Here is a 57,218-nt window from a genome sequence, read left to right as displayed (position 1 = left end):
GTGCCGGAGCACCGCGGGCGCGGGCACGGCCGTTCGCTCATGCTGATCGCCGAGCGGGAGACCCTCGAAGCGGGCCGCACCGTCCTGGGGCTCAACGTCTACGTGGACAACCCGCGGGCCCGCGGCCTCTACGAGACCCTGGGCTACCGGCCGACCGAGTACTCCCTGCACAAGCTCCTGCTCTGAGAGCGGGCAGCCGGCCCGGCGCGCCGGGCGGGCGGGGCCAGGGGGCGGGTCAGGCCTGCTCGGCCAGCAGCCGGTCGGCGATCTCCGCGATGCGCTCGCGCAGGCCGTCCTGGCTCTTGCCGCCGTCCAGCAGCTCCCCGCCGATCGTGTACGTGGGCGTGCCGGTCACCCCGATCGCCTTGCCCTCCGCCTGGTCCGCGTCGACGGTCAGCAGGTGCCGTCCGTCGATGAGCGCGGTGTCCATCTCCTCCGCGTCCAGGCCCAGTTCACCGGCGACCGTGAGCAGCAGCTGCTCACCCTTGGCGCCCAGCGCCTCCGTACGGGCCAGGACGGCCTCCACGAACGGCCAGCCCTGGCCCTGCTCCATGGCCTCCTCGGCGGCCTGGGCCGCGGCGTAGGCGTGCTTGTGCTTGGCCAGCGGGAAGTGGCGCAGCCGGATGTCCAGCCGGTCCCCGAACCGCTCGCGCAGGGCCCGCAGGTCGTCGAGCGCGGCGGTGCAGTCCGGGCACTGCAGCTCGCACCACACGTCGAGGACGACGGGGCGGGCGGAACCGGAGGTCGTGGCGTCGTTCATGCGCCCAGTCTCCCAGCCCGCGGCAGCCCGGCCGAACCGGTACCCGCGGAGGAGCCGGACCCTTAGATGTCCCTGAGCCTGCTCCGGATCGTGGCACCGGGCGCCCGGGAAGAGGCAGGATGGAGGCAGAGCAGGGCAAGAGGGGCGTCGCGCCGCCGCCTCGCGGAAGCGGGCCGGGCGCGGCGGAGGACGAGAACCGATCGGCAGGAGGACCGGGGATGCTGAGCTCGACCATCTGTACCGTGGTGTCGGTGGCGGGCCTGGGCATCGCCGCGCTGACCGCCTACCGCAAGCGCTTCCTGGCCGCGACCCGGATCGCGGCCGTCTCGCTGGTCCCCGTGGGCCTGGCGATGACCGGCGTGATCGACTGGCTGACCGGGGTGGTCTTCAAGCCCGTGGTCTGGGCGGGCTTCGGGGTGCTGGCCCTCTCCGTGGTCCTGTTCATGATCGCCAGGGTGGCCGAGCGGCACTCCCTCAAGGCCGGCGGCAGCCGCAAGGAGCGGCGCGCCGCGGCCCGGCAGCAGGGCCCGGCGGCGGTGGCGCCGAAGGCGTCCGCACCGTCGCTCGGCGCGGGCGCGCGGGCCGCGCAGCCCGCGGCCCAGGCGCAGGCCAAGGGCCGGAGCAAGGGCGGCGCACCGCAGGAGGACTTCTCCGACATCGAGGCCATCCTCAAGAAGCACGGCATCTGAGCATTGCGCGGCATCGTCCGGAGAAGCGCGGCGGCCGAGTTTCGAAGGGCGGGCCGGCGAAGCCGCCGAGCAGGGCTCCGGGCCGCTGAGCAGGCCGCCGGGCCCGCCGAGAGAGCCTCCGGGGCCGCCGTACGGCAAGCGCCGCGCAGCCCGTGCGGGTGATCCCTCGGACACCGTAGCGATCACGGAAGTGCACGGGATCTGGTGAACTCGCGCCCCTGAGGGGTGATCCGGGCGTTTCCGCCTGATCATCTGCGTCATCATCGGCGCGAGATGAACGACGAGTGCGCCCTTGCCCGGGACCCCGCCGTCACAGCGGCGGACCCCCCGGCCCCCGAACCGCGTGGCTGCCTTTACGCGTTGTCCCAGCCGCCGCTGATGCTCTTCCTCACCTTCATCGCCGTCCTGCTGCTCATCGGCGCCCTGCACGACCTCCTCGTCCTGTGAGGCCGGGCGAGGGGGCGACGGGCGGGGCGGGCCCCGGCCGCACCGTCAGCGGGTGGCTTCGCGGCGGCGCGCCCGGTACGCGGCGACGTGCAGCCGGTTGCCGCACGTACGGCTGTCGCAGTAGCGGCGTGAACGGTTGCGGGACAGGTCCACGAAGGCGAACCGGCAGTCCGGCGCCTCGCAGTGCCGCAGCCGCTCCCGCTCCCCGGCGACCACCAGGAACGCCAGCGCCATGCCGCCGTCCGCTGCCAGGTGCTCGGCGAGCGAGGCGCCCGGCGCGAAGTAGTGCACGTGCCAGTCGTAGCCGTCGTGGTCGGTCAGCCGCGGTGTGGTGCCGGCCGCCGCGACCAGGTCGTTGAGCCGCTCGGCGGCCGTACGGTCGTCCGGCGCCGCGAAGACGTCGGCGAAGCGGGCCCTTGCGGCCCGTACCGAAACCAGGTCACGGTCGCCGAGCGTGCCCACGTCGCTGATCGCGTTCCGCGTGACGAACGCCTGGAGCGCCGCGAGGTCGGTCAGGCTGTCGGTGGCGCCGGGGGCGTCGCCCTCCGGGGCGGTGTTCAACAGGTCGACGACCGCGTCGAGCGCGCACCGGGTGTCGTGGGTGATCATCACGGTTTCGCTCCCTGGCCGGGTGGGGTCGGACGGCGCCGCCCCGGTGTCCTTGCCGAATGGTCGCCGACTCTAGCGCGTCCAACAAGCCTCGGCGCCGTCTCCGCGGTGGGTCCGCGGCGACGGCGCCGGCTCGTGCCGTATGAACTTGTCGGTCCTGTGCCGTCGCCCCGAGTCGGACGGTGCAGGTGTGAGCGGTTCGGTGCGGTGGATGGCTGCGATGGGCTGCTGCGCCGCCTTTCAGTTCTCCGCGAGGATGTGGGAGAGCTCCGTGTCGAGATCGAAGTGCCGGTGCTCCGTACCGGGTGGAACCGCCGCGTCGGTCCTCTTCAGGAACGACTCCAGGGCCCGCGCCGGGGCTTCCAGGAGGGCCTCGCCTTCCGGGGAACTCAGGGCGATGCAGACAACGCCCTGTCCGTGGCTCCGGGACGGCCATACGCGGACGTCTCCGGTGCCCGTGGGCCGGTGCAGGCCCTCGGCGAGGAGGTCGCGGGCGAAGACCCACTCGACGGTTTCCTCGGCTCCGGTGTGGAAGGTCGCGTGCACGGCATAGGGATCCGCCGTGTCGTACCGCAGGCCCGCGGGTACAGGCAGTGACGACTCGCTCGACACAACGAGGCGCAGGTGCAGCTCGCAGCTGACCGTGGTGTTCATAAGCGCCAGGGCCTTTCGCTCAGTGTGCGCTCGGGGATTCGCACGTCGGCGAAATCGACATGCCACCTACGGTGCCGTTGTAAACCCCTCTGAGGGTTTTGGGTGACTTCCGGTACCTCTTACGGCGGAGTTGCCAATCCTCCTCGGCGGCCATTCCGGTGACCGTCATCCGTCGGGTAGGTTGGGCCGCATGAATACGGAGAGTAACGGGGGAGTCGGGATCACCGCCGCGGCGGCGGCCCCGGCCGCGCGAGAGGACGCCGCGGGGGAGACCGCGGACGTGGAACAGCGACTCGGCTCACGGGCGCCGCACTTCATCAAGCGTTCCCGGCCCCTGCATCTGAGCTGGCAAGTCGGCATCTTCGTCGTCGGCCTCGCGGTGGTCGTCGGCGGCATCATCATGCTGCCGCTGCCCGGGCCGGGCTGGCTGGTGATCTTCGCGGGCATGGCGATCTGGGCGACCGAGTTCGTCTGGGCCCAGCTGGTGCTGCGCTGGACCAAGCGCAAGGTCACCGAGGCCACGCAGAAGGCCCTGGACCCGAAGGTGCGGCGCCGGAACATCATCCTGACCGGCGTCGGCGCCGTGATCATCGTGGCCGGCCTGGCCGTGTACCTGTGGAAGTTCGGCTTCGTCATGCCGTGGAACGCGGGTGAGTGACGGACGCGCGGCCGGGTGAGTGCCGCCCGTCCCCGCGGGTGGTCACGACACCCCTCCGACGTGCGGTAATGTTGGCGCTGCGCCCGGGCGATTAGCTCAGCGGGAGAGCGCTTCGTTCACACCGAAGAGGTCACTGGTTCGAACCCAGTATCGCCCACACCGGACGACGGCCCGGAGGTCCCAGACCTCCGGGCCGTCGTCGTTCTCCGGTCCGCGCCGCCGCCGGGACGGCAGACTGGGGCCATGGCCGACTGGCAGCACGTCCTGCACCGGTACCGCTTCCGCAGCGAATGGCGGCTGTCCGCGCCGCCCCCGGTGGTCTTCGCCGTCCTGGAGGACGCAGAAACGTATCCGCAGTGGTGGCCGCAAGTACGTCGGGTGACCCGCGTCGGCGAGCGCAGCGGCACCGCCAGCTTCCGGTCCCTGCTCCCGTACGTCCTCACCGTGACGGCGACCGAGACGCGACGCGACCCGGGCACCGGAGTCCTGGAGATCGCGATGCGCGGCGACCTGGAGGGCTTCGCGCGCTGGACGGTGGGCGCGTCCGACCGCGGGACGTGCGCCGTCTTCGAGCAGGAGGTCGAGGTGCGCAAGCCGTCGTTACGCCGGCTCGCGCTGCCGGGACGGCCGTTCTTCCTCGCCAATCACACGCTGATGATGCGCGCCGGACACCGGGGCCTGGTCTCCAGGCTGCGGGGGACGGGAATGCGTGGGCGGGGAATTTGATGAAAAGGCTCGACGGCCTGTATTGTTCAGGTCGTTCGCGGGGGAAACCCCGGGAGCGGAAAACACCCGGGCGATTAGCTCAGTGGGAGAGCGCTTCGTTCACACCGAAGAGGTCACTGGTTCGAACCCAGTATCGCCCACCGGGACCGAGGGCCGGGCTGCCAGCAGGCAGCCCGGCCCTCGGCGTTGGCGCGCCGGTGCCCGGCAGGGTCCTGCCGTACGCGGGGGTGTCCTACGTCGTCGTTCAGGCGGCGGCCGGCAGGTCCGGGCGCATCGGCCAGTGCGGATCCACCGCCTCCTCCGTGCCGTTACGGGAGAACCACGCTTCCAGGCCGCGCGCCTGCGCGGCGTGCCACACGGCCTGCCGGGTGTGCAGCTGCGCCGGGCTCAGCGACTCCAGCCGCTCCGCGTACCGATGCCCCAGCGCCCGTACGACCTGGAGGGCGGCGAGGGCGTCCGCGGCGGCCTCGTGCGCGCCGGTCAGCTCGACCCCGTACTCCGCGCACAGGTCCGTGAGCGTGCGGCGGCCCTTGCGGTAGCGGTCCAGGTGCTTGTCCAGCACCCGCGGGTCCAGCACGGACAGCGGGTGGGCGCCCAGGTAGTGGGTGAGCGAGGCGGCGCGGTGCCGCCGCAGTTCACGGTCGAGGAGGGTCAGGTCGAACGGCGCGTTCATCACGATGAGCGGCCGCCCGGCGAGCGACTGGTCGGTCAGCGCGCGGGCCATCTCCTCCATGACGGGCGCAGGCCAGCGGCCGTACAGGGCGAGGTGCCCGTCCGTCAGACCGTGCACGGCGGTGGCCGCTTCGGGGACCGGCACACCCGGGTTGATCAGCCACCGGGTGACGCGGGGGACGCTGCGCGGGGTTTCCTGGACGACCAGGGCGGCGGACACGATGCGATCTCGCTCCACGTCGATCCCGGTGGTCTCGGTGTCGAAGGAAGCGAGCGGACCGTCGTACCAGCACGGCATCTTCACAACTCCTCGCGCTCGTGCGGCGGGTGACCCGACGCGGCCACCCGACCAGGTGATACCCGAGGGTTCCGGTTGTCGAACCGTCCTGGTTTGTTGACCACTTGGGACGGACAAGAACACCACGACGGGCCGTCGCCACGATGACGGCCCCTTCGAACGACCCGGCCCGGAAGGCACTTGAGCGATGACGCTCGCGCAGCCCGATCCCGGGGGACTGGTGCCCGCGTGCACGGCTTCGCTGCGCGGCGCGCTCGCCACCACGGCCTGTATGGAGACGCTCCAGGTGGGCTATCTTCACGCGGTGGCCGCCGCGTCGGGCTGCTCGCTGGCCCAGCCCTTCCCGGACAACGGCATCGACTGGCACGTCAGCCACGGCGCGCCCGGCCATGCCGTCGACGACGAAGTGACCATCAAGGTGCAGTTGAAGTGCACGTACCAGGTCGGCCCCCGGCCGCCCGGCACGAGCTTCGCCTTCACCCTGGACAACGCCCATCTGGTGAAGCTCGCGCGGACGCCCGTGGCGGTGCACAAGATCCTGGTCGTGATGCTGGTGCCGCGGACCCAGGAGGACTGGCTGCGGGCGGACCACGACCGGCTCGAACTGCGGCACAGCTGCTACTGGATCAACCTGGCCGGCCATGAGGTGACCGGGCGGCGCAGGACCAACGTGCGGATCCCGACCACGCGGATCTTCGACGACCGCGCACTCTGCGAGATCATGACGCGGGTCGGGGCGGGAGGGAGACCCTGATGCACCGGCCGACCGACGAGTACGCGTTCCGGCTTCCGGACCCGGCACAGCTGGATCCGGCGGTGCTCGGCGCCCTGCTGGCCCGGCACGGCTGGCGGCGGCGGGGAGGCGCCGCCGGCCACTACGCCCGCTGGACGCCGCCCGGCGGAGCCGCCGGGGGCACCAGTCTGCTCGTACCGCAGACCCGGACGTTCCCGGACAGCACCGACCTGATCGCGGAGGCGCTGGCCGCCCTCGCGCACAGCGCCGCGCCGTCGGCGCGCGAGGTTTTGGCGGCGCTCGCGGTGCCCAGCGACGAGGTGCGCTGGGAGCGCGAGGTCCCGGAGGACGGCATCGGCGGCACCCCGTGGGTCGCGCAGGAGCAGCTGCGGACGGCGGCCCGCTCGATGCTGATGGCCGGTGCGCTCGGCACGTACGGGAGGGCGGGCTTCTACGGCGCCCGGCACAAGCGCAAGGCCGAAGCCTTCATGACGGACGTGCTGGTCGGGCCCGCGCCGGCCGGGCGGCGGCTGACCGCGTACGTGCCGGTGGCGGCGGGCCGCGCGGCCGTCGCCGGGCTCCAGCGCGCGCTGCACGCGACCCGCGACGCCACCGACTACCAGCGGGCGACCGGCGGCATGGAGGCGTTCGACGCCGCCGTGGAGCTGGGGGTGTGCCATGAGCTGGCGGAAGCGCTGATCTCGCTGGTGCGGGACGCGGAAGGGGTACGGATCTCGGTGGAGTGGTCGCCGGGGGCGGGCCCGCCCCCGGGCTTCGCCGCCCGGCCCGAACCGGTCGAGTTCTCCCCCGGCGATCTGCCCGCGCTCCAGCAGGCCGCCCAGCGCTACGTCCGCGACGAGCCGTCCCTGCCGGTGCGGGTCACCGGCGCGGTGGTGCGGCTGCGGCGCGAGCGCCCCGGCGGCCCCGGCGTGGTGCGGCTGCGGGTGCTGTCCGGGGCCGATGTGCTCCAGGTACGGGTCGCGCTGGACGAGGAGGACTACCGGATCGCCGGGCACGCCCATCTGGTCGGCCTGCCGATCCGGGTCAGCGGGCGGCTGGAGAGCCGGGGCGGTTTCCGCCGCATCACGGGGGCGTCGGACGTCACGCCCGTCCAGGTGGACGAGGCGGAGCGCGATCGGCTGCTGAAGTCGCTCCAGGAGAATCTGGACTTTTTCGAGGAGGCGTGCGGGGGGCCGTTGCCGGGGGAGTGACCGGCGGGCGGGCGCACGGCCGGACGGGTTCCGGCCGTGCGCCCGCCGCTGCCCGCGGGGCCGGGGGAGCGGGCGCGTCGCCGGGATCGCCGTAACCGTTTCGCGAGGAAGACCGGTCGCTCGGTACGATTCGCCTGCGCAGCAAACGCTGACGTGCCCGAGAAGTCAGGAGAGACCGGTGTCAGACGTCCGTGTGACCATCCAACGCGATTCCGAGCGGGAAGAACGCGTGGTGACCACGGGCACTACGGCCGCCGACCTCTTCCAGGGCGAGCGCTCCGTCGTCGCCGCCCGCGTCGCCGGGCAGCTCAGGGACCTGGCGTACGAGCCGGCCGACGGCGACGAGGTCGAGCCCGTCGACATCGCCAGCGAGGACGGCCTGAACATCCTGCGGCACTCCACCGCGCACGTGATGGCGCAGGCCGTGCAGGAGCTGTTCCCGGACGCGAAGCTGGGCATCGGCCCGCCCGTCAAGGACGGCTTCTACTACGACTTCGACGTCGAGACCCCGTTCACCCCCGAGGACCTCAAGCGCATCGAGAAGAAGATGCAGGAGATCCAGAAGCGCGGGCAGAAGTTCGCCCGGCGCGTGGTGAGCGACGACGACGCCCGCGCGGAGCTGGCCGGCGAGCCGTACAAGCTGGAGCTGATCGGCCTCAAGGGCTCCGCCGCGGAGGCCGCCGAGGGCGCGTCCGCCGAGGTCGGCGCCGGCGAGCTGACCATCTACGACAACCTCGACGCCAAGAGCGGCGACCTGTGCTGGAAGGACCTGTGCCGCGGCCCGCACCTGCCCAGCACCCGGGTCATCCCGGCCTTCAAGCTGATGCGCTCGGCCGCCGCGTACTGGCGCGGCAGCGAGAAGAACAAGCAGCTCCAGCGCATCTACGGCACCGCGTGGCCGACCAAGGACGAGCTGAAGGCGTACCTGGAGTTCCTCGCCGAGGCCGAGAAGCGCGACCACCGCAAGCTGGGCGCTGAGCTGGACCTGTTCTCCATCCCGGAGGACATCGGTTCGGGTCTGGCGGTCTTCCACCCCAAGGGCGGCATCATCCGCCGGGTCATGGAGGACTACTCGCGGCGGCGTCACGAGGAGGCGGACTACGAGTTCGTCTACACCCCGCACGCCACCAAGGGGAAGCTCTTCGAGAAGTCGGGGCACCTGGACTGGTACGCCGACGGCATGTACCCGCCCATGCAGCTCGACGAGGGCGTGGACTACTACCTCAAGCCCATGAACTGCCCGATGCACAACCTGGTCTTCGACGCGCGCGGCCGCTCGTACCGCGAACTGCCGCTGCGTCTGTTCGAGTTCGGGACCGTGTACCGGTACGAGAAGTCCGGTGTGGTGCACGGCCTGACCCGCGCCCGCGGCTTCACCCAGGACGACGCGCACATCTACTGCACCAAGGAGCAGATGGCGGACGAGCTGGACGCCACGCTCACCTTCGTCCTGGACCTGCTGCGCGACTACGGCCTGACCGACTTCTACCTGGAGCTGTCCACCAAGGACCCGGAGAAGTTCGTCGGCTCGGACGAGGTCTGGGAAGAGGCCACCGAGACGCTGCGCAAGGTCGCCGAGAAGCAGGGCCTGCCGCTGGTCCCGGACCCGGGCGGCGCCGCGTTCTACGGTCCGAAGATTTCGGTGCAGACCAAGGACGCCATCGGCCGCACCTGGCAGATGTCGACCGTCCAGCTGGACTTCAACCTGCCGGAGCGCTTCGACCTGGAGTACACCGCGCCGGACGGCTCCAAGCAGCGCCCGGTGATGATCCACCGAGCCCTCTTCGGCTCCATCGAGCGGTTCTTCGCGGTGCTGCTGGAGCACTACGCGGGCGCGTTCCCGGTCTGGCTGGCCCCCGTGCAGGCGACCGGCATCCCGATCGGCGACGACCACGTCCCGTACCTCCAGGAGTTCGCGGCCGAGGCCAAGAAGAAGGGCCTCCGGGTCGAGGTGGACGCCTCCTCGGACCGGATGCAGAAGAAGATTAGGAACGCGCAGCGCAGCAAGGTGCCGTACATGATCATCGCGGGTGACGAGGACGTGGCCAACGGCGCGGTGTCCTTCCGCTACCGCGACGGGTCGCAGAAGAACGGCATCCCGAAGGCGCAGGCGATCGCCGAGATCCTGGACGCGGTGGAGCGCCGGGTCCAGGTGTGAGGTCCCGGCTCTGAGTGAGGGGCGGTCCCGGAGCCCGGGGCCGCCCCTCGCCGCATGCCCGCGCGACCGGGGAATATGCTGGCCCGCATGACGAGTGAGCCGGAGCAGCAGATCGGAGTCGGGACACAGGACGCCTTCCAGCGACTGTGGACGCCCCACCGGATGGCGTACATCCAGGGGGAGAACAAACCGTCCGGACCGGGCGCCGAGGACGGCTGCCCCTTCTGCACGATTCCGGCCAAGTCGGACGAGGACGGGCTGGTGATCGCCCGCGGCGAGCACGTGTACGCGGTGCTCAACCTCTACCCGTACAACGGCGGCCACCTGATGTCGGTCCCGTACCGCCACGTGGCCGACTACACCGAGCTGGACCGGGCCGAGACCCTGGAGCTGGCCGAGTTCACCAAGCGGGCGATGACCACGCTGCGCGCCGCCTCCGGCGCCCACGGCTTCAACATCGGCCTCAACCAGGGTGCCGTGGCCGGCGCCGGTATCGCCGCCCACCTGCACCAGCACGTCGTACCGCGCTGGGGCGGCGACACCAACTTCATGCCCGTCGTGGGCCAGACGAAGGTGCTGCCGCAGCTGCTGGCCGACACCCGCAAGATGCTGGCCGACGCCTGGCCGCAGTAGCCCGAACGTCGCAGCGACGGCCGGGACACGCGCTGCGATAAATCCGACAAAGCGACAAATGCGGACGGGTTGCCCTCTAATGGTGAGGTGACTTCCCTGCCTCGTCGCTCCGTGCTGCGCACCGCCACGGCCGCGGCCGCCGGTGCGCTCGCGCCGGGGTGCGCGACAGCTCGTACGGACACCGCGTCCGTACGGGCCTCCGGCTCCCCGCCACCGGGCGGGACCGGCCCACCGGGCCCCGGGGCGCACCCCTCGGGGACGGCCGCCTCGGGCGCCGCCCGGAGGGCCCGCCCGCCGACCCGCGCGCCCGGCCTGCCCGTACAGATCCAGCACGGCCCGCAGCGCGGCGACGCGGTCGCCCTCACCTTCCACGGCCAGGGCGACGCGAAGACGGCCACCGCGCTCCTCGGCGAGGCCGAGCGGGCCGGCGCCCGGGTGACCGTACTGGCCGTCGGCAGCTGGCTCGACGAGCAGCCGCTGATGGCCCGCCGCATCCTCGACGGCGGCCACGAACTGGGCAATCACACCCAGCGCCACCTCGACATCTGCGCCCTCCCGGCGGACGAGGCGTACGCCGAGATCAGCGGGTGCGCCGAACGGCTGCGGAGACTGACCGGCACGATCGGCAGCTGGTTCCGCCCCTCCCGTACGCAGTACGCCACCGCCCTGGTGACCCGGCTGGCCCGTAAGGCCGGCTATCCGCACGTCCTCTCCTACGACGTCGACTCCCTCGACGCGGACGACCCCGGCGCCCCCGCCGTCCAGCGCACCGTGCTGGACCGGGCCCGCGCGGGGTCCATCGTGAGCCTCCACCTCGGGCACGCCGGCACGGTTGCCGCGCTGCCCCCGATCCTCGACGGCCTGCACCGGCGCGGACTGCGCGCGGTGACGACAACGGAGCTTGTGACCTGATGGCTGACCGGACCCCCACCCAAGATCGGAAACGTCCCCGTACCGGCCGGCGGGCCGCGCTGCTGGCCGTCGCCTGCGCACTGACGGCGGCGGGGTGCGGCGGCGGCAGCGGGCCGGAGGCCGACGGCAGCAGCCCCGGGGCGTCGACCCCGGCCTCGCCCGCGCAGGCCGCCAAGTCGCTGCTGCCGGGCATGCCGCCGCCGCTGGACGAGCACGACGTGTACGCGGCCGACCGCCCGAACAAGCTCGCACCGCAGGTCAAGAACTTCCCCTCGCGCGTGTACGTGCCCAACACCGGCTCCGACACGGTCAGCGTCATCGACCCCAAGACGTACAAGGTCATCGAGACCATCCCGGTCGGCGTGCAGCCGCAGCACGTCGTCCCGTCGTGGGACATGAAGACGCTGTGGGTGAACAACAACCGCGGCCACGACCTGACGCCGATCGACCCGGCGACCGGCAGGTCCGGCCGGCCGGTGGACGTGCACGACCCGTACAACCTCTACTTCACGCCGAACGGCAAGTACGCCGTCGTGATGGCCTCCATGGACAAGGAGCTGGTCTTCCGGGACCCGAAGACGATGGAGGTGCGCAAGACCGTCCCGGTCAGCTGCGCGGGCGTCAACCACGCGGACTTCTCGGTGGACGGGAAGTACTTCATCGTCTCCTGCGAGTTCTCCGGTGAACTGCTGAAGGTCGACACCGAGCGGATGAAGGTCGTCGGACAGCAGAAACTGCCGTTCCGGGGCGCCATGCCGCAGGACGTGAAGATGTCACCGGACGGGAAGACCTGGTACGTCGCGGACATGATGGCCGACGGCATGTGGGTGCTGGACGGCGACACGTTCGAACAGCCGAAGCTGATGCCCACCGGCAAGGGCACCCACGGCCTCTACGTCAGCCGCGACTCCCGGAAGATGTACATCTCCAACCGGGGTGAGGGCTCCGTGTCCCTGCTCGACTTCAAGAGCGGCAAGCTCGTGGACAAGTGGCACATCCCCGGCGGCGGCAGCCCCGACATGGGCGGGGTGTCCGCCGACGGCAACGTGCTGTGGCTGTCCGGCCGCTACAACTCCGAGGTCTACGCGATGGACACCAGGACCGGGAAGACCCTCGCCAAGATCCCGGTGGGTGAGGGGCCGCACGGCCTGGCGGTCTACCCGCAGCCGGGGCGGTACTCGCTGGGGCATACGGGGATCTTCCGGTAGCGGGTTCCACGGCCGGCGGGCCCGGCGAGACCGCGGGCCTGCCTACGGCCCGGCGCCACTCCGACAAAAGATCACGCCGCGACGGTGCGCGGCCGCGACGGTGCGGGCCCGACGGCATTCACGAGCGCCCCGATCCGGGATTTCCGGCCGCCAGGCCGGTGGTCCAGGGCCTTCGGCCGACCGCCGCGACGAGCGGCTACGCGTTGTACTCGTCGGCCTTCCGCGGCTCCGCGGCCTGCACCTGGCCGCTCAGCACCAGCGAACGGCTGTCGAAGCGCGAGATGTCCACACCGTTGTCCTTCAGCACGCTCAGGGCGGCGGAGTGCACCACGCGCAGCACCGGGGTCGCCGCCCGCAGCGCGTCGTCGGCCATGAAGCGGTGCCGCCACGGCTTGTCGGCCCAGGCGTGCCGCAGGCCGAACGGCTCCGGCAGGGTCAGCTTCCCGCCCAGGAACTCCAGGAAGCCGGGGAACCACGTCAGCGGGGCGCGGGCGGCGAGCCGCACCACCTCGCTCGCGTCGACCAGCGGCAGGCTCACGGACTTGGTCTCCCAGAACTTCACCGTCTTGGAGACGCTCTTGCTCTTCGGCGCGGGCTTGGAGGTGAACAGCGGGTTCACCGGACCGAGGGCGTGGCCGGTGACCTCCACCCGCAGCGTCTCGTGCAGCACGGTGACCGTGATCAGCAGGGTTATCACCAGCTGGCCGTCCCACAGCACGAACTGCACGCCGAGGTAGTGCCGGCTGCCGCTGCCGAACTGCTGCTCGTTGCAGATCCGCTCTATCTCGTGGTGGCGGACCTGGAACGCCTCCACCTCGGTGCCCTCGGGACGGGAGACGGAACCGGCCTTCTCGCCGACCGGCACCACGACCCAGTGACGTACGGAGGGGGCGTCCTTGAAGCCGCCGGTGTGCAGTGGACTGCGCTCCAGCAGACGCAGCCGGTCGTGGATGACACGGATCACGTCGTAGCTGCGGAAGGGGTTGATCTCGCCGCCCTCGACGGCGGGGCGCAGCTCCTCGGCCATCTGCCAGCTGCCCCAGCGGGTGCCCATGCCGAGTATGCCGTTGGGGCCCGCGTAGAAGGCGACGTTGCTGTGCTGTTCGGCGGTGAGCTTCGCCAGGCTCTGGCGCATCTGCTCGGCGGCGGTCTCGTTCGGGTCCTTGGGCACCGCCTCGGGGATCTTGGCGCCCACACCACCGCCTTCGAGCAGACCCTTCCACGCCTCCCGCAGGTCTTTCGCGGTGGCCTCACTGATCCGCTTCGCCCACCACCAGCCGATCACCGGCACCACCACCATGGCGCGCAGATACACCGACCAGAAACCGGTGAACGGCAGCTTCACCAGGAAGAGCACCGCGATGGCGCCGACGGCGAGCATCAGCGCCACACCGAGCGCCGAGGTGCCGGTGCCCTGCGCCCTCGACAGCAGCTTCTTGAGCTGGAACGCGCCCAGCCACAGCAGCACGCCGGGCAGGAAGAGCAGCCCGAAACCCAGCATCAGAACGGTCAGCTTCACATCGCGGATCTTGCGGATGCGGATGGCCGCCAGACAGTGCTCGACGACCGTCTGCGGTTCGATGCCGAAGGACTGGATGAGCGCGCCGCGGGCACCGCCGAGCATCCGCAGCTGGAGCGCGCGGGAGAACGCCTCGCCCAGATTCGGCTCGAACAGGGAGAGTTTGGGTGGCTTGATCGTCGACTTCGCGGTGGCGGAGTCGGCCTTGGAGATGTCGGCGAGCGGATTGTCCCGGTACGCCGCCGAGGCCAACGCCTGGGTGGCCGCGGTCTGTCCGGCACCGCCGGACAACGGGACCTGCGCCCCGGGACTGAAGTCGAAGCCGTCTGCTGCCACTACCGCCCCCATCGCCCGCACGCATTCGCTGCTGCGGCCTTCTTCCCAACTACCGTCGGTCGCACACCTTCTGAGCTGCGGTCACAGCGTACCGCCGCCGTCCACCCCGGAGGTGCCGAGGCGGACGGCCGACGACGTGACGTGCGGCGGAGCCGGTGTGCGGGCTCTCACGAGCCGTTCTCCTCCTGTTCGCGGAGCTTCGCGGCGAGCTGCGGCGGCATCGGCTCGTGCCGCGTGTAGGACCGGTGGAAACGGCCGGTGCCGTGCGAGAGGGAGCGCAGGTCCACGGCGTACCGGCTGATCTCGATCTCCGGCACCTCGGCCCGTACGAGCGTGCGTCCGTGCCCGGCCTGATCGGTGCCCACCACCCGGCCGCGCCGCCCGGACAGATCGCTCATCACCGCCCCGACGAAATCGTCCGGAACCAGTACGGTCACCTCGGCCACCGGCTCCAGCAGATGGATACGGGCGTCCCCGGCGGCCTCGCGCAGCGCCAGCGAACCCGCCGTCTGGAACGCGGCGTCGGAGGAGTCCACCGAGTGCGCCTTGCCGTCCAGCAGCGTGACCCGGATGTCGACCAGCGGATACCCGGCCGCGACACCGCGCGCCGCCTGCGCCCGTACGCCCTTCTCCACGGACGGGATGAACTGCCGGGGCACCGCGCCGCCCACGACCTTGTCCACGAACTCGATACCGCTGCCGCCGGGCAGCGGCTCCACCTCGATCTCGCAGATCGCGTACTGGCCGTGCCCGCCGGACTGCTTCACATGCCGCCCGCGTCCGGCCGCCTTGCCGCCGAAGGTCTCCCGCAGCGAGACCTTGTACGGCACGGTGTCGACCTGCACGCCGTACCGGGACCGCAGCCGCTCCAGGGCCACGTCGACGTGCGCCTCGCCCAGGCACCACAGCACCACCTGGTGGGTGCCCTGATTGTGCTCCAGGCGCATCGTCGGATCCTCGGCGACCAGCCGGGACAGGCCCTGGGAGAGCTTGTCCTCGTCCGCCTTGCTGTGCGCCTGGATGGCCACCGGCAGCAGCGGGTCCGGCATCGTCCACGGCTCCATCAGGAGCGGCGCGTCCTTGTCGGAAAGTGTGTCTCCGGTCTCGGCGCGGGTCAGCTTCGCCACACAGGCCAGATCGCCGGCGATCGCCTGCGACAGGGAGCGCTGGACCTTGCCGAACGGGGCGGACAGGGCGCCGATCCGCTCGTCCACGTCGTGGTCCTCGTGGCCGCGGTCCTCCAGGCCGTGCCCGGACACGTGCACCGTCTCGTCCGGACGCAGCGTGCCCGAGAAGACCCGGACCAGCGAGAGCCGGCCGACGTACGGGTCGGAGGAGGTCTTGACCACCTCGGCGACCAGCGGGCCCGCCGGATCGCAGGTCAGCGGCGGACGCGGCTTGCCGTCGGGGGTGGTGACGGCGGGCGCCTCGCGTTCGGCGGGGGTGGGGAAGCCGCGGGCGATCAGATCCAGCAGCTCGACGGTGCCGAGACCCTGCCGGGCGCCCTCCGCGGCCGGAGCGGCGGCCAGCACCGGGTGGAAGGTGCCGCGGGCCACCGCCGTCTCCAGGTCGCCGACGAGCGTCTTCACGTCGATGTCCTCGCCCGCGAGGTAGCGGTCCATGAGGGACTCGTCCTCGCTCTCGGCGATGATGCCCTCGATCAGCCGGTTGCGGGCCTCCTCGATCAGCGGCAGCTCGTCGGCCTCCGGCGCGCGCTCGACGCGTTCGCCGGAGGAGTAGTCGAAGACCCGCTGGGTGAGCAGGCCGATCAGGCCGTGCACCGGCGCGTGGCCGTCGGCGCCCGCCGTGCCGTACAGCGGCAGGTACAGGGGGAGGACGGCGTCGGGGTCGTCGCCGCCCAGGGCAGCGCCGCACAGCCGCGTCATCTGGTCGAAGTCGGCGCGCGCCGCCTCCAGGTGCGTGATGACCAGCGCGCGCGGCATTCGGACCGCGGCGCACTCGTCCCAGACCATACGGGTCGCGCCGTCCACGCCGTCCGCCGCCGAAACGACGAAGAGGGCCGCGTCCGCTGCCCGCAGACCGGCCCTCAGCTCTCCGACGAAGTCGGCGTACCCGGGTGTGTCCAATACGTTGATCTTGATTCCGCCGTAGTCGACGGGAACCAGGGAGAGCTGCACCGACCGCTGCTGCCGGTGTTCGATCTCGTCGTAGTCCGACAGGCAGCCGCCGTCCTCGACCCGGCCCGCCCGGTTGACCGCGCCGGTCGCCAGCGCCAGCGCCTCCACCAGCGTCGTCTTCCCCGCACCACTGTGGCCGACCAGCACCACATTCCTCAGGGACGTGGGCCGGCCGGCCGATGTCGCCCTGCCGGCGGCTCCCGGATGTGTCCTCGTCTTCTCGCCCATGTGTCTCGCCTCCCGGTCGACACTTTGCGGTGGTTCGAGCTTTCCACCCTGGTCATGGCACGTCCATACATCGCACAAGGGACGATCAGGGATCTTGCGGTCCGCCCCGCCGGCGCGGGCCCGCGACGCTGTGACAGCTGCTGCGCGCACGTCTTGGCCGGTCACAGGTCGTGCCCCGGGCCGTGGTGCGTTCGCGGTACGCGGGTGCCGCCTGGCTACGATGGGCCAGCCGGTGGCCCCATTGACCGCGCGGCCCGTATCGACCTCCGGGAAGGCCATGCTGAACACGTACGCGCGTGCTTTCTTCACGCGTGTCCTCACGCCATTCGCCGCCCTGCTCATCCGTCTCGGGGTCAGCCCGGACGCGGTCACCCTCGTCGGCACGGGGGGTGTGGTGGCGGGTGCCCTGGTCTTCTTCCCGCTCGGCGAGTTCTTCTGGGGCACGATCGTCATCACGCTGTTCGTGTTCTCGGACCTGGTGGACGGCAACATGGCCCGGCAACTGGGCCGCTCCAGCCGCTGGGGGGCCTTCCTCGACTCCACGCTCGACCGGGTCGCCGACTCGGCGATCTTCGGCGGGCTGGCGCTCTGGTACGCCGGGGCCGGCGACAGCCTCTGGCTCTGCGCGGTGGCGATCTTCTGCCTGGCCAGCGGCCAGGTGGTCTCGTACACCAAGGCCAGGGGCGAGAGCATCGGGCTGCCGGTGAACGTCAACGGACTGGTGGAACGGGCCGAGCGGCTCGTCATCACGCTGGTCGCCGCCGGCCTCGCCGGACTGCACGCCTTCGGCGTCCCCGGTGTCCAGTACCTGCTGCCGGTCGCCCTGTGGGTGGTCGCCGTCGGCAGCGCGGTCACCCTCGCCCAGCGCGTGGTGACCGTACGCCGGGAGTCCGCCGAGGCCGACGCCGTCGCACAAGGGGGGAACAGCGCGTGAAGCGCCCGACCATCGACCGCGAGAAGCTGACCGACGGGGCGTACGCCCTGGGGTGGAGCGCGGTGAAGAGACTGCCCGAACCGGCCGCGAAGGCCCTGGGACGCCGGATCGCCGACGCGGTCTGGAAACGCCGCGGCAAGGGGGTCCTGCGCCTGGAGACCAACCTCGCGCGCGTCGTCCCGGACGCCACGCCGCAGCGCCTCGCGCAGCTGTCCCGGGCCGGGATGCGGTCCTACCTGCGCTACTGGATGGAATCCTTCCGGCTGCCCGCCTGGAGCAAGGAGCGCATAAGGGGCGGCTTCGCGCCGGCCGACGTGCACCACCTGGAAGAGGGCCTCAAGAGCGGCCGCGGCGTGGTCCTCGCCCTGCCGCACATGGGCAACTACGACCTCGCGGGCGCCTGGGTCACCACCAAACTGGGCGTGCCCTTCACCACCGTCGCCGAACGCCTCAAGCCCGAATCGCTCTACGACCGGTTCGTCGCCTACCGCGAGGGCCTGGGCATGGAGGTGCTGCCGCACACCGGCGGCGCCGCGTTCGGCATCCTCGCCCGGCGGCTGCGGGCCGGCGGCCTGGTCTGCCTCGTCGCCGACCGGGACCTGTCCGCCTCCGGCATCGAGGTGAAATTCTTCGGCGAGGCGGCCAAGATGCCGGCCGGGCCCGCGATGCTCGCGGTGCAGACCGGGGCGATGCTCCTGCCGGTCACCCTGTGGTACGACGAAAGCTCCGTCATGCGCGGGCGGGTGCACCCGGAAATCGAGGTGCCGCAGACCGGCACCCGCGCCGAGAAGGCCGCCACGATGACGCAGGAGATGGCCGACGCCTTCGCCTCCGGCATCGCCGACCACCCGGAGGACTGGCACATGCTGCAACGTCTGTGGCTCGGTGACCTGGAACCACGGGGGGCGGAGCGCCCGGGGGGCGCGGAGGTGGTGGGTGCCGATGGGGCGGGTACCGACGGCGCGCCTACCGATGGCGCGCGTGTCGATGGGGCGCGCGCCGACGCCCGGCGGACGGAGCGGTCTTGAGGATCGGCATCGTCTGCCCGTACTCGTGGGACGTCCCGGGCGGCGTCCAGTTCCACGTCCGCGACCTCGCCGAGCACCTGATCCGGCTGGGCCATGAGGTGTCCGTACTCGCACCGGCGGACGACGAGACACCACTGCCGGCGTACGTCGTCTCCGCCGGACGTGCCGTCCCCGTGCCGTACAACGGTTCGGTTGCCCGGCTCAACTTCGGCTTCCTGTCGGCGGCCCGCGTCCGCCGCTGGCTGCACGACGGCGCCTTCGACGTCATCCACATCCACGAACCCGGCACCCCGTCCGTCGGGCTGCTCGCCTGCTGGGCGGCGCAGGGCCCGATCGTGGCGACCTTCCACACCTCCAACCCGCGCTCCCGCGTCATGATCGCGGCGTACCCGATCCTGCAGCCCGCGCTGGAGAAGATCAGCGCACGGATCGCGGTCAGCGAGTACGCCCGGCGCACCCTGGTCGAACACCTCGGCGGGGACGCGGTCGTCATCCCCAACGGCGTCGACGTCGACTTCTTCGCCGACGCCGCGCCGAAGGAGGAGTGGCAGGGCCGGACGATCGGCTTCATAGGCCGCATCGACGAACCCCGCAAGGGTCTGCCCGTCCTGATGCGGGCCCTGCCGGACATCCTCGCCGCCGTACCCGACGCCCGGCTCCTGGTCGCGGGCCGCGGCGACGAGGAGGAAGCCGTCGCGGAACTGCCCGCCGACCTGCGCTCGCGGGTGGAGTTCCTCGGCATGGTCAGCGACGAGGACAAGGCGAGGCTGCTGCGCAGCGTGGATCTGTACGTCGCGCCCAACACCGGTGGTGAGTCGTTCGGCATCATCCTCGTCGAGGCGATGTCCGCCGGGGCGCCGGTCCTGGCCAGCGACCTCGACGCGTTCGCCCAGGTGCTGGACCAGGGCGAGGCGGGCGAGCTCTTCGCCAACGAGGACGCGGAGGCGCTCGCCGCTGCGGCTGTACGCCTCCTGGGTGACCCCGAGCGGCTTGCGGAGCTGCGGGAACGTGGCAGCCGGCATGTGCGGCGGTTCGACTGGTCGACGGTCGGGGCGGACATTCTCGCCGTGTACGAGACGGTTACCGCGGGGGCGGCGATGGTGGCTACGGATGAGCGGACGGGGTTGCGGGCGCGGTGGGGGTTGGCGCGGGACTGAATCGCGCTGCGCGCTCGGTTTTCGGATATGGCGCGCCCCGGCGGCGGGGGTCTTTCGCGCTTCGCGCGGGGGTTGTGCTGACGCACGGCTCGCATTGCTTGGGTGGTGGGGGCGGGGGCGCGCAGGGGGCCAACTCCTCGGCACCGTGTACGTCGCCCAGGGTTGGTTGGTGAACGAGGGCTCCCGGCTGCCTGCGGGGATGGCCCCCTACGCGCCCCCTCCGGCCGGTTCGGCGAGGCTGGGTCGGTGGGGGGAGTTTTTCGATCACCCGGGTGCCCGCCCTCCTGGGGGTGAGGCGCACGGGGTGGATGGCGGTAAGGCGGCTGTGCTGGCCTGGCCGTATGCCATGGGCTCGGGATTGGCCTAGCTTGGTTTGGTTTGGTTTGTGAAGTGCCCAGCCCGATCGCACGGAATAGTCGCCGGACGGCCAGGGCTCGGGGTCACGTAGGGGGCTCCCCGCAGGCAGCCGGGAGCCCCCGGTTCACCAAGACACCCTGGGTGACGTGCACGGTGCCGTGGGGGCACCCCCGGCCGAAGGCTGGGGGAGAGTGACCCCTGCGGGGCCCCGAGCCCCCACCACCGGGCCTATCGCGCAAGACGCGCGCCCCCACCACCGGCCCCATCGCGCACAACGCGCGCACCCACCAGGCCCACCCACGCACGCCGGAGCCACCCGTGTAGGGAGGCGTGGCGGCCGGTACTGTGACCCGGCGTGACCACTTTGATCTGGATCGCGGCCGTGCTCGTCGTCATCGGCGTCTACCTGAGCTGGACCGCGGGGCGGCTGGACCGTTTGCATGCCCGTATCGATGCCGCCCGCGCGGCGCTGGACGCGCAGCTGCTGCGGCGGGCTTCGGTGGCTCAGGAGCTGGGGACGTCCGGGATTCTCGATCCGGCCGCGTCGATCGTGCTCTACGAGGTGGCGCACGAGGCGCGGCAGGCGGCCGAGGAGCAGCGGGAGGTTGCCGAGAGCGGGCTGAGCCAGGCGTTGCGTGCGGTCTTCGACGACGAGGGGCAGCTCGACGCCGTGCGGGAGGCGCCCGGTGGTGAGCAGACGGTGACCGAGCTGACGGCGGCGGTGCGCCGGGTGCCGATGGCGCGGCGGTTCCACAACGACGCCGTGCGCGCGGCCCGTGCCGTGCGCCGGCACCGGGTGGTGCGCTGGTTCCGGCTGGCGGGGCATGCGCCGTTTCCGATGGCCTTCGAGATGGACGACGAGCCCCCGGTGGTGCTCGGCGACCGTGCGGTCGGCCGCTGACGAGCCACTGCCTTCCGATTGGCCCTTTTCAGCCGCGCGGGGCAAACGGTTGTGTGGGCGGCGGAGTCCATCCGCCCGCACTTAGTGAGGTCTACCGTGTCCAGCACGCCGAACGCCACGTCTGCCACCGCTCCCGCCGGGAACCCCGAGACCGGTACCGCCCGCGTCAAGCGCGGCATGGCCGAGCAGCTCAAGGGCGGCGTGATCATGGATGTCGTCACGCCGGAGGAAGCGAAGATCGCCGAGGACGCCGGTGCCGTCGCGGTGATGGCCCTGGAGCGGGTGCCCGCGGACATCCGCAAGGACGGCGGGGTGGCCCGGATGTCCGACCCGGACATGATCGACGGGATCATCGAGGCGGTCTCCATCCCGGTCATGGCCAAGTCGCGGATCGGCCACTTCGTCGAGGCGCAGGTGCTGCAGTCCCTCGGCGTCGACTACATCGACGAGTCCGAGGTGCTGACCCCGGCCGACGAGGTCAACCACTCCGACAAGTGGGCGTTCACCACGCCGTTCGTGTGCGGTGCCACCAACCTGGGCGAGGCGCTGCGCCGTATCGCCGAGGGCGCGGCCATGATCCGCTCGAAGGGCGAGGCCGGCACCGGCAACGTCGTCGAGGCGGTGCGTCACCTGCGGCAGATCAAGGGCGAGATCGCCAAGCTGCGCGGCTGTGACAACAACGAGCTGTTCGCCGCCGCGAAGGAGCTGCGCGCGCCTTACGAGCTGGTCAAGGAGGTCGCCGAGCTGGGCAAGCTGCCGGTCGTGCTGTTCTCCGCCGGTGGTGTGGCGACCCCGGCCGACGCCGCGCTGATGCGCCAGCTCGGTGCCGAGGGTGTCTTCGTGGGGTCCGGCATCTTCAAGTCCGGCGACCCGGCCAAGCGCGCTGCCGCCATCGTCAAGGCCACCACCTTCTACGACGACCCGAAGGTCGTCGCGGACGTCTCGCGCAACCTGGGCGAGGCCATGGTCGGCATCAACTGCGACACCCTGCCCGAGGCGGAGCGCTACGCCAACCGCGGCTGGTGAGCGGGCGGACGGGCGCCGAGGGCGCGAAGACGGCGAGCGGGAGAACGACGGACGGATGAGTACCCCCACCATCGGCGTGCTGGCCCTCCAGGGCGACGTGCGCGAGCATCTGACGGCGCTGGCCACGGCGGACGCCCTGGCCAGGCCGGTGCGCCGGCCCGAAGAGCTGGATGATCTGGACGGTCTGGTCATACCGGGCGGCGAGTCGACGACCATGTCGAAGCTGGCGGTGGTCTTCGGGATGCTGGAGCCGCTACGGGCGTTCGTCGGGTCGGGCAAGCCGGTTTACGGGACCTGCGCGGGCATGATCATGCTGGCCGACAAGCTGCTGGACGGCCGCGCCGACCAGGAGACGCTGGGCGGCATCGACATGATCGTGCGCCGTAACGCCTTCGGGCGGCAGAACGAGTCGTTCGAGGCGGCGGTCGAGATGGCCGGAATCGGGGGCGGCGCGGTGCAGGGCGTCTTCATCCGGGCGCCCTGGGTGGAGTCGACGGGGGCCGCCGTCGAGGTGCTGGCGTCGTACGGCGGGCACACGGTGGCGGTCCGGCAGGGTAACGTCCTTGCCACGTCCTTCCATCCGGAGCTCACCGGTGATCATCGGGTGCACGCGTACTTCGTCGACATGGTGCGCGGCGCGTAGTGGTGCCGGGGGCCGGCCGCCGTGTGTGCGGCGGCCCGACCCCGTCCCGGTAGGATCTGTGGCGTTCGTTTCTCAACCTGGTTACGCGAAGGAGACAGGCGGATGTCCGGCCACTCTAAATGGGCTACGACGAAGCACAAGAAGGCCGTGATCGACGCCAAGCGCGGCAAGCTCTTCGCGAAGCTGATCAAGAACATCGAGGTCGCGGCGCGCACCGGCGGCGCCGACGTCGAGGGCAACCCGACCCTCTTCGACGCCATCCAGAAGGCGAAGAAGAGCTCGGTACCGAACAAGAACATCGACTCCGCGGTCAAGCGCGGCGCCGGTCTTGAGGCGGGCGGCGCCGACTACGAGACGATCATGTACGAGGGTTACGGCCCCAACGGTGTCGCGGTGCTCATCGAGTGCCTCACCGACAACCGCAACCGCGCCGCCTCGGACGTCCGGGTCGCCATGACCCGCAACGGCGGCTCGATGGCCGACCCCGGCTCGGTCTCGTACCTGTTCCACCGCAAGGGCGTGGTGATCGTCCCCAAGGGCGAGCTGTCCGAGGACGACGTGCTCGGCGCGGTCCTGGACGCGGGTGCCGAGGAGGTCAACGACCTCGGTGAGTCCTTCGAGGTGCTCAGCGAGGCCACCGACCTGGTCGCGGTCCGCACCGCTCTCCAGAAGGAGGGCATCGACTACGACTCGGCCGACACCAACTTCGTGCCGACCATGCAGGTCGAGCTGGACGAAGAGGGCGCCCGCAAGATCTTCAAGCTGGTCGACGCGCTGGAGGACAGCGACGACGTGCAGAACGTCTTCGCCAACTTCGACGTGTCCGACGAGGTCATGGCGAAGGTCGACGCCTGACCGGCGGTCAGCTGCGGCGGTGACGGGCCGGCGGGGACACACCCCGCCGGCCCGTCCTGCGTTGTCAGTGGCAGCGGATACTGTGCTGATCAGCGGGTCGAGGCCCGTGGAGACGGTTGGACCAAGGGGAGAAGTGGGGGAGCGGCGATGAAGGTGCTGGGCGTGGACCCGGGGCTGACACGCTGCGGTGTCGGTGTGGTCGACGGTGTCGCGGGCCGCCCGCTGACGATGGCCGGCGTCGGCGTCGTACGGACGCCCGCCGACGCGGACATCGCGCACCGCCTGGTGCTCATCGAGCGCGGTATCGAGGAGTGGCTCGACGAGCAGCGGCCCGACTGCGTCGCCGTCGAGCGCGTCTTCAGCCAGCACAACGTCCGTACGGTCATGGGCACCGCCCAGGCCAGCGCGGTCGCCATGCTGTGCGCCGCGCGCCGCGGACTGCCCGTCGCGCTGCACACGCCCAGTGAGGTCAAGGCCGCCGTGACCGGGTCGGGCCGTGCCGACAAGGCGCAGGTCGGCGCGATGGTCACCCGGCTGCTGCGGCTGGACGCCCCGCCCAAGCCGGCGGACGCGGCCGACGCGCTGGCGCTGGCCATCTGCCACATCTGGCGCGCGCCCGCCGTCAACCGCCTCCAGCAGGCGCACGCCGCCAACCGGCTCCAGCAGGCGCAGGCGGCCGCCCGCACCCGCCCCGCGCCCGCTCCCGTCCGACGTACTCCCGCACGCGCACCCGGGCCGCGGCCCGGGACACCCCAGAAGGGCACCACCCGATGATCGCCTTCGTCTCCGGCCCGGTCGCGGCCCTGGCCCCGGACACCGCCGTCGTGGAGGTGGGCGGCATCGGCATGGCCGTGCAGTGCACGCCGGGCACCCTGTCCGGGCTGCGCATCGGCCAGCAGGCCAAACTGGCCACCTCCCTCGTCGTACGGGAGGACTCGCTCACCCTGTACGGCTTCGCCGACGACGACGAGCGGCAGACGTTCGAACTGCTGCAGACCGCCGGCGGGGTAGGGCCGCGGCTCGCCCAGGCCATGCTCGCGGTGCACTCCCCGGACACGCTGCGGCTCGCCGTCGCCAACGGTGACGAGAAGACGCTCACGGCCGTGCCCGGCATCGGCAAGAAGGGCGCCCAGAAGCTCCTGCTGGAGCTGAAGGACCGGCTCGGCGCACCCCTCGGTACGGGCGGCGCGGGCGTCGGCAGTGCCGTGACGGCCGGGTGGGGCAACCAGCTGCACGCCGCGCTGATCGGCCTCGGGTACGCGACCCGGGAGGCCGACGAGGCGGTGTCCGCGGTCGCGCCGCAGGCCGAGGCGGCGGTCGCCGAGGGCGGCACACCGCAGGTGTCGCAGCTGCTCAGGGCCGCCCTCCAGACGCTGAACCGGGCACGGTGAGCCCGGTGCGGCGGGAAGCGGTCCCCGGCCGCCCGGCCCGGGCCCGTACGGCAGGCCACCCCCGTAAGAAGCGCGACGCGCAGCCGGCCGACCCGGCCGGTACGACCACGTGAGGCAGGACGCAGTGAACTGGGACGAGCCCACCGAGACCGCGGCCGGACCGCCCCCGGGCGGCACGGCCGAGTGGCCCGACCGGCTGGTGGGGTCCGACGCGGACGGCGAGGACACCGCGGTCGAGGCCGCGCTGCGCCCCAAGGACCTTGAGGAGTTCGTCGGCCAGGAGCGGGTGCGCGAGCAGCTCGACCTGGTCCTGCGCGCGGCCCGCGCCCGGGGCGCCACCGCCGACCACGTCCTGCTCTCCGGCGCCCCCGGCCTCGGCAAGACCACCCTCTCCATGATCATCGCCGCCGAGATGGGCGCCCCGATCCGCATCACCTCGGGCCCCGCCATCCAGCACGCCGGCGACCTGGCCGCGATCCTGTCCTCGCTCCAGGAGGGCGAGGTGCTCTTCCTCGACGAGATCCACCGGATGTCCCGGCCCGCCGAGGAGATGCTCTACATGGCCATGGAGGACTTCCGCGTCGACGTCATCGTCGGCAAGGGCCCCGGCGCCACCGCCATCCCCCTGGAGCTGCCGCCCTTCACCCTGGTCGGCGCCACCACCCGGGCCGGCCTGCTGCCCCCGCCGCTGCGCGACCGCTTCGGCTTCACCGGCCACATGGAGTTCTACGCCCCCGGCGAACTGGAGCGCGTCATCCACCGCTCCGCCGGGCTGCTCGACGTGCACATAGAGGCCGAGGGCGCCGCGGAGATCGCCGGGCGCTCCCGCGGCACCCCGCGCATCGCCAACCGCCTGCTGCGCCGCGTCCGCGACTACGCGCAGGTCAAGGCGGACGGTGTGATCACCAGGGAGACCGCGGCGCAGGCCCTGGACGTCTACGAGGTCGACGCCCGCGGCCTCGACCGCCTGGACCGCGCGGTCCTCACCGCGCTGCTCAAACTGTTCGGCGGCGGGCCGGTGGGCCTGTCCACCCTGGCGGTCGCCGTGGGGGAGGAACGTGAGACCGTCGAGGAGGTCGCCGAGCCGTTCCTCGTACGCGAGGGCCTGCTCGCCCGTACGCCCCGTGGCCGGATCGCCACCCCCGCCGCATGGACCCACATGGGCCTGACACCGCCTCAGCAGCAGGCGAGGGGAGCCGGACAGCAGGGGCTCTTCGGGACGTGACGGCGCGGGGACTCGCCGGGTCAGGAACTGCGGTGCCATGCTGGGCGTTGTTCCACCGGTGCGGACTCGCTTAGACTCCGCCGATGCCGACCGTATGGTCCGGCATTCCCACCCCCGTATATCAGACCGCGGACTTGCGGTCGTGCGAAGGATTTTCGTCCCGTGAGTATCGTGACTCTCCTCCCCTTCATCGTCCTCATCGGGGCCATGTTCCTGATGACCCGGTCCGCCAAGAAGAAGCAGCAGGCGGCCGCGCAGATGCGCGACGATATGCAGCCCGGCACCGGCGTCCGGACGATTGGGGGCATGTATGCCACCGTCAAGGAGATCCACGACGACACCGTCCTCCTGGAGGTGGCCCCCGGCGTGCACGCCCTCTACGCCAAGAACGCGGTCGGCGCGGTCCTCCCGGACGAGGAGTACAACCGCATCCTCGACGGTGCCGAGGCGGGCAAGGACGGCGCGGTCGTGCCGGACGACGCCTCCTCGCTGACCGAGGGCACCCCGGCCGTGGCCGCCGCGGACGAGCAGGCCGACGCCGCCGGCAAGCCCGCGAACCTGGACAAGTCGCCGAAGGCCGACCTCGCCAAGAGCGAGCCCGCCGCCGACACGAAGGACGCCGGGAAGGCCGAGGACGCGGCCGGTGCCGAGGCCGCCGAGGGCGCCAAGAGCGGTGCGCAGGCCGACAAGGCCGACCAGGTCGAGAAGAAGGACGGCGGCGCCGACGCGAAGTAGCCCCGCCCCGACGGAACCGCGGAGCACCCTTCGAGCGGTGCACCGCGGTTCCGGGACGGTTTAGGCTCCGGCGGGGGCACGTCCCCACTACACTTCGTGGCCGCTCGGCAGGCACCGAGCCGGGCGGTTGGACAGGGAGATACGAGAAGGTGGCAGCACCGAAAAAGGGCCGCAGGTCTCCTGGGGGCCAGGGAAGGCCGGGGCGCACCCTGGTCCTGATCTTGATCGCCATGGTGGCGCTGGTCGGCGGGATGTTCCTCTCCGGCACCTCGACGCCCCGGCTGGGCATCGACCTCGCCGGCGGTACGAGCTTCACGCTGGAAGCCCGTAACCAGCCCGGCAAGCCCAACGCGATCAACGAGACCAACATGAACACCGCCGCGGGCATCATGGAGCGGCGTGTCAACGGGCTCGGTGTGTCCGAGGCCGAGGTCCAGACCCAGGGCACCAACCACATCGTCGTCAACATCCCCAAGGGGACGGACGCGAAACAGGCCCGCCAGCAGGTCGGTACCACCGCTCAGCTCGGGTTCCGGCCGGTGCTGACCACCACCGCCGGTACGAAGACGCCGTCGACCAGCCCGAGCCCCACCCCCTCCGCGAGCGGCAAGGGTGACGACGGCAAGAAGGACGGGAAGGACGACGGCAAGGAGGGCGACAAGCCCTCCACGAAGCCGACGCCCACCTCCACGGCCCAGGGCCGCGCCGTGACCAGCGCGCTGAAGAAGGACCCGTCCGACCCGCCGAAGGCGTCCGGCAGCAGCACGCCCGCGCCGAAGGACACCCCGCAGCCGTCCACCGGCGCCGACGAGATCCCGGCCGCGCTGCAGAAGCAGCTCGCCGACCTGGACTGCTCCACCGACAAGCTGCGCGCGCAGGCCGGTGAGAAGGCGGCCGGCGTCAAGCCGACCGACCCGGTCGTGGCCTGCAAGGACGACGGCTCGCAGAAGTACGTGCTGGGCCCGGTCGCGGTCGAGGGCACCGACGTCAAGGACGCCTCCGCGGTCTTCGACAGCCAGCAGGGCCAGGGCTGGATCGTCCAGATGGACTTCACCGGCACCGGCGGCAAGAAGTTCGCCGACATCACCGGCAAGCTGGCCGCCAAGACCCAGCCGCAGAACCAGTTCGCCATCGTGCTGGACGGCGCGGTCGTCTCCGACCCACGGGTCAGCCAGCAGCTCAACGGCGGCAGCGCCACCATCTCCGGCGGCTTCACCCAGCAGACCGCCGAGGACCTGGCGAACATGCTGTCCTACGGCGCCCTGCCGCTCTCCTTCAAGATCGCCGACGAGACCACGGTCACCGCGGCACTCGGCGGCGAGCAGCTCCAGGCGGGCCTGATCGCGGGCGCCATCGGCCTCGCGCTGGTCATCGTCTACCTGGTCGCCTACTACCGCGGTCTGGCGCTGGTCGCGCTGGCGAGCCTCGCGGTCTCCGCGATCCTCACGTACGCGATCATGACGCTGCTGGGCCCGGCCATCGGCTTCGCGCTGAACCTGCCGGCCGTGTGCGGCGCCATCGTTGCCATCGGCATCACGGCCGACTCCTTCATCGTCTACTTCGAACGCATCCGGGACGAGATCCGCGAGGGCCGCACGCTGCGCCCGGCCGTCGAGCGCGGCTGGCCGCGGGCCCGGCGCACGATCCTGGTCTCCGACTTCGTGTCGTTCCTGGCCGCGTTCGTGCTGTTCATCGTCACCGTCGGCAAGGTGAAGGGCTTCGCGTTCACGCTGGGCCTGACCACCCTCCTCGACGTCGTGGTGGTCTTCTTCTTCACCAAGCCGCTGATGACGCTGCTGGCCCGGCGCAAGTTCTTCGCCAACGGCCACCCGTGGTCCGGTCTGGACCCCAAGCGCCTGGGTGCCAAGCCGCCGCTGCGCCGTCGTCGTACCACCGCCCCCATCGAGACGAAGGAGGCGTGAGATGTCGAAGCTCGGCAACATCGGCGCCCGGCTCTACCGCGGTGAGGTCGGTTACGACTTCATCGGCAAGCGGAAGATCTGGTACGGCATCTCGATCCTGATCACCATCACGGCCATCGTCGGCCTGGCGGTGCGCGGCCTGAACATGGGCATCGAGTTCTCCGGCGGCGCGGTCTTCACCACTCCGAAGACGTCCGTCTCCGCGACGGAGGCGGAGCACAAGGCCGAGGCCGCGGCGGAGGGCCACCAGGCCACCGTCCAGAAGCTCGGCAACGGCGGCCTGCGCATCCAGATCAGCGAGCTGGACACCCAGCAGTCGCTGCCGGTGCAGGAGGCCCTGGCCAAGGACCTGGACGTCCCGGTCAAGGACATCAACACCCAGCTCGTGGGCCCCAGCTGGGGTGAGGAGATCGCCAACAAGGCCTGGCTGGGCCTGGGGATCTTCATGATCCTGGTGGTGATCTACCTCGCCATCGCCTTCGAGTGGAGAATGGCGCTGGCGGCCCTGATCGCGCTGATCCACGACCTCACGATCACGGTCGGCGTGTACGCGCTGGTCGGCTTCGAGGTCACCCCGGGCACCGTCATCGGTCTGCTGACGATCCTCGGTTACTCCCTCTACGACACCGTCGTGGTCTTCGACAGCCTCAAGGAAGCGTCGAAGGACATCGGGAAGCAGACCCGCTTCACCTACAGCGAACTGGCCAACCGCAGTATCAACTCGACCCTGGTGCGCTCCATCAACACCACGGTCGTGGCGCTGCTGCCGGTCGCCGGACTGCTCTTCGTCGGTGGCGGTGTGCTCGGCGCCGGGATGCTCAACGACATCTCGCTCGCCCTGTTCGTCGGCCTCGCGGCCGGCGCGTACTCCTCGATCTTCATCGCGACCCCGCTGGTCGCCGACTTCAAGGAGCGCGACCCGGCGATGAAGGCGCTGGCCAAGCGGGTGCGCGCGAAGCGCGCCGCGGCCGCCGCCAAGGCCGACGCGCCCGAGCAGCAGGAGACCGCGCAGGACGCCGGGGACGAGGACCTGCCCCAGGACGCGGAGTCCGACGAGGACGCGGCCGGCAGCATGGTCGGCCAGCGCAACCAGCCCGCGTCCCGCAACCGCGGCCGCGGCCGCCCGTCGGGCAAGCGCCGATGAGCGCCCCCGACGGCCTGCGGGAGCTGCTGCTCAGCCGGATCGCGGACGTGCCGGACTACCCGAAGCCGGGCGTGGTGTTCAAGGACATCACGCCGCTGCTGGCGGACCCGGCCGCGTTCGGCGCGCTGACCGACGCGTTCGTGGCGCTGTGCGAGCGGTACGGGGCCGACAAGGTCGTGGGCCTGGAGGCGCGCGGGTTCATCCTGGCCGCTCCGGTGGCCGTACGGGCCGGCATCGGCTTCGTGCCCGTACGCAAGGCGGGCAAGCTGCCCGGCGCGACGCTCCGCCAGGCGTACGACCTGGAGTACGGCGCGGCCGAGATCGAGATGCACGCGGACGCCGTCGCGCCCGGCGACCGGGTGCTGGTGATCGACGACGTGCTGGCCACCGGCGGTACGGCCGAGGCGTCGCTCCAGCTCGTCCGCCGCGCCGGGGCCGAGGTCGCGGGCGTCGCGGTGCTGATGGAGCTGGGCTTCCTGGCCGGGCGGCAGCGGCTGGAGCCGGGCCTGAAGGGCGCTCCGCTGGAGTCGCTGATCACGGTCTGACGGGCCTGCGGAACGGCTGGACGGCGGTGGCCGCGCCACCTCCGTACGCACGGAGTTCCGCAAAAAGCGAGTAAAAGGGCATCCGGAACAAACCCGGATGCCCTTTTGCTGTCATGTACGGACCCGGCGGCCGCGGAAGAGCCGGAGCGCCGAGGTCGATACCATGGCAGCCCGACCCGTTCGTGGTCTTGTGGTCCGTACCCCCTTGAGGAGTGCTCTTGCCAGACGAGGCCCAGCCGCTTTCTCCCGGACTCCGCCCGGGGGCGTCGCAGTCCGCCCATCCGGACCAGCCCGGCCCCGCGGACGCGGCTGCCTCGGGTGAGCGGAACTCGGGTGCGCGGAAGAACAGCGAGGGCTCCGGCGTGCCCAGGTCGCAGCCGCCCGCCGTCCGGCCCGCCGCGTCCCCCGTTCCGGCCGCCAAGCCCACGCCGCCCGTCTACACCGGCCGCACCGGCTCCTCCAACCGGGTACGGGCCCGCCTGGCGCGTCTGGGCGTGCAGCGGCAGAGCCCGTACAACCCGGTCCTCGAACCGCTGCTGCGGATCGTGCGCAGCAACGACCCGAAGATCGAGACCGCCACCCTGCGGCAGGTGGAACGCGCCTACCAGGTCGCCGAGCGCTGGCACCGCGGCCAGAAGCGCAAGAGTGGCGACCCGTACATCACCCACCCCCTCGCGGTGACCACGATCCTCGCCGAGCTGGGCATGGACCCCGCCACCCTGATGGCGGGCCTGCTGCACGACACCGTCGAGGACACCGAGTACGGCCTGGACACCCTGCGCCGCGACTTCGGCGACCAGGTCGCGCTGCTCGTCGACGGCGTCACCAAGCTGGACAAGGTCAAGTTCGGCGAGGCCGCGCAGGCCGAGACCGTGCGCAAGATGGTCGTGGCGATGGCCAAGGACCCGCGCGTCCTGGTGATCAAGCTGGCCGACCGGCTGCACAACATGCGCACCATGCGCTACCTCAAGCGCGAGAAGCAGGAGAAGAAGGCCCGCGAGACGCTGGAGATCTACGCTCCGCTGGCGCACCGCCTGGGCATGAACACCATCAAATGGGAGCTGGAGGACCTCGCCTTCGCGATCCTCTACCCCAAGATGTACGACGAGATCGTGCGGCTCGTCGCCGAGCGCGCCCCCAAGCGCGACGAGTACCTGGCCATAGTGACCGACGAGGTCCAGGCCGACCTGCGGGCGGCGCGCATCAAGGCCACCGTCACCGGGCGCCCCAAGCACTACTACAGCGTCTACCAGAAGATGATCGTGCGAGGCCGCGACTTCGCCGAGATCTACGACCTGGTGGGCATCCGCGTCCTCGTCGACACCGTCCGCGACTGCTACGCGGCGCTCGGCACCGTCCACGCCCGGTGGAACCCGGTCCCGGGGCGGTTCAAGGACTACATCGCGATGCCCAAGTTCAACATGTACCAGTCGCTGCACACGACGGTGATCGGTCCCAGCGGCAAGCCCGTCGAGCTCCAGATCCGTACGTTCGACATGCACCGGCGCGCGGAGTACGGCATCGCCGCGCACTGGAAGTACAAGCAGGAGGCCGTCGCCGGCGCGTCCAAGGTGCGGACCGACGTACCGAAGAACAAGGCCGACGGTCAAGACACAGTCAACGACATGGCGTGGCTGCGCCAGTTGCTGGACTGGCAGAAGGAGACCGAGGACCCCGGCGAGTTCCTGGAGTCGCTGCGCTTCGACCTCTCCCGCAACGAGGTCTTCGTCTTCACGCCGAAGGGTGACGTCATAGCGCTGCCCGCCGGCGCCACTCCCGTGGACTTCGCCTACGCGGTGCACACCGAGGTCGGCCACCGGACCATAGGCGCCCGCGTCAACGGACGGCTCGTCCCGCTCGAATCGACCCTCGACAACGGCGACCTCGTGGAGGTCTTCACCTCCAAGGCACCCGGCGCCGGACCCTCCCGGGACTGGCTCGGCTTCGTGAAGTCGCCGCGCGCCCGCAACAAGATCCGCGCCTGGTTCTCCAAGGAACGCCGCGACGAGGCCATCGAGCAGGGCAAGGACGCCATCGCCCGCGCGATGCGCAAACAGAACCTGCCGATCCAGCGCATCCTCACCGGCGACTCGCTGGTCACCCTCGCGCACGAGATGCGCTACCCGGACATCTCGTCCCTGTACGCCGCCATCGGCGAGGGCCACGTCACGGCGCAGAGCGTCGTGCAGAAGCTGGTCCAGGCGCTCGGCGGGCAGGACGAGGCGACCGAGGACATCGCCGAGTCCACCCCGATCCGGCCGCGCTCCAAGCGGCGCTCCAGCGCCGACCCGGGCGTGGTGGTCAAGGGCGTCGACGACGTGTGGGTCAAGCTGGCCCGCTGCTGTACGCCGGTGCCGGGCGACCCGATCATCGGCTTCGTCACCCGCGGCAACGGCGTCTCGGTGCACCGCGCCGACTGCGTCAACGTCGACTCGCTGTCCAAGCAGCCGGAGCGCATCCTGGACGTCGAGTGGGCGCCCACCCAGTCCTCGGTGTTCCTGGTCGCCATCCAGGTCGAGGCGCTGGACCGGTCCCGGCTGCTGTCGGACGTCACCCGCATCCTGTCCGACCAGCACGTCAACATCCTGTCCGCGGCCGTCCAGACGTCCCGCGACCGGGTGGCTACCTCCCGCTTCACCTTCGAGATGGGCGACCCGAAGCATCTTGGGCACGTCCTGAAGGCCGTACGGAGCGTGGAGGGCGTGTACGACGTGTACCGGGTGACCTCGGCACGCCGGCCGTGACGGCCACGGTGACCGCGGCCCGCAGGCCGTGACGACCACGTGGAAGGGCCCCGGTACGGACATCCGTACCGGGGCCCTCCCCCTGCGGCCTACTTACCGCCGAACTCCTCCAGCCCCTTCAGCGCCTGGTCCAGCAGCGCCTGGCGGCCCTCCAGCTCGCGGCCGAGCTTGTCGGCCTTGGCGTCGTTGCCGGCCGCCCGGGCCGCGTCGATCTGCTTCTGCAGCTTGTCGACCGCGTCCTGGAGCTGCCCGGTCAGACCCGCCGCGCGCGCCCGCGCCTCCGGGTTCGTCCGGCGCCACTCGGCTTCCTCGGACTCCTGGATGGCGCGCTCGACCGCGTGCATCCGGCCCTCGATCTTCGGGCGGGCGTCCCGCGGCACGTGGCCGATGGCCTCCCACCGCTCGTTGATCGAACGGAACGCGGCCCGCGCCGCCTTCAGGTCCGAGACCGGGAGCAGCTTCTCGGCCTCGACGACCAGCTCCTCCTTGCGCGTCAGGTTCTCCCGCTGCTCGGCGTCGCGCTCGGCGAACACCTCGCTGCGCGCCTGGAAGAAGACGTCCTGGGCACCGCGGAAGCGGTTCCACAGATCGTCCTCGTGCTCACGCTGGGCGCGGCCCGCGGCCTTCCAGTCCGCCATCAGCTCGCGGTAACGGGCCGCGGTGGGCCCCCAGTCCGTCGAGCCGGACAGCGCCTCGGCCTCCGAGACCAGCCGCTCCTTGGTCTTACGGGCCTCCTCGCGCTGGGCGTCCAGCGACGCGAAGTGCGCCTTGCGCCGCTTGGAGAACGCCGAGCGGGCGTGCGAGAAGCGGTGCCACAGCTCGTCGTCCGCCTTGCGGTCCAGCCGCGGCAGCCCCTTCCAGGTGTCCACCAGGGCCCGCAGCCGCTCGCCGGCCGACCGCCACTGCTCGCTGGCCGCCAGCTCCTCGGCCTCGGCGACCAGCTTCTCCTTGGCCTGCCGGGCCTCGTCGCTCTGCCGCGCCTTCTGCGCCTTGCGCTCCTCGCGGCGCGCCTCGACATCGGTGACGAGCTGGTCCAGCCGCTTGCGCAGCGCTTCCAGGTCGCCCACCGCGTGGTGCTCGTCCACCTGCTGCCGCAGATGGTCGATCGCGGCCGTCGCGTCCTTGGCCGACAGGTCGGTGGTCCTGACCCGCCGTTCGAGGAGGCCGATCTCGACGACCAGGCCCTCATACTTGCGCTCGAAGTAGGCGAGGGCCTCTTCGGGAGTTCCCGCCTGCCACGATCCGACGACCTGTTCGCCGTCGGCGGTACGCACGTACACGGTCCCCGTCTCGTCGACGCGGCCCCATGGGTCGCTGCTCACAGCGCCTCCTCCACATGATGCCGACGAGAGCGCGTCGCCCCCCGGCATCGTCCACAGTTTCTGTCCGGCGGGGCAGCGCCCCGGCCGGTCCGACGGGTGTCTTGCGGGTGCGGGTGGCAGCCGTCGGAGCAGGCACCCTACACAACGCCAATCTAGGCGACCGGCGGGCCGGCTGTCCGCATCCAGCACGACCGAAATTTCGCGGTTCGCCCACCGCGGCGGCGCCTCCGGCGTGCCCGGGGGCGTACCCGGGTCAGGTTTTGGTGACGGTCGCCCGGTCGATCACCACCGTCGCGTTGGGGGCGGTGTTGCCCGTCGCCTGGTCGGGGGTGGAGCCCGCCGCCGCGATCTTCTTCAGGACGTCCATGCCCTCGGTGACGGTCCCGAAGGGCGTGTAGTTCGGGGGCAGCTTGCTGTCCTGGTAGACCAGGAAGAACTGGCTGCCGCCGCTGTTACGGGTCTTGTCGCTCTTTCCGTCGTAGCGGTTGGCCATCGCGACCGTGCCCGCCGGGTAGATGTCGCCCTTGAGCCTCGGGTCCTTCAGATTCTCGTCCGGAATGGTGTAGCCGGGGGTGCCCGCGCCCGTGCCGGTCGGATCGCCGCACTGCAGGACGTAGATGCCCTGGTCGACCAGCCGGTGGCACTTGCTGTGGTCGAAGAACTTCTCGCCCGCCAGGAAGTTGAACGAGTTGACGGTGTGCGGCGCCTTCGCGGCGTCCAGCTTGATGCCGATGTCGCCACAGGTCGTCTGCAGCTTCATCGCGTACGCCGCCGAGGTGTCGACGGACATCGCCGGCTCCTTCTTCCACTGCTCCTTGGACGGCGCGCCCGGCGCCGGCTTGCCGCACGGGTCGGCGGGCTTGCTCGGGCTCGGCGCCGCGGCGTCCGTCGTGTCGCCGCCGCCCGCCAGCCCGACCGAGGCGTACGCGGCCGCCCCCGCGGCCAGGGCGACCGCCACGGCCGCCGCGACGATCACGTTGCGGCGCTTGTGCTTGCGCCGGGCCGCGGCACGCCGCTGCTGCTGGCGCTCGTACTTCTCGCGGGCGAGCTGCCGCCGCCGCTGATCGCTGCTGACCACCGGTCGTCTCCTAGGTGTGCGCTGAGGTCTGCCGTGGGCCGTACCGTATACGGGTTCGCCGGGGCGGGAGTCCCGCCGGTAGGCTCTTCAACAGCCGAAATCTTCCGGATCGCCGCCGGTGATCCGTCCGCCGCTGTCGAATGTTGAGGACGAACGTGCTCATTGCCGGGTTCCCCGCCGGGGCCTGGGGGACCAACTGTTACCTGGTCGCCCCCGCCGCGGGTGAGGAGTGCGTGATCATCGACCCGGGCCACCAGGCCGCCCAGGGCGTCGAGGAAGCGCTGCACAAGCATCGGCTCAAGCCCGTCGCCGTCGTCCTCACGCACGGCCACATCGACCACGTCGCCTCGGTCGTCCCGGTGTGCGGCGCGCACGACGTGCCCGCCTGGATCCACCCCGCCGACCGCTACATGATGAGCGACCCGGAGAAGGCCCTCGGCCGCTCCATCGGGCAGCAGCTCATGGGCGAACTGACCGTGGGGGAGCCGGACGACGTCAAGGAGCTGGCCGACGGCGCGCGGCTGGAGCTGGCCGGGATGGAGTTCTCCATCGCGCACGCCCCGGGCCATACCAAGGGGTCGGTGACCTTCCGGATGCCCGAGCAGGCGGACATTCCGCCGGTCTTCTTCTCGGGCGACCTGCTGTTCGCCGGCTCCATCGGACGTACCGACCTGCCGGGCGGCGACCACGCCGAGATACTGCGGTCGCTGGAGCGGGTGTGCCTGCCCCTCCAGGACGAGACCGTCGTACTGTCCGGCCACGGCCCCCAGACCACCATCGGCCGCGAGCGCGCCACCAACCCGTTCCTGCGGGAGGTGGCCGCCGGCCTCGGAGACGGCGCACCGCACAGCCCGGCTCCGCGACGAGGAATGTGACGAGAACTTCGTGAGCACCTTCAAGGCCCCCAAGGGCACCTACGACCTGATCCCGCCGCAGTCCGCGGTCTTCCTCGCGGTGCGCGAGGCCATCTCCGGGCCGCTCAAGCGGTCGGGGTACGGGTACATCGAGACGCCCGGCTTCGAGAACGTCGAGCTGTTCGCGCGCGGCGTCGGTGAGTCCACCGACATCGTGACCAAGGAGATGTACGCCTTCGAGACCAAGGGCGGCGACCAGCTCGCGCTGCGCCCCGAAGGCACCGCCTCCGTACTGCGCGCCGCTCTGGAGGCCAACCTCCACAAGGCGGGCAACCTCCCCGTCAAGCTCTGGTACTCCGGCTCGTACTACCGCTACGAGCGCCCGCAGAAGGGCCGCTACCGCCACTTCTCCCAGGTCGGCGCCGAGGCCATCGGGGCCGAGGACCCGGCGCTGGACGCCGAGCTGATCATCCTGGCCAACGACGCCTACCGGTCGCTGGGCCTGCGGAACTTCCGCATCCTGCTCAATTCGCTCGGCGACAAGGAGTGCCGCCCCGTCTACCGGGCGGCCCTCCAGGAGTTCCTGTACGGGCTCGACCTGGACGAGGACACCCGCCGCCGCGCCGAGATCAACCCGCTGCGGGTGCTCGACGACAAGCGCCCCGACGTGCAGAAGCAGCTGGTGGGAGCGCCGCTGCTGCGCGACCACCTGTGCGAGGCCTGCAAGGCGTACCACGAGCAGGTGCGCGAGCTGCTGACCGCGGCCGGCGTCGCCTACGAGGACGACCCGAAGCTGGTGCGCGGGCTGGACTACTACACCCGTACCACCTTCGAGTTCGTCCACGACGGCCTCGGCTCGCAGTCCGCGGTCGGCGGCGGCGGGCGTTACGACGGCCTGTCCGAGATGATCGGCGGCCCCGCGCTGCCCTCGGTGGGCTGGGCGCTCGGTGTGGACCGCACGGTGCTGGCCCTGGAGGCCGAGGGTGTCGAGCTGGAGCTGCCCGCGAGCACGGCCGTCTTCGCCGTGCCGCTCGGCGAGGAGGCCCGGCGGACCCTGTTCGCCACGGTCACCGAGCTGCGCCGGGCCGGGGTCGCCACCGACTTCGCGTACGGCGGCAAGGGCCTGAAGAACGCCATGAAGTCGGCGAACCGCTCGGGCGCCCGCCTCGCGGTCGTCGCCGGTGAGCGGGATCTGGCCGAAGGCGTCGTCCAGCTCAAGGACCTGGAGAGCGGCGAGCAGACCCCGGTCGCACTGGACTCGGTCGTCGAAGAGGTCCGCCGCAGGATCGGCTGACCCCGGCCGCCTCTTGCGAGGCGCCCGCCGTCGTGCAGAGGCCCCCTTCCGGCCGTCCACCGCGCTGTGTGCGCGGTGGCTCGGAAGGGGGTCTTTATGCGCATCGAACGGTGGTCACGTGTCCGGTTGGGGCAGAATGATGGCCCGGCGCGCGCCAGTTGGAACGCGCCGTCCGCTCACTCCCCACGGCACCGACGGAACGGCGATATGACCACGACAGCGCTTGACGACGTGTCCACCGGCGACGATCACCCGGGTCGCGGCGGCGGCCCGACCGGCTCGGGGCGGGGGCTGGCCTGGCTGCTGGTGGTCACCAGCGCCCTGGGTCTGCTCGCGTCCTGGGTGATCACCATGGACAAGATCGAGCTGCTGAAGGACCCGAACTTCAAGCCGGCCTGCAGCCTGAGCCCGATCGTCTCCTGCGGCAATGTGATGCAGAGCCCGCAGGCCGAGGTCTTCGGCTTCCCCAACCCGGTCGCCGGCCTGATCGCGTTCGGTGTGGTCATGGGGATCGGCGTCGGCCTGCTGGCCGGGGCCCGCTACCGCGCCTGGTACTGGATCGGCCTGAACATCGGCACCCTCGCCGGCTCCGTCTTCTGCATGTGGCTGATGTCGCAGTCGCTGTACGTCATCAACTCGCTGTGCCTGTGGTGCACGCTGACCTGGTGCGTCACCATCCTGATGTTCTGGTACACCACCGTGCACAACCTCAAGCACGGGATCATCCCCGCGCCGGCCGGCCTGCGGAAGGCCGTGCTGGAGTTCCACTGGGTCGTGCCGGTGCTCTGGTACGGCGTGATCGCGCTGCTGATCCTCACCAAGTGGTGGTCGTACTGGAGCTCGCTGATCTGAGGCCGGTCCGGGCTTCGGACGACGCCGCCGGACGGCCGGGGAACCGGCTCCCCGGCGGCGTTGTCAGTGCGGTGAACTAGGCTCTGGAGCGTGGAGCCCGACCTGTTCACCGCCGCTGCCGAAGACCGCCAGGAGAAAGACCCCACGGGGTCGCCCCTCGCCGTACGGATGCGTCCGCGCACCCTTGACGAGGTGGTCGGCCAGCAGCATCTGCTCAAGCCCGGATCACCGCTGCGCCGCCTGGTCGGCGAGGGCAACGGCGGCCCGGCGGGCCCGTCCTCCGTCTTCCTGTGGGGCCCGCCCGGCATCGGCAAGACCACCCTCGCCTACGTGGTCAGCCAGGCGACGAACAAGCGCTTCGTGGAGCTCTCCGCGATCACCGCAGGCGTCAAGGAGGTCCGCGCCGTCATCGACGGCGCGCGCCGCGCCTCCGGCGGCTACGGCAAGGAGACCGTCCTCTTCCTCGACGAGATCCACCGCTTCAGCAAGGCCCAGCAGGACTCCCTGCTGCCCGCCGTCGAGAACCGCTGGGTCACGCTGATCGCCGCGACGACCGAGAATCCGTACTTCTCGGTGATCTCCCCGCTGCTCTCCCGCTCCCTCCTGCTGACGCTCGAACCGCTCACCGATGACGACCTGCGCGGCCTGCTCAAGCGCGCGCTGACGGACGCGCGGGGGCTGGCGGGCGCGGTCACCCTGCCCGAGGACACCGAGGCGCACCTGCTGCGCATCGCGGGCGGCGACGCGCGCCGCGCGCTCACGGCCCTGGAGGCGGGCGCCGGGTCGGCCATCTCCAAGGGGGAGAAGGAGATCACCCTCCAGACGCTGGAGGAGTCCGTCGACCGGGCCGCGGTCAAGTACGACCGGGCCGGTGACCAGCACTACGACGTCGCCAGCGCCCTGATCAAGTCCATCCGGGGCTCCGACGTGGACGCGGCGCTGCACTACCTCGCGCGGATGATCGAGGCGGGCGAGGACCCGCGGTTCATCGCGCGGCGGCTGATGATCTCGGCGAGCGAGGACATCGGGCTGGCCGACCCGTCCGCCTTGCAGACCGCGGTGGCCGCGGCCCAGGCCGTGGCGCTGATCGGCTTCCCGGAGGCCCGCATCACGCTCAGCCAGGCCACGATCGCGCTGGCGCTGGCCCCGAAGTCCAACGCGGCCTATCTGGCCATCGACGCGGCCCTCGCGGACGTACGGGCCGGACTGGCGGGCCCCGTGCCGTCGCATCTGCGCGACAGCCACTACAAGGGCGCCGAGAAACTGGGGCACGGCAAGGGCTACCAGTACCCGCACGACCTGCCCGGCGGGATCGCCGCCCAGCAGTACGCACCGGACGAGGTGCACGGCAAGCGGTATTACGCGCCTACGCGGTATGGCGCCGAGGCGCGCTACGCGGATGTGACGGACCGCGTGCGGGGCCGCTTGCGCGGCGAGGAACCGTAAACGCGGGGCGGCTCCGCGGCGAGGAACCGTAAACGCGGGTGCGTGGACGGGGCGGTTGCGTGCCGGGTACGGGTCGCTCGTGGCCGGGGGCCGTCCTCAAGCGCCGGACGGGCTGGATTTTGCTGGGGCACGGTCGTCCGTGAACGCCGGACGGGCTGATGCGTTGCTGCCCCGGCCGTCCGGAAGGCGACTGTTGTGCCGGGGCGAGGGGAGCCGACCATGGCTGTGCCGGCGTGCCCGCTCAGGGCCCAGCACCGACGGGAAGGATTCCGCCATGACGATCAGCTCGAATCCGGACGCGGACCGATTGGCCGCGATCGAAGCGCGGATCGACCGGCGCCGGGACCAGTACGCGCTGCCCGAAGGGCACATCGCGGAGGCGGACTCGCCCTGGCTTCCCTTCGTCCCGCAGGTGATGATCAAGCATCTGACGTTCGACGTCCGCGGCAGCTCGGCCGCCAACGTCCTGTGGGTGCAGGCCGGCGGAGCGCTGGGCCGCCACCGACATCGCGGCCCGGTCTCGGGCTACGTGCTCGACGGCAGCTGGCGGTACCTGGAGTACGACTGGGTCGGCCGGCCGGGCGACTTCGTCAGGGAAAGCCCGGGCCGTACCCACACCCTGGTCTCCGACGCGGGCATGAAGACCGTCTTCTGGCTGAACGGGCCGGTGGAGTTCCTCGACGAGCGGGACCGGGTGACCGAGGTGATCGACGTCTTCTGGTTCATCGACCACTACGAGCGCGGCTGCGAGGAGCAAGGCATCCCCGTCAACCGGGCGCTCTACCTGTGATCCGCCACCCGGTCGCCGGACGGGCCGGCTGGTCGCCCGTCCGGCGAGAGGCGGCTCTCGGTCTCATCCCGACGCGGCCGCGTCGAAGAGGGTGTGCATGGCGCGGCGGAGTTCGACGACGTCGCGGACGGGTTCCGGGAAGTCGAAGCGGGCGTCGAAGGAGCGGTGTGCGTCGTCGGTGAAGCGCACCCGCAGGCCGAAGCGGTCCAGGGCCACCGGTACGGCCCGGTCGCGGAAGTCGCACGCGCGCTGCGAGCGGTCCCCGAGCAGCGTGCACAGACCGCGGACCTGGTCGCTGTGGGCCGAGTGGAGATGCTGGAGCAGTTCTGCCTCGTGGGCCGCCAGCGGGTCGGGTTCGGCCCGGGCGAACTCGTCCGGCTCGATGGCCTGGGCGCCCCACAGGTCGTCCACGGCCGCCTCGCCGACCTCCATGCGCAGCATCATCCACGCCGGCCGCCCGAACATGCCCGGCGGCGGGTCCGGCTGCAGGGCCTCGCCGATGCCGAGCAGTTCGCCGACCGGGTGCCGTTCGGCGAGCAGCATGGCCGCGCGGGCGCGCTCCTCGTTGCGTACGGGAGTGAGCCAGCCCGCCACCCAGGCCCGGCCGCGGATGCGGTGGGGCACCGAGACGGGGGCCACGTCGGTGATCTCCATCACGGCGGTCAGGTCGTCGTCCTGGGCGTGGGCGGCGGCCCTGGCGGCCGCGGAGTCCCCGGGGACCAGGAGGAGCACGTCACCAGCACTGGTGACCGTACGGCATACTGGTGCGGAGAGTCCTGCGTCGTCGGGGTCCTCGATTCCGGGGATGCTCAGCGAGGCCATACCATTGGACTCGACGAGGGTGCGTACGCGCTCGGCGGCGGCTGGCTGCTGGGCGTCTTCCACGGGACGCGGCTGACCCGTCCCGGTGCTCTGACCAGCACCGGGCAGGGGGATCCCAGGTCGAAACATGCGTTCTCCTCGAAGTAAGGTAAGCCTAACCTAACCTACACGGAGGTCCGTTCCACGTGAACCAGTCGCGTCCCAAGGTCAAGAAGTCGCGCGCTCTCGGCATCGCCCTGACGCCGAAGGCCGTCAAGTACTTCGAGGCCCGTCCCTACCCGCCCGGCGAGCACGGCCGTGGCCGCAAGCAGAACAGTGACTACAAGGTCCGTCTGCTGGAGAAGCAGCGTCTGCGCGCGCAGTACGACATCAGCGAGCGCCAGATGGCGCGTGCCTACGACCGCGCTCGGAAGGTCGAAGGCAAGACCGGCGAGGCGCTGATCATCGAGCTTGAGCGCCGTCTGGACGCGCTCGTCCTGCGTTCGGGCATCGCCCGGACGATCTACCAGGCTCGTCAGATGGTCGTCCACGGCCACATCTCGGTGAACGACCGCAAGGTCGACAAGCCCTCCTTCCGCGTCCGTCCCGACGACGTCGTGATGGTCCGCGAGCGCAGCCGCGAGAAGCACCCCTTCCAGGTCGCGCGTGAGGGTGGCTACGCCCCCGACGGCGAGACCCCCCGCTACCTGCAGGTCAACCTGAAGGCCCTGGCGTTCCGCCTGGACCGTGACCCGCAGCGCAAGGAGATCCCGGTGATCTGCGACGAGCAGCTCGTCGTCGAGTACTACGCCCGTTGATCCAGGCGTAGACACCGCACGGATCGGTCCGCGCGCCTCGCGCGCGGACAGCCGCGTGCTCAGCCCGTCGTCTCTCCGCCGCTTGCGGTGGGGGAGGCGGCGGGTTCGCTGTTTTCCGGGCGCGGTCCCGGTGCCGTGGGCCGCGGGCCCGGCACGGCGCCGTCCGGCCGTGCGTCCCCGCTGCTGCTCCCGCCCCCGCTGCTGTCGCTGCTGTCGCTCAGGATCCGGGCGACCGTCGCGTCCAGGCCGAGCCGGGCGCCGGCCCGCACACAGTGCTCGTACCGCTCCGCCCCGAGCAGCTCCCGCGCCTGCTCCTCGCACAGCTGATGCGGCTGGTTGTAGTAGCGGGAGCCGAACAGCGGCAGCCCGACCGAGGGCCAGATCCGCCCGGCGGCTCCCTGGAGCAGCGCCGCCTCCGCCGGATCGCCTTCGCCGAGGGTGACCAGCGCCAGCAGTTCGACGGCCAGCACCGCGCCCAGCAGGTCGTGGAAGGCGTGGTCGATGGCGAGGCACTCCTCCAGCAGCGCGCGCGCCCGCGCCGCCTCGCCACGGTTCCAGGCCGCGTAGGCCAGTACGAACAGCGCGTACGCCAGGGCCCACCGCTCCCCGTGGTCGTCGCAGATGTCCCGTACGTCCTCGCACAGGCGCACCGCCTCCGCGATGTCGCCCTGGAAGGCCACCGCCATCGCCAGCTCGACCTGTGCCATCAGTACGTTGCTGTTGAGTTCGCCGATGTCCCGGTAGCGGGTGAGCGCGTCGCGCAGCAGGCACTCGGCACGCGGCATGTCGTCGCGGACCAGTGCGAGACAGCCGGTGCGGTGCACGGCGTACGCGGCCGCGGTGGCGTTGCCGGCGCGCTCCGCTTCCTCGCCGCACTCCCGTAGCGCGCCCATCGCGCCCACCGCGTCGCCCTGGAGCACCGCCACGTACCCGGCCACCCACAGAGCCTTGAGACGTGCGTCGTCGTGCTCGCTGTCCAGCTCCAGTGAACGGTCGAGCCAGTGCCGCCCTTCCGAGAGCCGGCCGCAGCCGACCCAGTAGAACCACAGCGTGCCCGCCAGATACTGGCCGAGGTGCGTGTCTCCGGAGCTGTCGAGGCTGTATTCCAGGGCGATCCGCAGGTTGGGCAGCTCGCACTCGATCCTGGTGGCGACCTCGGCCTGCCGTGGACTGAACCAGTCCAGCTCGCACCAGGTGGCCAGGCCCACGTACCAGTCGCGGTGCCTGCGGCGCAGCCGCTCGACGTCGCCCAGCGCTTCCAGCCAGCCGGCCCCGTACTCCCGAACGGTGTCCAGCATCCGGTAGCGCAGGCCCGCCGGGGTCTCCTCCCGTACGGCGACGGACTGGGCCACCAGTTCGTCGAGGACGTCGAGCAGTTCGTCCGCGGGCAGATCGGGGCCGGAGCAGATGTACTCCGCGGCGTCCAGGTCGAACTGTCCGGCGAAGACGGAGAGCCGCGCCCACAGCAGGCGTTCCGCGGGGGTGCACAGCTCGTGGCTCCAGCCGATCGTCGTCCGCAGGGTCTGATGGCGCGCCGGGGGCGCCACCGGTTCCGAGGGCGAGGAGAAGCCCGGGGGCGAGGTGCGGGTGCCCCCGGTCAGCAGCCGGAAGCGGTCGTCGATCCGGTGCAGCAGCTGCTCCACCGACAAGGCTCGCAGCCGCCCGGCCGCCAGCTCCAGGGCCAGCGGAATGCCGTCCAGCCGCCGGCACAGCTCGGCGACGGCGGCCTCGCCGTCCGCGTCGGTGCGGAAGCCGGGGACCACGGCCGCCGCGCGGTCGTGGAAGAGGGCGGCCGCGTCCGCGACGTCCATCGGCGGCAGCGGCAGGTTCTGCTCGCCGGGCAGCCCGAGCGGGCGCCGGCCCGCCGCCAGGACGCGCAGGCCGGGCGCCCGGCGCAGCAGGTCGGCGGCGAGTGCGGCGCAGCCGTCGACCAGGTGCTCGTACCCGTCCAGGACGAGCAGCAGCTCGCGTCCGGCGAGGTGGTCGCGGAGCGCGGCGCGCGGCGGCCGGCCGGTGTGGTCGGCGAGGCCCAGCGCTTCGGCGACGGCGTGGTCCAGCAGGCCGCCGTGGCGCAGGGTGGCCAGTTCGACCAGCCACACCCCGTCGCAGAAGCGATCCTGCAAGATCGCCGCAGCTTGGGTGGCGAGCCGGGTCTTCCCGGCCCCGCCGACACCGGTGAGCGTCACCAGCCGGGCGGACTCCAGGTGACCGGCGAGCGCGGCGAGTTCACCGTCGCGGCCGACGAACCGGGTGAGCTCCGCGGGCAGGTTGCCGGGCACCCGCGGGCGCGCGGCGAAGGGGCGGGGAACCCGGGGAAGGGGATCGGGGCGCATGGAGCGTCGCATGGAACACGGAGCGTACTCGCAGGTGTGCGCACCGTACAATCACGCGTCGGCGGGCCCCGCGCCGCACGGGGAACGCGGTACGGGCCGACGGTCGCGGCGCGATAGGCTCGGGCTCTGCCGTTCGAGCAGGACGGGACCAGAACAAGTCAGTCGGAGAGTGGTGCCAACGTGTCCGGTGGAGAGGTGGCCGGGATCCTCGTGGCCGTCTTCTGGGCGATCCTCGTGTCCTTCCTCGCCCTGGTGCTGGTGAGGCTCGCACAGACGCTCAAGGCGACGACCAAGATGGTCGCCGAGGTGTCCGAACAGGCCGTACCGCTCCTGGCCGACGCGTCCGCGACCGTCCGCTCCGCGCACACCCAGCTCGCCCGCGTCGACGCGATCGCCTCCGACGTCCAGGAGGTCACCGCCAACGCCTCCGCGCTCTCCTCGACCGTCTCCTCCGCCTTCGGCGGACCACTGGTCAAGGTCGCGGCGTTCGGCTACGGCGTGCGCCGCGCGATCGGCAAGAAGGGCGCGCCGCCGCCCGAGCCGAAGCGCACCGTCGTCGGCCGTACCCTGCCCGCAGCCCGCCGAGGCGGGCGCCGCAACCGTCGCTCCAAGGACTGATCGCCGCGATGTTCCGCCGCGCATTCTGGTTCACCACCGGCGCCGCCGCCGGAGTCTGGGCCACCACCAAGGTCAACCGCAAGCTCCGCAAGCTCCAGCCCGACAGCCTCGCGGCCCAGGCCGCCGACAAGGCCGTCGAGACCGGACAGCGGCTGCGCCAATTCGCGTTGGACGTCCGGACGGGAATGGCGGACCGTGAAGGGCAGCTCCACGAAGCGCTGGGCCTGACGGACCAGGGCGACGCCCGCGAGCTGCCGCCGGCGCGCTCCCGCGCCGCACTCGAAACGACGCAGTACCCGATCACGCAGCACCAGATCACGCAGCACCGAACGAGAACCCCCGGCCCGACCGGACCGACCGGAAATGAGGACCACTGATGGAGTCGGCTGAAATCCGCCGCCGCTGGCTGCGCTTCTTCGAGGAGCGCGGGCACACCGTAGTGCCGTCGGCGTCGCTCATCGCGGACGACCCGACCCTGCTGCTGGTCCCCGCGGGCATGGTGCCCTTCAAGCCGTACTTCCTCGGCGAGGTCAAGCCGCCCTTCGACCGCGCCACCAGCGTCCAGAAGTGCGTGCGCACGCCGGACATCGAAGAGGTCGGCAAGACCACCCGGCACGGCACGTTCTTCCAGATGTGCGGCAACTTCTCCTTCGGCGACTACTTCAAGGAAGGCGCCATCAAGTACGCCTGGGAGCTGCTGACCAGCTCGCAGGCGGACGGCGGCTACGGCCTGGACCCGGAGAAGCTCTGGGTCACGGTCTACCTGGACGACGACGAGGCCGAGCGCATCTGGCACGAGGTCGTCGGCGTGCCCAAGGAGCGCATCCAGCGCCTGGGCAAGTCGGAGAACTACTGGTCCATGGGCGTCCCGGGCCCGTGCGGCCCGTGCTCCGAGATCAACTACGACCGCGGCCCCGAGTTCGGCGTCGAGGGCGGCCCGGCCGTCAACGACGAGCGGTACGTGGAGATCTGGAACCTGGTCTTCATGCAGTACGAGCGCGGTGCCGGCACCTCGAAGGAGGACTTCGAGATCCTCGGCGACCTGCCGAGCCAGAACATCGACACCGGCCTCGGCCTGGAACGCCTGGCGATGATCCTCCAGGGCGTCCACAACATGTACGAGACCGACACCCTGCGGGTCGTCATCGACAAGGCCGGCGAGCTGACCGGTGTGCGCTACGGCGCCGGCGCGGACAGCGACGTGTCGCTGCGCGTGGTCGCCGACCACATGCGTACCTCCACCATGCTCATCGGCGACGGCGTCACCCCCGGCAACGAGGGCCGCGGCTACGTGCTGCGCCGCATCATGCGCCGCGCCATCCGCAACATGCGCCTGCTCGGCGCCACCGGCCCGGTCGTCGCCGACCTGCTGGACGTCGTCATCAAGACGATGGGCCAGCAGTACCCGGAGCTGCTGGAGGACCGCAAGCGCATCGAGACGGTCGCCCTCGCCGAGGAGGCCGCCTTCCTCAAGACGCTCAAGGCCGGCACCACCATCCTGGACACCGCCGTCAGCGAGACCAAGGCCGCCGGCGGCACGGTCCTCGCCGGCGACAAGGCGTTCCTGCTCCACGACACCTGGGGCTTCCCGATCGACCTCACCCTCGAAATGGCCGCCGAACAGGGCCTTTCGGTGGACGAGAACGGCTTCCGCCGCCTGATGAAGGAACAGCGGGAGCGCGCCAAGGCCGACGCCCAGGCCAAGAAGCACGGCCACGCCGACCTGTCCGCCTACCGCGAGGTCGCCGACCGCGCGGGCGCCACCGTCTTCACCGGCTACGCGCACACCGAGGGCGAGTCCACCGTCGTGGGCCTGCTGGCCAACGGCACGGCCGCCCCCGCCGCCCACGAGGGCGACGAGGTCGAGATCGTCCTGGACCGCACCCCCTTCTACGCCGAGGGCGGCGGCCAGCTCGCCGACACCGGCCGCATCCGGCTGGAGTCGGGCGCCGTCGTCGAGGTCCGCGACGTGCAGCGGCCGGTCCCCGGCGTCACGGTGCACAAGGGCGTCGTCCAGGTCGGCGAGGTCGTGGTCGGCTCGGCCGCGTACGCCACCATCGATGTCAAGCGCCGCCGGGCCATCGCCCGCGCCCACAGCGCCACCCACCTCACCCACCAGGCGCTGCGCGACGCGCTCGGCCCGACCGCCGCCCAGGCCGGTTCGGAGAACTCCCCGGGCCGCTTCCGCTTCGACTTCGGCTCGCCGGCCGCCGTGCCCGGCACGGTCCTGACCGACGTCGAGCAGCGGATCAACGAGGTGCTCTCCCGCGAGCTGGACGTCCAGGCCGAGGTCATGAGCATGGAGGACGCCAAGAAGCAGGGCGCCATCGCCGAATTCGGCGAGAAGTACGGCGACCAGGTGCGCGTGGTGACCATCGGTGACTTCTCCAAGGAGCTGTGCGGCGGCACGCACGTCGCCAACACCGCCCAGCTGGGTCTGGTCAAGCTGCTCGGCGAGTCCTCCATCGGCTCCGGCGTGCGCCGCGTGGAGGCCCTGGTCGGCGCCGACGCGTACCACTTCCTGGCCCGGGAGCACACCGTCGTCTCGCAGCTGACCGAGCTGGTCAAGGGCCGTCCCGAGGAGCTGCCCGAGAAGGTCTCCGGGATGCTGGCCAAGCTGCGGGAGGCCGAGAAGGAGATCGAGCGCTACCGCGCGGAGAAGGTCCTCCAGGCCGCCGCCGGGCTGGCGCAGGGGGCCAAGGACGTACGGGGGGTCGCGCTGGCCGCCGCCCAGGTCGCCGAGGGCACCTCCGCCGACGACCTGCGCAAGCTGGTGCTGGACGTGCGCGGCCGCATCCCGGGCGACCGCCCGGCCGTGGTCGCCCTGTTCACGGTGGCGGGCGGCCGCCCGCTGACCGTCATCGCCACCAACGAGGCCGCCCGCGAGCGCGGCATCAAGGCCGGTGACCTGGTCCGTACGGCTGCCAAGACGCTCGGTGGCGGTGGCGGCGGCAAGCCGGACGTCGCCCAGGGCGGCGGCCAGAACGCCGCCGCGGTGCCCGAGGCGATCGAGGCCGTCGAGCGTCTCGTGGCCGAGGCGGCCTGAGCGCGTGAGTGAGATGCGGCGCGGCAGGCGCCTCGCCATCGACGTCGGAGACGCCCGGATCGGGGTCGCCTCGTGCGACCCCGACGGGGTCCTCGCGACCCCTGTGGAGACGGTGCCGGGCCGGGACGTCCCGGCGGCGCACCGGCGGCTCAAGGCGATCGTCGAGGAGTACGAGCCCATCGAGGTCGTCGTCGGCCTGCCCCGCTCCCTGAACGGGGGAGAGGGGCCGGCCGCGGCCAAGGTGCGGGCCTTCGCGCAGGAGATGGCGCGCGGGATCGCTCCGGTGGCGGTACGCCTCGTCGATGAGCGCATGACAACCGTCACAGCCACCCAGGGGCTGCGGGCGTCGGGAGTACGGAGCAAGAAGGGCCGTTCGGTGGTGGATCAGGCCGCTGCCGTGGTGATTCTGCAGAGCGCGCTGGAGACCGAACGGGTGTCTGGACAGCCACCCGGAGAGAGCGTCGAAGTGGTCATCTGATCGCGGTACGGTAACGTTCCGCGCGACGTAGCGGCGGATCGAACAACCGCACGTGCAGAAAGAGGCGGTCGGTACCGCAGGCGCTGCCACCCAGGAGCGCACCGCCTCGCGGCTCTAGGGGATCGATGACTGAGTATGGCCGGGGCTACGGCTCCGAACCGTGGCATCCGGACGACCCTCTCTACGGAGACCAGGGTCGTTACGGGGGCCAGCCGCAACAACCTCAGCAAGGTCCCTACGGGGAGCAGTACGGCGGCCCGCAGCAGAACGCTTACGGCGGGCAGCAGCAGGGGGGCCAGCAGCACGGCCACGGTGGCCAGCAGCACGGCGGCCAGCAGCATGGTGGCCATGGTGGTCAGCAGCACGGCGGCCAGCAGCACAGTGGCCACGGCGGTCAGCAGCAGCCTTACGGGCAGCAGCCGCAGGACCGGCAGTGGGACGAGCTTTCCGGCCCCTACCCTCCGGTCCAGCAGCAGTACGGCGGCGGATGGGACGCCTCCCAGGGGGGCGTCCCGTACGACCCGTACGGACAGCACCCGCCGGTCGACCCGTACAGCGGCCAGAGCCCGGACTACTACGGGACGCAGGACGCCTACCCGCCGCCGCAGCCCCAGCACCTCCGGCAGCAGCAGGCCGGGCAGGCCGGGCCGCACGGACAGGCCGGGCAGCCAGGGCCTTACGGGCAGGCCGGACAGCACGAGCAGCCCGGTCCTCATGGGCAGCCGGGACCGCACGGCCAGCCCGGCCCGCACGGACCGCAGGGGCAGGGTGAACAGGGAGACCAGGTCGCCCAGACCGCCCAGTTCGAGGCGGTACGGCCGGAGCACCTGAGCCAGCCGCCGCACCCGTCCCCGCCCGGCGACGACTTCCGGGCCGCTCCCGGTCCGGAGCAGGACGAGCAGGTACGCGACCCGGCGCACTCCTTCTTCCAGGACGACCGCGACCACCGGGACGACCGGGACGACCGGGACGGCGGCGGTTACGACGACGCCGGCACCGACCCGCGTGAAGAACGCCGCGCCGGCCGCGAGCGCCGCGGCCGCAAGGGCAAGCAGCGCAGCCGGATGGCCTGCCTGCTCGTCGCCGGTGTCTTCGTCGTCGGCGGCGGCGGTGTCGCCTACTTCGGCTACGACTTCTGGCAGAGCCACTTCGGCTCGGCCCCCGACTTCGAGGGCGAGGGCAGCGGGGACGTCCAGGTCGAGATCCCGTCCGGCGCCTCCCTCCTGAAGATGGGCCTGCTCCTCAAACAGGCGGGCGTCGTCAAAAGCGCGGACGCCTTCACGGAGGCGGCGAGCGGCAAGCAGCTCCAGGCCGGCGCCTACTCGCTGCGCAAGCAGATGTCGGCGGCGTCCGCGGTGCAGCTCATGCTCGACCCCAAGAGCCGTAACGGCCTGACCGTCCGCGAGGGCCTGCGCAACGGTGCCGTCTACGACCTGATCGACAAGAAGCTGCACCTGAAGACCGGCACGACCAAGGACGTCGCCGCCGCCCAGGCCAAGAACCTCGGGCTGCCCTCGTGGGCGAACAGCAATCCGAAGATCAAGGATCCGCTGGAAGGGTTCCTCTACCCGTCCACCTACAGCGTCAGCGGCAAGGCGAAGCCGGAGGACGTCCTCAAGGAGATGGTGGCGCGGGCCAACCGGGAGTACGCCAAGTACGACCTGGAGGAGAACGCCAGGAAGCTGGACCTGAAGTCGCCGCTGGACCTGATCACGGTCGCCAGCCTCACCCAGGCCGAGGGGATCACCCACGACGACTTCCGGAAGATGGCCGCGGTCGTCTACAACCGGCTGGCGCCGAGCAACACGATCACCAACCAGAAGCTCGAATTCGACTCCACGTACAACTACCTGAAGAACCAGAGCAAGATCGACATCGGTACGCGGGAGATCCGCAACTATGACGATCCGTACAACACGTACTTCTACAAGGGGCTGCCGCCCGGCCCGATCGGCAATCCGGGAGCGGACGCGCTGAAGGCGTCGATCGACCCGGACAACAGCGCGAAGTGGCTGTTCTTCATCTCGATCGACGGCAAGAAGACGGACTTCACGACGAACCTCAAGGACCACGAGAAGCTGGTCCAGGAGTTCAACAAGCGGAAGCGGTAGTAGGTAAGGGCCGGTAGCCGGTGCCCGGCCCGCCCGGCTGCCCGACGGGAGCCGGGCAGCCGGGCGGCCAGGACCGGGGCGCCTCGGCCCTCGCGCACGGTTCGTCTATCGTGGCGCGGGTCCGAGCTGAGGAGCAGCATGTCCAGTGAAGTCCAGGGCCGTCACCGTGCGGCGGTCCTCGGGTCGCCGATCGCCCATTCCCTCTCCCCGGTCCTGCACCGGGCCGCTTACACCGAGCTGGGCCTGACCGGCTGGGAGTACGGCCGGCACGAGATCGACGAGGCCGCGCTGCCCGGTTTCATGGCCGGGCTGGACGGTGCCTGGGCGGGGCTCTCCCTGACCATGCCGCTCAAGCGCGCGGTGATTCCGCTGCTGGACAAGATCAGCGACACCGCGGCCTCCGTGGAGGCCGTGAACACCGTCGTCTTCACCGAGGACGGGCAGCGCACGGGCGACAACACCGACATTCCGGGCATGCTGGCCGCCTTGCGCGAGCGCGGTGTTCGGCAGGTCGAGCAGGCCGCCGTCCTGGGCGCCGGCGCCACCGCCTCCTCCGCGCTCGCGGCCCTGTCCCGCATCTGCGCGGGCGAGGTGACCGCCTACGTACGCAGCGAGGCGCGGGCCGCGGAGATGCGTGGCTGGGGCGAGCGGCTGGGCGTCGACGTCCGTACGGCCGACTGGTCGCAGGCTGCCGCGGCCTTCGAGGCGCCGCTGGTGATCGCCACCACCCCGGCCGGGACCACCGACGCGCTGGCCGCCGCCGTGCCCGACCAGCCCGGCACCCTCTTCGACGTCCTGTACGAGCCGTGGCCGACCACCCTGGCCACCGCGTGGGGCGCGCGTGGCGGAGCGGTGGTGGGCGGCCTCGACCTCCTCGTCCACCAGGCCGTACTGCAGGTGGAGCAGATGACGGGGCGGTCCCCGGCGCCCCTGGAGGCGATGCGCGCGGCGGGGGAGGCGGCGCTCGCGGGGCGGTGACCCGTCCGGCCGGTCCGGCCGGTGGTCCGGTTCCTGGACGGGCGGCGGTCCACCGGCGCGGACGTGGGAGGATCAGGGGGAGACTGTTCGCGCAGTAGCAGGACATGAGGAGCATCGTTGAGCAGGTTGCGCTGGCTGACGGCGGGGGAGTCGCACGGCCCCGCACTCGTGGCGACGCTGGAGGGCCTCCCGGCCGGCGTCCCGATCACCACGGACATGGTGGCGGACGCCCTGGCCCGTCGCCGGCTCGGCTATGGCCGCGGTGCCCGCATGAAGTTCGAGCGCGACGAGGTCACCTTTCTCGGCGGAGTCCGGCACGGACTCACCCTGGGCTCGCCCGTCGCGATCATGGTCGGGAACACCGAGTGGCCCAAGTGGGAGAAGGTCATGGCGGCCGACCCGGTCGACGAGGCGGAGCTGGCCGAACTGGCCCGTAACGCCCCGCTGACCCGGCCCCGCCCCGGCCACGCCGACCTGGCCGGCATGCAGAAGTACGGTTTCGACGAGGCCCGCCCGATCCTGGAGCGCGCCTCCGCCCGCGAGACCGCGGCCCGCGTCGCGCTCGGCACGGTCGCCCGCTCCTACCTCAAGGAGACGGCCGGTATCGAGATCGTCTCGCACGTGGTCGAGCTGGCCGCCGCCAAGGCCCCGTACGGCGTGGTGCCGAAGCCCTCGGACGTGGAGCGCCTGGACGCCGACCCGGTCCGCTGCCTGGACCCCGAGGCGAGTGCGGCGATGGTCGCCGAGATCGACCAGGCCCACAAGGACGGCGACACCCTCGGCGGCGTCGTCGAGGTGCTGGCGTACGGCGTGCCCGTGGGCCTCGGCTCGCACGTCCACTGGGACCGGCGGCTGGACGCGCGGCTGGCCGGTGCCCTCATGGGCATCCAGGCCATCAAGGGCGTCGAGGTCGGCGACGGTTTCGACCTGGCCCGGGTGCCCGGCTCCAAGGCGCACGACGAGATCGTCTCGACGGACGAGGGCATCCGCCGTACGACCGGCCGCTCGGGCGGCACCGAGGGCGGCCTGACCACCGGCGAGCTGCTGCGCGTACGGGCCGCGATGAAGCCCATCGCGACCGTCCCGCGCGCGCTGGCCACCGTCGACGTCGCCACCGGCGAGGCCACGCAGGCGCACCACCAGCGCTCCGACGTGTGCGCGGTCCCCGCGGCCGGCATCGTCGCCGAGGCGATGGTCGCGCTGGTGCTGGCCGACGCGGTGGCGGAGAAGTTCGGCGGCGACAGCGTGCCGGAGACCCGCCGCAACGTGCGGTCCTTCCTCGACGGCCTGGCGATCAAGTGACGCCGCCGCTCGTGGTGCTGGTGGGCCCCCCGGGCGCGGGGAAGTCCACCGTCGGGGCCCTGCTGGCCGAGCGGCTCGGCGCCGGGTACCGCGACACCGACGCGGACATCGAGGCGGGCGCGGGCAAGCCCATCCCGGACATCTTCATCGACCACGGCGAGCCGCACTTCCGTGAGCTGGAGCGGCGCGCCGTGCGCGCCGCGGTCGAGAGCCACCCCGGGGTGCTCTCGCTCGGCGGCGGCGCGATCATGGACGAGGACACCCGCGCCCTGCTCGCCGGCCTGCCGGTCGTCTTCCTGGACGTCCAACTGGCCGACGCCGTACGGCGGGTGGGGCTGGACGCGCCGCGCCCGCTGCTCGCCGTCAACCCGCGCCGGCGGTGGCGCGAGCTGATGGAGGCGCGCCGCCCGCTGTACACGGAGGTCGCGCGCGCCGTGGTCACCACGGACAGCCGGACGCCCGAAGAGGTCGCCGCGGCCGTACTGGACGCATTGCAGCTACACACATCACCGGAGGCCGGGACGCCGGCGGCGGACGCCGCGGCCCACGGCACACCCGGGAGGAAGGAACACCCGTGACGGAGCAGGCCACCCGCATCCAGGTCGGCGGCACCGCGGGCACCGACCCGTACGAGGTCCTGGTCGGCCGGCAGCTGCTGGGCGAGCTGGCGGGCCTGATCGGCCGGAAGGCCAAGCGCGTCGCCGTGCTGCATCCGGAGGCGCTGGCCGCCACCGGCGAGGCGCTGCGCGAGGACCTGGCGGGCCAGGGGTACGAGGCCATCGCCATCCAGCTGCCCAACGCCGAGGAGGCCAAGACCGCCGAGGTCGCCGCGTACTGCTGGAAGGCGCTGGGCCAGACCGGCTTCACCCGCACCGACGTGATCGTGGGCGTCGGCGGCGGCGCCACCACCGACGTCGCGGGTTTCGTCGCCGCGACCTGGCTGCGCGGGGTGCGCTGGATCGCCGTACCGACCACCGTGCTCGGCATGGTGGACGCCGCGGTCGGCGGCAAGACCGGCATCAACACCGCCGAGGGCAAGAACCTGGTCGGCGCCTTCCACCCGCCGGCCGGTGTGCTGTGCGACCTGGCCGCGCTGGACTCCCTCCCGGTCCACGACTACGTCTCCGGGCTCGCCGAGGTCATCAAGGCGGGCTTCATCGCCGACCCGGCGATCCTGGAGCTGATCGAGTCCGACCCCGAGGGCGCCAAGCGTCCCGACGGGCCGCACACCGCCGAGCTGATCGAGCGCGCCATCCGGGTCAAGGCCGAGGTCGTCTCCTCGGACCTCAAGGAGTCCGGCCTGCGGGAGATCCTCAACTACGGGCACACCCTGGCGCACGCCATCGAGAAGAACGAACGCTACAACTGGCGGCACGGCGCCGCCGTCTCCGTCGGCATGGTCTTCGCCGCCGAGCTGGGCCGGATCGCCGGCCGCCTGGACGACGCGACCGCCGACCGGCACCGCGCCGTACTGGGCGCGGTCGGCCTGCCGCTGACCTACCGCGGCGACCAGTGGCCCAAGCTGCTGGAGACGATGAAGGTCGACAAGAAGTCGCGCGGCGACCTGCTGCGCTTCATCGTCCTGGACGGCCTGGCCAAGCCCACCGTCCTGGAGGGCCCCGACCCGGCGATGCTGCTCGCCGCGCACGCGGAGATCGCCGCGTGAGGCGCGTCCTGGTCCTCAACGGCCCCAACCTCGGCCGCCTCGGCTCCCGCGAGCCCGACGTGTACGGCGCCACGTCGTACGCCGGCCTGGTCGAGCGCTGCACCGCGCTCGGCGAGGAGCTGGGCTTCGCGGCGGAGGTCCGGGAGACCAACGACGAGGGCGAGCTGGTCCGCTGGCTGCACGAGGCGGCGGACGGCTCCGTTCCGGTCGTCATCAACCCGGGCGCGTTCACGCATTACTCGTACGCCATGCGGGACGCCGCCGCCCAGCGCACGGCGCCCCTCGTCGAGGTGCACATCTCCAACCCGTACGCCCGCGAGGAGTTCCGCCACAACTCGGTGATCGCGGCGGTGGCCAGCGGTACGATCGCCGGCTTCGGCATCGGCTCCTACGAACTCGCGCTGCGCGCGCTGGCCGCCGAACTCACCGCCTGAGCTCGGCCCGTACCGCACACGCCCCCGCACACCGCGCCGCCCCCCCGGCCGTCGCAGAGCCGACGGCCGGGGGACACCGGCTGCCCCGGCGGGGGAGGACTGCGGCCATGTTCTGCGGGTACCGTTCGCCGGACAACCACCTCGGCCCACCCGGGCCGGACGCCCGGCGCGCCGGACACGCGAGCACCGTACGGACGGAACTCCCGCCCGTACCGCGGACACCGCGCACACCCCGGGCGGTCCTCGAACATTCGACCGCACGAGACGGAGAGCCACCGGATGCAGCACGCAGGGGGGACTCCGCTGCCACCGCCTCACGGGCCGGTGCCGGGCCAGGGGGCCGCGATGCCCCCGCATCCCGGTCAGGGCCACCCCATACCGCCGCACCAACATCAGCCGCAGCACCAGCCGCAGACCGCGCCGCCCGCTCCCGGCTGGCCCGCGCCTCCGCCGCCCGCCGCTCCGCCGCACGGCGCACCGACCGCGCCGCCGCCCGCCGAGGCCACCGGGCACATCCAGCTCCCGCCCGGCGCCCCCGTGGCGCTGCCCAGCCCGCCCGCCGGCGCCTCCGCGCCGGACGCCGCGCACGCCGCCGTGGCCGTACTGCTCATCGGCCCGGCCGGCGCCGGCAAGACCAGCGTCGCCCGGCACTGGGCCGACACCCGCCGGGTGCCCACCGCGCACATCAGCCTCGACGACGTCCGCGAATGGGTACGGTCCGGCTTCGCCGACCCCCAGTCGGGCTGGAACGACCACTCCGAGGCGCAGTACCGGCTGGCCCGCCGCACCTGCGGCTTCGCGGCCCGCAACTTCCTCGCCAACGGCATCTCCTGCATCCTCGACGACGCCGTCTTCCCGGACCGCCCGGTCATCGGCCTCGGCGGCTGGAAGCGTCACGTGGGCCCTGGCCTGCTGCCGATCGTGCTCCTGCCGGGCCTGGAGATCGTCCTGGAGCGCAACGCCCGCCGCACGGGCAACCGACGCCTCTCCGACGAGGAGGTCGCCCGCATCCACGGCCGGATGGCAGGCTGGTACGGCTCCGGCCTGCCCATCATCGACAACTCGGCACACGACGTGCCCACCACGGCCCGCCTTTTGGACGACGTGGTCGCCCGCAGCATCGCGAGTCCGCCGAGTTGGTAGGGGTGGAGGCCGGGGGCTGAGGGGCCGGGGCTCGATGTCCAGGGCTCACGAAGCTCTCCGGGGCCACGAGGCTCCGGGTGCTCGATGCCTCGGTCAACGAAGCCCTTCGGGTGCAGGAGGCTCCGGGTGCTCGATGCCCTCCAGGGGCATGACGCCCCTCGGGCTCACCAAGCCCTCGGGCGTACGGTGCTCCTCCGGGTGCACGGTGCCTCTCCGGGCGTACGGTGCCTCTCCGGGTGAACGGTGCCCCTCGGGCGTACGGTGCTCCTCCGGGCGTACGGTGCTCCTCTGGGTGCATGGTGCCCCTCCAGGCGCACGGTGCCCCTCGGGCGCACGGTGCCCCTCGGGCGCACGGTGCCCCTCGGACTCACGAGGCCCCGAGCGCACGAAAAGCGCCGGGTTCCCGGGGGCTCCCGGGGTTCCCGCCGCCCCCTCCGGGTATTCCCCCGTCGGGGGGACGAGCCTGTTCGATTCGCCCCGTAGGAGCCGCGCGACCCGCCGCCGAACCGGGGGATGCTCCGCCACCAGCCGCAGACCGGCTGCCACCTCTGCGACGCCGCCCACCACCCCGGCCGGGCGGTCCGGCCTGACGGACGCCCGGGACCGTTCGGCACCTGGATGCCCGGGGCCGTTCGGTATCTGGATGCCCGGGACCGTT

At 71.7% G+C, this 57,218-nt stretch carries 53 protein-coding genes and 2 tRNA genes (1 of these 55 running past the window's edge); 45 read left to right on the top strand and 10 right to left on the bottom strand.

The genetic code is table 11. From position 1 onward, the window contains the following. On the top strand, positions 1 to 186 hold the 3' end of the coding sequence (locus tag JXZ78_RS34700; RefSeq protein WP_030024213.1) for a GNAT family N-acetyltransferase. It extends 645 nt beyond the left edge of the window; the window shows 186 of its 831 coding nt (coding positions 646–831); its start codon lies off the left edge, out of view; the stop codon is at positions 184 to 186. A 49-nt stretch (positions 187 to 235) separates the two neighbouring features. On the opposite strand, the gene JXZ78_RS34695 is transcribed toward JXZ78_RS34700, so the two are convergent. After that, positions 236 to 760, bottom strand: coding sequence for a DsbA family protein (locus JXZ78_RS34695; RefSeq protein WP_030024211.1), 525 nt, complete (start codon positions 758 to 760; stop codon positions 236 to 238). 218 nt (positions 761 to 978) lie between these two features. On the opposite strand from JXZ78_RS34695, the gene JXZ78_RS34690 reads away from it, so the two are divergent. Together JXZ78_RS34690 and JXZ78_RS34685 are read left to right on the top strand one after the other, a co-directional pair. Continuing rightward, entirely contained in the window at positions 979 to 1,449 is a 471-nt protein-coding gene (locus tag JXZ78_RS34690) for a hypothetical protein (RefSeq protein ID WP_030024210.1), read from the top strand. 273 nt (positions 1,450 to 1,722) lie between these two features. Continuing rightward, positions 1,723 to 1,896 carry a hypothetical protein gene (locus JXZ78_RS34685; RefSeq protein ID WP_167745478.1) on the top strand — a complete coding sequence of 58 codons (174 nt, stop codon included), beginning with the start codon at positions 1,723 to 1,725 and terminating at the stop codon, positions 1,894 to 1,896. Between the two features lie 45 nt (positions 1,897 to 1,941). Here JXZ78_RS34685 and JXZ78_RS34680 read toward each other — a convergent pair whose 3' ends face one another. Together JXZ78_RS34680 and JXZ78_RS34675 are read right to left on the bottom strand one after the other, a co-directional pair. After that, complete coding sequence (locus JXZ78_RS34680) at positions 1,942 to 2,508, bottom strand: CGNR zinc finger domain-containing protein (RefSeq protein WP_030024209.1); 567 nt, start codon at positions 2,506 to 2,508, stop codon at positions 1,942 to 1,944. Positions 2,509 to 2,745: 237 nt separating this feature from the next. Beyond that, a complete protein-coding gene (locus JXZ78_RS34675) occupies positions 2,746 to 3,159 on the bottom strand; it encodes an SsgA family sporulation/cell division regulator (protein ID WP_003987206.1) in 414 nt (137 codons plus the stop codon). 190 nt (positions 3,160 to 3,349) lie between these two features. Between JXZ78_RS34675 and JXZ78_RS34670 the strand changes: the two genes are divergently transcribed. From JXZ78_RS34670 to JXZ78_RS34655, 4 genes are all read left to right on the top strand, one after another. After that, a complete protein-coding gene (locus tag JXZ78_RS34670; RefSeq protein WP_030024208.1) occupies positions 3,350 to 3,817 on the top strand; it encodes a TIGR02611 family protein in 468 nt (155 codons plus the stop codon). Positions 3,818 to 3,902: 85 nt separating this feature from the next. Beyond that, positions 3,903 to 3,974: transfer RNA gene (locus JXZ78_RS34665), tRNA-Val, on the top strand. Positions 3,975 to 4,060: 86 nt separating this feature from the next. After that, positions 4,061 to 4,543: an SRPBCC family protein gene (locus JXZ78_RS34660; protein ID WP_030024206.1), complete on the top strand. Its 483-nt coding sequence runs from the start codon at positions 4,061 to 4,063 to the stop codon at positions 4,541 to 4,543. Positions 4,544 to 4,611: 68 nt separating this feature from the next. Then, positions 4,612 to 4,683, top strand: a tRNA-Val gene (locus JXZ78_RS34655). Between the two features lie 104 nt (positions 4,684 to 4,787). Here the strand turns inward: JXZ78_RS34655 and JXZ78_RS34650 are convergent. Next, positions 4,788 to 5,513, bottom strand: coding sequence for an exonuclease domain-containing protein (locus JXZ78_RS34650; RefSeq protein ID WP_030024205.1), 726 nt, complete (start codon positions 5,511 to 5,513; stop codon positions 4,788 to 4,790). 187 nt (positions 5,514 to 5,700) lie between these two features. Between JXZ78_RS34650 and JXZ78_RS34645 the strand changes: the two genes are divergently transcribed. The 6 genes from JXZ78_RS34645 (at position 5,701) to JXZ78_RS34620 (ending at position 12,368) form a co-directional block, all read left to right on the top strand. After that, positions 5,701 to 6,267 carry a DUF4365 domain-containing protein gene (locus JXZ78_RS34645; protein WP_030024204.1) on the top strand — a complete coding sequence of 189 codons (567 nt, stop codon included), beginning with the start codon at positions 5,701 to 5,703 and terminating at the stop codon, positions 6,265 to 6,267. Further along, positions 6,267 to 7,457, top strand: a complete 1,191-nt coding sequence (locus JXZ78_RS34640; protein ID WP_033039807.1) for a hypothetical protein — start codon at positions 6,267 to 6,269, stop codon at positions 7,455 to 7,457. Before JXZ78_RS34645 ends, JXZ78_RS34640 begins: the two co-directional genes overlap by 1 nt. A 178-nt stretch (positions 7,458 to 7,635) precedes the next feature. Beyond that, positions 7,636 to 9,615 carry a threonine--tRNA ligase gene (thrS, locus tag JXZ78_RS34635; protein ID WP_030024202.1) on the top strand — a complete coding sequence of 660 codons (1,980 nt, stop codon included), beginning with the start codon at positions 7,636 to 7,638 and terminating at the stop codon, positions 9,613 to 9,615. Positions 9,616 to 9,690: 75 nt separating this feature from the next. Continuing rightward, on the top strand, positions 9,691 to 10,248 hold the full coding sequence (locus tag JXZ78_RS34630) for an HIT family protein (RefSeq protein ID WP_030024201.1): 558 nt from the start codon (positions 9,691 to 9,693) through the stop codon (positions 10,246 to 10,248). A 111-nt stretch (positions 10,249 to 10,359) separates the two neighbouring features. Beyond that, on the top strand, positions 10,360 to 11,160 hold the full coding sequence (locus JXZ78_RS34625) for a polysaccharide deacetylase family protein (RefSeq protein WP_208870238.1): 801 nt from the start codon (positions 10,360 to 10,362) through the stop codon (positions 11,158 to 11,160). After that, entirely contained in the window at positions 11,160 to 12,368 is a 1,209-nt protein-coding gene (locus tag JXZ78_RS34620) for a YncE family protein (RefSeq protein ID WP_030024198.1), read from the top strand. Before JXZ78_RS34625 ends, JXZ78_RS34620 begins: the two co-directional genes overlap by 1 nt. A gap of 196 nt (positions 12,369 to 12,564) precedes the next feature. Here JXZ78_RS34620 and JXZ78_RS34615 read toward each other — a convergent pair whose 3' ends face one another. Continuing rightward, positions 12,565 to 14,235: an AbeC-like domain-containing protein gene (locus JXZ78_RS34615; protein ID WP_030024197.1), complete on the bottom strand. Its 1,671-nt coding sequence runs from the start codon at positions 14,233 to 14,235 to the stop codon at positions 12,565 to 12,567. A gap of 155 nt (positions 14,236 to 14,390) precedes the next feature. Next, the gene (locus tag JXZ78_RS34610; RefSeq protein ID WP_030024196.1) at positions 14,391 to 16,589 is read right to left on the bottom strand and encodes an elongation factor G-like protein EF-G2; all 2,199 of its coding nucleotides are present in this window, start codon (positions 16,587 to 16,589) and stop codon (positions 14,391 to 14,393) included. A 220-nt stretch (positions 16,590 to 16,809) separates the two neighbouring features. Here JXZ78_RS34610 and pgsA point away from each other — a divergent pair, with 220 nt between their 5' ends. The 15 genes from pgsA (at position 16,810) to JXZ78_RS34535 (ending at position 33,196) form a co-directional block, all read left to right on the top strand. After that, positions 16,810 to 17,523 carry a phosphatidylinositol phosphate synthase gene (gene pgsA, locus JXZ78_RS34605; protein ID WP_371858757.1) on the top strand — a complete coding sequence of 238 codons (714 nt, stop codon included), beginning with the start codon at positions 16,810 to 16,812 and terminating at the stop codon, positions 17,521 to 17,523. Beyond that, complete coding sequence (locus JXZ78_RS34600) at positions 17,520 to 18,551, top strand: phosphatidylinositol mannoside acyltransferase (protein ID WP_030024194.1); 1,032 nt, start codon at positions 17,520 to 17,522, stop codon at positions 18,549 to 18,551. The genes pgsA and JXZ78_RS34600 overlap by 4 nt, the downstream gene beginning before the upstream one ends. Continuing rightward, entirely contained in the window at positions 18,548 to 19,708 is a 1,161-nt protein-coding gene (locus JXZ78_RS34595; RefSeq protein WP_030024193.1) for a glycosyltransferase family 4 protein, read from the top strand. Before JXZ78_RS34600 ends, JXZ78_RS34595 begins: the two co-directional genes overlap by 4 nt. A 712-nt stretch (positions 19,709 to 20,420) precedes the next feature. Beyond that, positions 20,421 to 20,966, top strand: a complete 546-nt coding sequence (locus JXZ78_RS34590; RefSeq protein WP_030023510.1) for a LemA family protein — start codon at positions 20,421 to 20,423, stop codon at positions 20,964 to 20,966. 96 nt (positions 20,967 to 21,062) lie between these two features. Next, positions 21,063 to 21,992 carry a pyridoxal 5'-phosphate synthase lyase subunit PdxS gene (pdxS, locus tag JXZ78_RS34585; RefSeq protein ID WP_030023508.1) on the top strand — a complete coding sequence of 310 codons (930 nt, stop codon included), beginning with the start codon at positions 21,063 to 21,065 and terminating at the stop codon, positions 21,990 to 21,992. Between the two features lie 55 nt (positions 21,993 to 22,047). Continuing rightward, on the top strand, positions 22,048 to 22,635 hold the full coding sequence (pdxT, locus tag JXZ78_RS34580; RefSeq protein WP_030023507.1) for a pyridoxal 5'-phosphate synthase glutaminase subunit PdxT: 588 nt from the start codon (positions 22,048 to 22,050) through the stop codon (positions 22,633 to 22,635). A 102-nt stretch (positions 22,636 to 22,737) separates the two neighbouring features. Next, on the top strand, positions 22,738 to 23,490 hold the full coding sequence (locus JXZ78_RS34575) for a YebC/PmpR family DNA-binding transcriptional regulator (protein WP_030023505.1): 753 nt from the start codon (positions 22,738 to 22,740) through the stop codon (positions 23,488 to 23,490). Between the two features lie 147 nt (positions 23,491 to 23,637). Then, complete coding sequence (gene ruvC / locus JXZ78_RS34570) at positions 23,638 to 24,264, top strand: crossover junction endodeoxyribonuclease RuvC (protein ID WP_030023503.1); 627 nt, start codon at positions 23,638 to 23,640, stop codon at positions 24,262 to 24,264. Further along, complete coding sequence (gene ruvA, locus JXZ78_RS34565; RefSeq protein ID WP_030023502.1) at positions 24,261 to 24,881, top strand: Holliday junction branch migration protein RuvA; 621 nt, start codon at positions 24,261 to 24,263, stop codon at positions 24,879 to 24,881. The genes ruvC and ruvA overlap by 4 nt, the downstream gene beginning before the upstream one ends. Before the next feature lie 124 nt (positions 24,882 to 25,005). Further along, entirely contained in the window at positions 25,006 to 26,106 is a 1,101-nt protein-coding gene (gene ruvB / locus JXZ78_RS34560; protein ID WP_030023501.1) for a Holliday junction branch migration DNA helicase RuvB, read from the top strand. A 162-nt stretch (positions 26,107 to 26,268) separates the two neighbouring features. After that, positions 26,269 to 26,841 (top strand): preprotein translocase subunit YajC, encoded by a 573-nt coding sequence (yajC, locus tag JXZ78_RS34555; RefSeq protein ID WP_030023500.1) that lies wholly within the window; start codon positions 26,269 to 26,271, stop codon positions 26,839 to 26,841. A gap of 149 nt (positions 26,842 to 26,990) precedes the next feature. Further along, positions 26,991 to 28,763, top strand: a complete 1,773-nt coding sequence (gene secD, locus JXZ78_RS34550) for a protein translocase subunit SecD (protein ID WP_030023499.1) — start codon at positions 26,991 to 26,993, stop codon at positions 28,761 to 28,763. A gap of 1 nt (position 28,764) precedes the next feature. Further along, entirely contained in the window at positions 28,765 to 29,907 is a 1,143-nt protein-coding gene (gene secF, locus JXZ78_RS34545) for a protein translocase subunit SecF (RefSeq protein WP_030023498.1), read from the top strand. Next, positions 29,904 to 30,452 (top strand): adenine phosphoribosyltransferase, encoded by a 549-nt coding sequence (locus JXZ78_RS34540; RefSeq protein ID WP_030023497.1) that lies wholly within the window; start codon positions 29,904 to 29,906, stop codon positions 30,450 to 30,452. The genes secF and JXZ78_RS34540 overlap by 4 nt, the downstream gene beginning before the upstream one ends. 218 nt (positions 30,453 to 30,670) lie before the next feature. Then, on the top strand, positions 30,671 to 33,196 hold the full coding sequence (locus JXZ78_RS34535; protein WP_030023496.1) for a RelA/SpoT family protein: 2,526 nt from the start codon (positions 30,671 to 30,673) through the stop codon (positions 33,194 to 33,196). An 89-nt stretch (positions 33,197 to 33,285) separates the two neighbouring features. On the opposite strand, the gene JXZ78_RS34530 is transcribed toward JXZ78_RS34535, so the two are convergent. Then, positions 33,286 to 34,518 (bottom strand): DUF349 domain-containing protein, encoded by a 1,233-nt coding sequence (locus JXZ78_RS34530; protein WP_238783568.1) that lies wholly within the window; start codon positions 34,516 to 34,518, stop codon positions 33,286 to 33,288. Between the two features lie 253 nt (positions 34,519 to 34,771). Then, entirely contained in the window at positions 34,772 to 35,596 is an 825-nt protein-coding gene (locus JXZ78_RS34525; RefSeq protein ID WP_030023494.1) for a peptidylprolyl isomerase, read from the bottom strand. Positions 35,597 to 35,751: 155 nt separating this feature from the next. Between JXZ78_RS34525 and JXZ78_RS34520 the strand changes: the two genes are divergently transcribed. The 5 genes from JXZ78_RS34520 (at position 35,752) to JXZ78_RS34500 (ending at position 40,832) form a co-directional block, all read left to right on the top strand. Next, positions 35,752 to 36,471 (top strand): MBL fold metallo-hydrolase, encoded by a 720-nt coding sequence (locus tag JXZ78_RS34520; RefSeq protein WP_030023493.1) that lies wholly within the window; start codon positions 35,752 to 35,754, stop codon positions 36,469 to 36,471. 10 nt (positions 36,472 to 36,481) lie between these two features. Further along, positions 36,482 to 37,744 (top strand): histidine--tRNA ligase, encoded by a 1,263-nt coding sequence (gene hisS / locus JXZ78_RS34515; protein ID WP_030023492.1) that lies wholly within the window; start codon positions 36,482 to 36,484, stop codon positions 37,742 to 37,744. Positions 37,745 to 37,951: 207 nt separating this feature from the next. After that, positions 37,952 to 38,596: a vitamin K epoxide reductase family protein gene (locus tag JXZ78_RS34510; protein WP_030023491.1), complete on the top strand. Its 645-nt coding sequence runs from the start codon at positions 37,952 to 37,954 to the stop codon at positions 38,594 to 38,596. 90 nt (positions 38,597 to 38,686) lie between these two features. Next, a complete protein-coding gene (locus JXZ78_RS34505; protein ID WP_030023490.1) occupies positions 38,687 to 40,042 on the top strand; it encodes a replication-associated recombination protein A in 1,356 nt (451 codons plus the stop codon). A 274-nt stretch (positions 40,043 to 40,316) separates the two neighbouring features. Then, entirely contained in the window at positions 40,317 to 40,832 is a 516-nt protein-coding gene (locus tag JXZ78_RS34500; RefSeq protein WP_030023489.1) for a 2,4'-dihydroxyacetophenone dioxygenase family protein, read from the top strand. Between the two features lie 63 nt (positions 40,833 to 40,895). On the opposite strand, the gene JXZ78_RS34495 is transcribed toward JXZ78_RS34500, so the two are convergent. Beyond that, a complete protein-coding gene (locus JXZ78_RS34495; protein ID WP_030023488.1) occupies positions 40,896 to 41,654 on the bottom strand; it encodes a DUF2470 domain-containing protein in 759 nt (252 codons plus the stop codon). Positions 41,655 to 41,839: 185 nt separating this feature from the next. On the opposite strand from JXZ78_RS34495, the gene rpsD reads away from it, so the two are divergent. After that, positions 41,840 to 42,451 (top strand): 30S ribosomal protein S4, encoded by a 612-nt coding sequence (gene rpsD, locus JXZ78_RS34490; RefSeq protein WP_030023487.1) that lies wholly within the window; start codon positions 41,840 to 41,842, stop codon positions 42,449 to 42,451. A 59-nt stretch (positions 42,452 to 42,510) separates the two neighbouring features. On the opposite strand, the gene JXZ78_RS34485 is transcribed toward rpsD, so the two are convergent. Further along, on the bottom strand, positions 42,511 to 44,796 hold the full coding sequence (locus JXZ78_RS34485; protein WP_030023486.1) for an ATP-binding protein: 2,286 nt from the start codon (positions 44,794 to 44,796) through the stop codon (positions 42,511 to 42,513). Between the two features lie 168 nt (positions 44,797 to 44,964). Between JXZ78_RS34485 and JXZ78_RS34480 the strand changes: the two genes are divergently transcribed. From JXZ78_RS34480 to JXZ78_RS34430, 11 genes are all read left to right on the top strand, one after another. Then, a complete protein-coding gene (locus tag JXZ78_RS34480) occupies positions 44,965 to 45,402 on the top strand; it encodes a DUF948 domain-containing protein (protein WP_208870221.1) in 438 nt (145 codons plus the stop codon). 8 nt (positions 45,403 to 45,410) lie between these two features. After that, the gene (locus JXZ78_RS34475; RefSeq protein ID WP_030023484.1) at positions 45,411 to 45,779 is read left to right on the top strand and encodes a DUF6167 family protein; all 369 of its coding nucleotides are present in this window, start codon (positions 45,411 to 45,413) and stop codon (positions 45,777 to 45,779) included. Continuing rightward, the gene (gene alaS / locus JXZ78_RS34470) at positions 45,779 to 48,448 is read left to right on the top strand and encodes an alanine--tRNA ligase (RefSeq protein WP_238783567.1); all 2,670 of its coding nucleotides are present in this window, start codon (positions 45,779 to 45,781) and stop codon (positions 48,446 to 48,448) included. The genes JXZ78_RS34475 and alaS overlap by 1 nt, the downstream gene beginning before the upstream one ends. Positions 48,449 to 48,461: 13 nt before the next feature. Continuing rightward, a complete protein-coding gene (gene ruvX / locus JXZ78_RS34465) occupies positions 48,462 to 48,926 on the top strand; it encodes a Holliday junction resolvase RuvX (RefSeq protein ID WP_030023480.1) in 465 nt (154 codons plus the stop codon). A 125-nt stretch (positions 48,927 to 49,051) separates the two neighbouring features. Beyond that, complete coding sequence (mltG, locus tag JXZ78_RS34460; protein WP_030023478.1) at positions 49,052 to 51,037, top strand: endolytic transglycosylase MltG; 1,986 nt, start codon at positions 49,052 to 49,054, stop codon at positions 51,035 to 51,037. A 138-nt stretch (positions 51,038 to 51,175) separates the two neighbouring features. Then, positions 51,176 to 52,015 carry a shikimate dehydrogenase gene (locus tag JXZ78_RS34455; RefSeq protein ID WP_030023476.1) on the top strand — a complete coding sequence of 280 codons (840 nt, stop codon included), beginning with the start codon at positions 51,176 to 51,178 and terminating at the stop codon, positions 52,013 to 52,015. Between the two features lie 117 nt (positions 52,016 to 52,132). Continuing rightward, on the top strand, positions 52,133 to 53,317 hold the full coding sequence (gene aroC, locus JXZ78_RS34450) for a chorismate synthase (protein ID WP_030023475.1): 1,185 nt from the start codon (positions 52,133 to 52,135) through the stop codon (positions 53,315 to 53,317). After that, positions 53,314 to 53,895: a shikimate kinase gene (locus tag JXZ78_RS34445; RefSeq protein WP_030023472.1), complete on the top strand. Its 582-nt coding sequence runs from the start codon at positions 53,314 to 53,316 to the stop codon at positions 53,893 to 53,895. Before aroC ends, JXZ78_RS34445 begins: the two co-directional genes overlap by 4 nt. After that, positions 53,892 to 54,983, top strand: coding sequence for a 3-dehydroquinate synthase (gene aroB, locus JXZ78_RS34440; RefSeq protein WP_030023470.1), 1,092 nt, complete (start codon positions 53,892 to 53,894; stop codon positions 54,981 to 54,983). Before JXZ78_RS34445 ends, aroB begins: the two co-directional genes overlap by 4 nt. After that, positions 54,980 to 55,417, top strand: coding sequence for a type II 3-dehydroquinate dehydratase (aroQ, locus tag JXZ78_RS34435; protein ID WP_030023468.1), 438 nt, complete (start codon positions 54,980 to 54,982; stop codon positions 55,415 to 55,417). The genes aroB and aroQ overlap by 4 nt, the downstream gene beginning before the upstream one ends. Before the next feature lie 279 nt (positions 55,418 to 55,696). Then, complete coding sequence (locus JXZ78_RS34430) at positions 55,697 to 56,560, top strand: AAA family ATPase (protein WP_030023467.1); 864 nt, start codon at positions 55,697 to 55,699, stop codon at positions 56,558 to 56,560. Positions 56,561 to 57,218: the final 658 nt, after the last annotated feature.

Origin of the sequence: Streptomyces monomycini (assembly GCF_022271435.1) — a bacterium.
In the GTDB taxonomy this organism is placed as follows: Bacteria; Actinomycetota; Actinomycetes; order Streptomycetales; family Streptomycetaceae; genus Streptomyces; species Streptomyces monomycini.
This window is presented reverse-complemented; position numbering and strand designations above follow the sequence as displayed.

Coding starts and splice junctions, on each gene's coding strand:
- JXZ78_RS34695 (WP_030024211.1), bottom strand. CDS start 760: ATGAACGACGCCACGACCTCCGGTTCCGCCCGCCCCGTCGTCCTCGAC.
- JXZ78_RS34690 (WP_030024210.1), top strand. CDS start 979: ATGCTGAGCTCGACCATCTGTACCGTGGTGTCGGTGGCGGGCCTGGGC.
- JXZ78_RS34685 (WP_167745478.1), top strand. CDS start 1,723: ATGAACGACGAGTGCGCCCTTGCCCGGGACCCCGCCGTCACAGCGGCG.
- JXZ78_RS34675 (WP_003987206.1), bottom strand. CDS start 3,159: ATGAACACCACGGTCAGCTGCGAGCTGCACCTGCGCCTCGTTGTGTCG.
- JXZ78_RS34670 (WP_030024208.1), top strand. CDS start 3,350: ATGAATACGGAGAGTAACGGGGGAGTCGGGATCACCGCCGCGGCGGCG.
- JXZ78_RS34660 (WP_030024206.1), top strand. CDS start 4,061: ATGGCCGACTGGCAGCACGTCCTGCACCGGTACCGCTTCCGCAGCGAA.
- JXZ78_RS34650 (WP_030024205.1), bottom strand. CDS start 5,513: ATGCCGTGCTGGTACGACGGTCCGCTCGCTTCCTTCGACACCGAGACC.
- JXZ78_RS34645 (WP_030024204.1), top strand. CDS start 5,701: ATGACGCTCGCGCAGCCCGATCCCGGGGGACTGGTGCCCGCGTGCACG.
- JXZ78_RS34640 (WP_033039807.1), top strand. CDS start 6,267: ATGCACCGGCCGACCGACGAGTACGCGTTCCGGCTTCCGGACCCGGCA.
- JXZ78_RS34630 (WP_030024201.1), top strand. CDS start 9,691: ATGCTGGCCCGCATGACGAGTGAGCCGGAGCAGCAGATCGGAGTCGGG.
- JXZ78_RS34620 (WP_030024198.1), top strand. CDS start 11,160: ATGGCTGACCGGACCCCCACCCAAGATCGGAAACGTCCCCGTACCGGC.
- JXZ78_RS34615 (WP_030024197.1), bottom strand. CDS start 14,235: ATGGGGGCGGTAGTGGCAGCAGACGGCTTCGACTTCAGTCCCGGGGCG.
- JXZ78_RS34610 (WP_030024196.1), bottom strand. CDS start 16,589: ATGGGCGAGAAGACGAGGACACATCCGGGAGCCGCCGGCAGGGCGACA.
- pgsA (WP_371858757.1), top strand. CDS start 16,810: ATGGGCCAGCCGGTGGCCCCATTGACCGCGCGGCCCGTATCGACCTCC.
- pdxT (WP_030023507.1), top strand. CDS start 22,048: ATGAGTACCCCCACCATCGGCGTGCTGGCCCTCCAGGGCGACGTGCGC.
- JXZ78_RS34575 (WP_030023505.1), top strand. CDS start 22,738: ATGTCCGGCCACTCTAAATGGGCTACGACGAAGCACAAGAAGGCCGTG.
- ruvC (WP_030023503.1), top strand. CDS start 23,638: ATGAAGGTGCTGGGCGTGGACCCGGGGCTGACACGCTGCGGTGTCGGT.
- ruvA (WP_030023502.1), top strand. CDS start 24,261: ATGATCGCCTTCGTCTCCGGCCCGGTCGCGGCCCTGGCCCCGGACACC.
- secF (WP_030023498.1), top strand. CDS start 28,765: ATGTCGAAGCTCGGCAACATCGGCGCCCGGCTCTACCGCGGTGAGGTC.
- JXZ78_RS34540 (WP_030023497.1), top strand. CDS start 29,904: ATGAGCGCCCCCGACGGCCTGCGGGAGCTGCTGCTCAGCCGGATCGCG.
- JXZ78_RS34510 (WP_030023491.1), top strand. CDS start 37,952: ATGACCACGACAGCGCTTGACGACGTGTCCACCGGCGACGATCACCCG.
- JXZ78_RS34500 (WP_030023489.1), top strand. CDS start 40,317: ATGACGATCAGCTCGAATCCGGACGCGGACCGATTGGCCGCGATCGAA.
- JXZ78_RS34495 (WP_030023488.1), bottom strand. CDS start 41,654: ATGGCCTCGCTGAGCATCCCCGGAATCGAGGACCCCGACGACGCAGGA.
- JXZ78_RS34485 (WP_030023486.1), bottom strand. CDS start 44,796: ATGCGACGCTCCATGCGCCCCGATCCCCTTCCCCGGGTTCCCCGCCCC.
- JXZ78_RS34475 (WP_030023484.1), top strand. CDS start 45,411: ATGTTCCGCCGCGCATTCTGGTTCACCACCGGCGCCGCCGCCGGAGTC.
- alaS (WP_238783567.1), top strand. CDS start 45,779: ATGGAGTCGGCTGAAATCCGCCGCCGCTGGCTGCGCTTCTTCGAGGAG.
- ruvX (WP_030023480.1), top strand. CDS start 48,462: ATGCGGCGCGGCAGGCGCCTCGCCATCGACGTCGGAGACGCCCGGATC.
- mltG (WP_030023478.1), top strand. CDS start 49,052: ATGACTGAGTATGGCCGGGGCTACGGCTCCGAACCGTGGCATCCGGAC.
- JXZ78_RS34455 (WP_030023476.1), top strand. CDS start 51,176: ATGTCCAGTGAAGTCCAGGGCCGTCACCGTGCGGCGGTCCTCGGGTCG.
- JXZ78_RS34430 (WP_030023467.1), top strand. CDS start 55,697: ATGCAGCACGCAGGGGGGACTCCGCTGCCACCGCCTCACGGGCCGGTG.